Raw genomic sequence first — 57,236 nt, 5'->3', positions numbered from 1 at the left:
GTGGCCGACGTCGCCGACCCGGCCGCCGTACGCCGGCACTACGCCCACGTCGCCCGCGCCCAGTGGGACCACGCGGTCGACGGCGACGACGTCCGGCTCAAGCGCGTGTTCTACGCCGTGCGGCCCGCGCTGACGCTGCGCTGGCTCGACGAGCACACCGGGGTGCCGCCGATGGCGCTCGACGCGCTGCTCGCCGAGGTCGGCGTACCGGCGGAGGTGGGGGAGGAGCTGGCCGCGCTGCGCGACCTCAAGGCGCGGACCCGCGAGATCGGCACGGCGGCGGTGCCGCGGGCGATCGCGGCGTGGGTGCGCGATGTGCTCGCGGGCGAGGAGGACGGTGTCGGGCCGCCTGATCCGGCGCGGCGGGAGCGGGCGGAGGCGGGGTTCCGGGCGCTGCTCGAGCGGTGGGCGCCCGACGCCGGCTGAGCCCGTCTGGCTAGCGTGGGCGCATGATCGTCGCGTTCAGCATCAGCCCCTCCGCCGCCGACGACACCGGCGGCGTCTCCGAGGCGGTGGCCGCCGCCGTCCGGATCGTGCGGGAGTCGGGGCTGCCCAACGAGACCAACGCGATGTTCACCAACATCGAGGGGGAGTGGGACGAGGTGATGGCGGTCGTCAAGGGCGCCGTCGACGCCGTGGCCGCGGTCTCGCCGCGGGTGGGGCTGGTGCTCAAGGCCGACATCCGGCCCGGGTTCGAGGGCGAGATGACGGCGAAGGTGGAGCGCGTCGAGAGGGCGCTGGGGGAGTGAGCGAGCCGCTCTTCCCGCCGCCGCCCTACCCGCCGCCGCCCTTCTACCCGCCGCCCGCACCCCCGCCCCCGGTACGCCGCAACCGCACCCTCCCCGTCGTCCTGGCCCTGGTGGCCGCGGTCGTGCTCGTGGGCGCCGCCGTGCTGGTCCCGGTCCTGCTGACCCGCGACGGGGACGACGACGTGCCCGCGGCGGTCGCGTCCGGGGACGACCTCTCCGCCGTCCGCACGTACGACGGCCTCACGTTCCAGCACCTGAGCGCCGGCGCGGAGCACGACTACCCGCAGTCGCCGCCGGTCGGCGGGGACCACGCGCCGGTCTGGATCGAGTGCGGTGTGTACGACGAGCCGCTCCCCGAGGTCAACGCGGTCCACGACCTGGAGCACGGCACCACCTGGATCACCTACCGTCCCGACGAGGTCGGTGCCGACGGCGTGCGGGCGCTCGCCGGGCTGCTGCCGGCCAACGGCCTGCTCTCGCCGTACCCGGACCAGGAGGCGCCGGTCGTGATCACGGTCTGGGGGCGCCAGCTCGCGCTCACCGGGCCGGACGACCCGCGGCTGCCCCTCTTCGTCCAGCAGTACGGCGCGGGGGACACCGCGCCCGAGCCGTTCGCCTCGTGCAACGGCGGTGCCGACCCGGCCGACCTCGCGCCGCCCGGCGGCCCCGTCGTCTAGGACGCCACCCAGGACCTACGCCCCGATAGGCGGAACCGATCAGCCATCCCGGAATCCGGGATGGCTGTTCGCATTTCGGGCGATTTGGCACGGAGCACCCCTCGCGACCCCCTAGGCTTTAAGTCGATCAAATTAATCAACAAAAGAGGCGAACGGGTGCGCCGCTGAGGGAGGAACACGATGGGCGGGTACGACGTCGCCGCGCTGCTGGTGACGCTGGGACTGTTCGCAGGGATCTACGTGCTGGGCCGGGTGAAGGTGAACTTCAGCCTGCTCACCATCGGCGCACTGGCGCTCGGTGTGGGGGTCGGCGTGGTCTTCGAGGGCCACCTCGACTACGTCGAGCCGGTGGGCAAGGTCTACCTGAACCTGCTGCTCGCGATCGTGGCCCCGCTGATCATGGTCTCGATCCTCTCCAGCATCACCTCGCTCGGCACCACGGCGCAGCTGCGCACGATCGGGGCGCGCTCGGTGGGCTGGCTGCTCGGGCTCAACGCGCTGGCCGTGCTGCTGACGCTGGGGCTGGCGCTGGAGCTGGGGCTCGGGAAGGGCGCGGACATCACGCTCGGCGAGACGAACACCTCGGCGCTGGAGAACATCAAGAAGCCGTTCACCGAGGTCTTCATCGACTTCTTCCCGACGAACATCGTCGGCGACATCGCCGAGACCAACGTCATCCCGATCATCCTGTTCAGCGTCCTGCTGGCCGTGGCCTATGCGCTCGTCGCGGAGAAGAAGCCGGCCACCGTGGCGCCGTTCAAGGGCTTCATCGACGCCCTGCGCGAGATCATCTACCGCGCGGTCGGCTTCGTGATCGCCCTGACGCCGTACGCCGTCCTGTCCCTCACGTCCGTCGCGACCGCCCGGGCCGCGGGCCAGTGGTCGCAGATGGTCTCGCTGCTCGGGGTGCTCGGGCTGGCCTGGTTCGCCTGCTTCTTCCACGCCTACGTCATCAACGGCGTGCTGCTGCGGGTGTTCGGCGACGTCAACCCGCTGCGGTTCTTCCGCAAGATGCTGCCCGCCCAGCTGACCGCGTTCACCACGCAGAGCAGCGCCGGGACGCTGCCGGTCACCACGCGGCTGCTGCGCGAGCGGATCGGCGTCCCCTCGGACATCGCCGGCTTCACCGCGCCGCTCGGCACGACCATCGGGATGCCCGGCTGCGCCGGGGTGTGGCCGATCCTGCTGGCCGTCTTCGGCGTCAACGCGCTCGGCATCTCGTGGGGCATCCAGGACTACGTCGTCCTGGTCCTGCTGGGCGTCATCGTCTCCGTCGGTACGGCGGGCGTGCCCGGCACCGCCACGATCACCGCGACCACGGTGCTCACGGCCGCGGGCCTCCCGCTCGAGCTGGTCGCGATCACGCTGCCGGTGAGCATGGTCGCCGACATGGCGCGCACGCTCGACAACGTCACCTCGGCGGCCGTCGCGGCCACCATCGTCGCCCGGCAGGAGGGCCGCCTCGACGACGCCGTCTTCGACGGGCTGCTCGTGCCCGGCGACCTCGCGGAGGACCTCCCCGACGAGCTCTCCGACGACTTCACCTTCTCGGACCCGGGTGTCCCGATCGGCGCCTGCGCGCTGCCGGGCGCCACGACCACCACCCCTCTCCCCACCCCCCAAGGAGCGAACGCATGACCGTCCGGCGATCCCACCGGATCCTCTCCCTGCTGCCCGCCGCGGTGATCGCGGCGACCCTGGCCGTCTCGTTCGGACCGGCGCCCGCCGCGCACGCCGACGGCTGGGTCGACGGCGGCGACGAGTTCCCCTGCCTCGACGACGTGACCTGCCTGTGGATCCAGGACTGCGAGCTCGACGAGAACCAGCACCCGATCTACCCCAACCGCAACGGCCGGACGTCGTACCCGGCGGGCAGCTACAGCTACAAGGGCGACAAGCCCACGACGCCCAAGCCCACCCCGACGCCCACGCCGACGCCCACGCCGACCACCCCGAAGCCCGGCTCCAAGCCGACCAAGCCCGGCACCGGCGGCACCGGCGGCTCCGGATCGGGCACCGGCGGCACGACCGACCCGCTCAGCCCGACCCCGTCGGGCGGTGCCACCGAGCAGGTCGCGGCCGGTGCGCCGAGCGCCCTCGCCGCCCCGACGCTCACGGTCGAGGGCAAGACGGTCACGGTGTCCTGGGCGGCCTCGCCGAACGCCGAGATCGAGCAGGTCACCGGCTACCTGATCCGGTTCACCGGCCAGGAGGCGGTCGAGACCGACGCCGGCACGCTGGAGTACGTCTTCAAGAACGTCGAGCCCGGCAGCTACCGCGCTGCCGTGTGGGCGCGCAACGCGGCGGGCGAGTCGGCCGGCTCCCCGCCCTCCGAGCCGGTCGTCGTCGGGGTGGACCCGACGACGGTCCAGGGCACGGTCACGGTGACCGGGGACCTCGCACCCGGTGCCACGGTCACCGTGACCGGCACCGGCTTCGCGCCGCGGATCGAGGGCTACGCGCTCGAGCTGCACTCCGACCCGGTCCCGCTGGGCGAGGTGAAGACCGACGACAACGGCGGGTTCAGCGCGGACGTCGTCGTCCCGGCCAGTGTCGTCGCCGGCGACCACCAGCTCGTCGTGCTCTTCGGGGGCACCGAGGTGGCGACCAGCCCGGTCACCGTCACCGCCGCCGGGGCTCCGGCCGGCGAGGAGGCCGCGGCCGACGTCGCGCACACGAGTGACGAGGCCGCGCCGATCCCGGACCACGCCGGGCTGCTCATCCTCGGGGCGCTGGCTGCCGCCGGCGCGCTGTCCCTGGTCTGGCGCGTCGCCCGCGGCCGCCGCCGCCCGCGCGGCCCGCTGGCCGCGCACAAGGTGGTGCCGCACGTCTCCTGACCAGCCCGCCCCCCGCAACCCCGACGTGACACGACACGAAAGCGAAGCAACCCGATGAACCACCGCACCCTCCTGCGGCGTACCGCCGCGGCCGGCACCGTCGCCGCCCTCGCGGTCACCCCGCTGCTGAGCGGCCCGAGCGCCGCCACCGCGGCGCCGGCCCCGGCGCACGCCGCCCACGCCGCGGCGCCGGCCACCTATCCCGCGCCCACCCACGGCGCCACCGTCGACTGGTTCGACGCCAAGTACCCGGCCCTCGCCAAGGGGAGCGTCTTCGAGACGGTCACCTTCGAGCGCTTCGAGTACCTGCTCAAGAAGAACACCGGCAAGTGGGCGTTCGTGATCGGCGGCCCCGAGGACCCCTACCTCCAGCAGACGATCGGCCACATCGAGAAGGTCGCCGAGGCCGAGGGCATCGAGAAGATCTACAACTTCGACCCGAAGCTCGACGGTGAGGCGCTCAGCGTCTTCGACCTCACCGGCTACGACCTCGACAGCGCCGACAACGCGGGCAAGGACCAGTTCCTCGACCTCGGCGAGCGGCTCGTCAGCAGCTACCTCGGCAAGGACGCCGAGACGCCGTTCGCGCTGGCCAACGACGCCGGGAAGCCCGATCGCCGCGTGGCGCCCGAGCACCCCTACCTCTTCGTGTACGACGCCGCGGGCGGCGACAACGCCCGGATCGTCGACGCGCTGGTGACCCCGCCGGCCGACCTGTCGAGCCCGGCCGCCGTCACGGCGTACGAGAACGACGTCAAGCGGGTCCTCACCTCCGCGCCGCTCGACGTCGACACCCAGTGGGACTTCCTCAGCACCGAGCACAACCGGCGCCACTACGAGCGCTACGTCAAGAACGCCGACCCGGCGGTGGAGACGGCCAACCGCAAGCGGTTCGGCGGCGACGTGTTCAAGGCCGACGAGGACCTGACCAACGGCGACGAGGAGGACTTCCGCGTCGAGAGCATCACCTACCCGGAGCTGCTCAACATCCTCGACAGCGACGGCGAGTTCCTCGTCCTCTTCGGCGGGACCTGGTGCCACAACACCGCCGCGGTCATCAAGCAGACCGCCGAGTACGCGCGCCAGTACGGCATCAAGAAGGTCTACAACTTCGACTTCTCGCTCGACTCGACCGGCAACGGCGGCTCGCTCGACAAGCACATCCGCGACAACTCGTTCCGCACCGTCGGCGGGGTCTCGCGCAAGACCCGCCCGGCGTACCTCTACGGGCGGATCCTCGAGAGGCTCGCGAACGCCAAGACCCAGTACAAGGTCCTCGCCGACGAGCCGGGCACCCAGAGCACCAGCCCGGTCAAGTACGACGTGAACGGCCAGGAGAAGCTCGCCCGCAAGATCCAGGTCGGCCACCTCCTGTCCTACGACAAGGACGCCACCGCCGGCGGCCAGCCCGCGCCGGTGCTCGACCAGGCGATCCGCACCGACTGGACCAACCCCGACGGCAACGCCTTCGCCGGCAACGTCGAGTACATGACCGAGGTGTGGTTCACCCAGGGCAAGGACGCCACCTACGACGGCGCCGACCCGGACAAGCTCCGCGGCAACGTCAACGTCAGCACCGAGGTCGGCCAGAACGCGCTGCAGAACCAGCGCAACTTCGCCAAGGAGGCCATCGACCAGATCCGCGACGTGATCGCTGGTGTCGCCGGCGGCTACCCGAGCTCGGTCGCCGTCACCGGCGCCCCGGCGTCGGTCTCGGTCGAGAACCCGGGCAACCTGACCGGGCAGGTCAGCGTGGAGAGCGCCTTCACCGGCTTCTTCTCCGACCGTACGGCGGGCGCCACGCTCGCCCCGCTGACCGGCAGCCGCACGCTGGGCGGCTCCGTCCAGGTGCTGCTCGACGGCACCAAGATCGGGGAGGCCGACGTGCGTCCGGACCGGACCGCCGCGCTCGACGTACCGCTGCCCACGCTGACCGCGGGCGACCACACCCTCCGCTACGTGTACGGCGGCGGCGCGGGCGGCCGGGTCCTCACCTCGTCGACCGAGCAGACCCTCAAGGTCGTCGCGAAGACCTCGACCACCACGCTCGGCGCGGCCCCGACGCTGACCTTCGGCAAGAGCGGCACCATCACCGCGACCGTCTCGGCCGGCGCCACCGGCGAGGTCAGCCTCGCGGGTCTGCCCGGCGGTGCGCTCACCGCGCAGGTCCAGGGCGGCACGGCCACCTTCACCGTGCCGGGCACCGTCCCGGCGGGCAGCTACCAGCTGACCGCGACCTACGCCGGCGACGGGACCTACGCGTCCTCCACCTCCACGCCGGTCGCGCTGACGGTCGGCAAGGCGCTCACCATCAGCAGCGCGGCCTCGGTCACCACGCCCTACGGCAAGGGCGGCACCATCAAGGTCACCGTCGCCAGCCCCGGCGGCGTGGTCCCGACCGGCGCGGTCACGCTCACCGGCGTCGGCAGCGCGCAGACCCGGCAGCTCGACGGGGGCACGGCGACGTTCACGCTGCCGCGCACCCTCGGCGTCCAGCGCTACTCGGCCAAGCTGACCTACGACGGCGGCGCGGACCGCAACGGCTCGCAGACCCAGGTCTCCTACACCGTGACCTCGATCGCCCCGTCCAAGGTCGCGCTCGCGGTGACCAAGAAGCCGACCTCCAAGAAGGCCGGCGCGGCCAAGGTCACCGTGACGGTCCCCGCAGGCCTCGCGGCGGCCACCGGACCGGTCACCGTCACCCTCAAGAAGGGCGCCTCGACCAAGACGGTCAAGGGCACCCTGGCCAAGGGCGTCGTCACCGTCGCGCTGCCCAAGCTCAAGAAGGGCACCTGGAAGGTCAGCGTGAAGTACGCGGGCAGCACGACCTACCAGGCGGCGGCCTCCGCCACGACGTCGCTCAAGGTCACCAAGTGACCCTGGCGACCCAGGCCGTCCGGCCGCTCCTGCCGCTCGTCGGCGCGGACCTCCGGGTCCCGCTGGTGACCGGCGGGAGCGCGCCGTACGCCAACCTCGACGTCGCGGCCAGCGCCCCGGCGCTGGCCGCGGTCGCCGACCGGGTGGCGCAGCTGCTGCCGTACTACTCCAGCGTCCACCGCGGCGCGGGGCACGGCTCGGCGGTCAGCACGGCGGCCCTCGACGCCGCACGCCGTACGGTCGCCCGGTTCGTCGGGGCGCGCCCCGACGACGTGGTGCAGGTGGTCCGGCACACCACGGACGCCTTCAACCTGCTGGCCTCGGCCGTCCCCGGGGACGTCGTCACCCTCGACGTCGAGCACCACGCCAACCTCCTCCCGTGGGCCCGGGGACGCCGGCGCACCGTCGCGGCAAGCAGCACGCTCGCCGCGACGGTGGCCGCGGTCGAGCGCGAGCTGGCCCGCGAGCCCGCCGCGCTGCTGGCCGTCACCGGCGCCTCCAACGTGACCGGTGAGCTGCTGCCGCTGGCCGAGCTCGTCGCGGTCGCGCACCGCCACGGCGCCCGGATCGCGGTCGACGGCGCCCAGCTCGTCCCGCACCGCCGGGTCGACGTGGCCGGGCTCGGCATCGACTACCTCGCGTTCTCCGGGCACAAGCTCTACGCGCCCTACGGCGCGGGCGCGCTGGTCGGGCGCCGCGACTGGCTGGAGGACGCGCCGCCGTACCTGGCGGGCGGGGGAGCGGTCCGCTCGGTCGCCCTCGACGCGGTCACCTGGGCCGACGTACCGGCGCGGCACGAGGCGGGCACGCCCAATGTCGTCGGCGCCGTCGCCCTGGCCGCCGCCTGCGAGGCGCTCGCCGCGCTGCCCGCTCACGAGCAGGCCGCGCACGAGGCGGCGCTGGGGGAGCGGCTGCGCGAGGGCCTGGCGGCACTGCCCGGCGTCCGGGTGCTCCGGCTGTGGGACGACGCGACCGACACGCTCGGTCTCGCGACGTTCACGCTGGCGGGGCACCCGGCCGAGCTCGTCGCGCAGTACCTCTCCGCCGAGCACGCCGTCGCCGTGCGCGCCGGCCGGTTCTGCGCGCACCCGCTGCTCGACCGGCTCAACGACGGCGGGACCGCCGTCCGGGCCAGCGTCGGGCTCGGCACGAGCAGCGCGGACGTCGACCGGCTGCTCGCCGCCCTCGACGAGCTGGTCACCACCGGCCCCCGCTGGACGTACGACGCCGCGCACCTCCCGGTCCCCGACCCGCGGCCGCTGCCCGGCTGGGCGGTGTGAGGCGGGTGCCGCACGGGCTACGGTGACCGGGTGCACGTCTTCGCCTCGGTCATCCTCGTCGACGAGCGTGGCTGGCTGCTCCTGCAGGAGCGCGACGAGCACCCGGTCATCTCTCCCGACTGCTGGAGCCTGGTCGGCGGCCACGTCGACCAGGGAGAGGACCCCGACGACGCGGCCTACCGCGAGCTCGCCGAGGAGACCGGTCTGCGGCTCGCACCGCCGGCCCTGCCGCTGTGGCGCCAGTACCCGGTGGTGCACCCCGCCTACGGCACCGACGACCTGATCCGGGTCTACGCCGCCGCCACCACGGCGACGGATGCCGACATCGTGCTCGGCGAGGGCCGGCAGATCGTCTTCGTCGAGCCCGCGACGCTCCCCGCGCTGCGGGTCGGCGAGGCGGCCGCCCGGATCCTGCCCGAGTTCCTCGCCTCCGACCGCTACCAGGAGCTGCTGCGATGACCGCACCCTTCACCGTGATCCCCGTCCCCGGACCGGGCGCCGAGGACGTCGTCGTGGCGACCTCCGGCCCCGACGCCGGCTGCGTGTTCACCGGCACCGAGGACGGCGCGATCTTCCGGATCAGTCCCGACGGCGCCACCGTCGACCGGGTCGCCCACACCGGCGGCCGGCCGCTCGGCATCGAGTTCGCCCCCGACGGGCGGCTGCTCGTGTGCGACGCCCAGCGCGGGCTGCTCTGGGCCGACCCGGCCACCGGGGCGATCGAGCAGATCACCGACCGCGTCGACGGCACGCCCATGCGCTTCTGCAACAACGCGGCCATCGCCGCGGACGGCACGATCTGGTGGTCGGACTCCTCGACGCGCTACGGCATCGCGCAGTGGAAGGACGACTTCGTCCAGCACACCCGCACCGGCCGGCTGCTGCGCCGCGACCCCGACGGCACCGTCACCACCGTGCTCGACGGGCTCGCCTTCGCCAACGGCGTCGCGCTCTCCGCGGCCGAGGACTACGTCTGCGTGGCCGAGACCGGGGCCCGTACCGTCGTGCGGCACTGGATCAGCGGACCCGACCAGGGGACCCGCGACCTGCTGTGCACCGACCTGCCCGGCTATCCCGACAACATCGCGCGCGGCTCCGACGGCCTGATCTGGATCAGCATCGCCAGCCCCACCGACCCGCTCGTCGAGCGGCTCCACACCGCGCCGCTGGGCCTGCGCAAGCTGGTCACCAAGGTGCCCGAGGCGCTCCAGCCCAAGCCGAAGCAGACCGTGCGCGCCGTCGCGTACGACGACCAGGGGCGCCGGGTCCACGACATCGACGTGCGCCCGGCAGAGCACGGGACGTCGTACCACATGGTGACGGGGGTGCGGGAGCACGACGGCAGCCTGTGGCTCGGCAGCCTGCACGAGCCCGCGGTGGCCCGGGTCGACCTTTCCCGCCTTTGAACCCCGACGCCCTAGAATCGAACCCATGCCTGTCCTCGACACGATCACCGGACCGCGCGACCTGCGGACCCTCAGCGAGGACGAGCTCACCCAGCTCGCGGCCGAGATCCGCGACCTGCTGATCCGCACGGTGGCCACCAACACCGGTCACCTGGGCCCCAACCTGGGCGTCGTCGAGCTCACCCTCGCCATGCACCGGGTGTTCGACTCCCCGCGCGACAAGATCGTCTTCGACACCGGCCACCAGTCCTACGTGCACAAGCTCGTGACCGGGCGCGCCGAGTCCTTCGGCACGCTGCGCCGCGAGGGCGGCCTCAGCGGCTACCCCAGCCAGGCCGAGTCCGAGCACGACCTGGTCGAGAACTCCCACGCCTCCACCGCGCTGAGCTATGCCGACGGCCTGGCCAAGGCCTACGCCGTGCGCGGCGAGGACCGCCACGTGGTCGCCGTGATCGGCGACGGCGCGCTCACCGGCGGCATGGCCTGGGAGGCGCTCAACAACATCGCGATCCAGCACGACTCCAAGCTCGTGATCGTGGTCAACGACAACGGCCGCTCCTACACCCCGACCATCGGCGGCCTGGCGACCGCGCTCACCGCGCTGCGCACCAACCCGCGCTACGAGCACCTGCTCGACGTGGTCAAGCGCCGGCTCAACGCGGTCCCCGGCGTCGGCGCGGCGGCCTACGACGCGCTGCACGCCATGAAGAAGGGCCTCAAGGACGCGCTCGCGCCCCAGGGCCTCTTCGAGGACCTCGGCCTCAAGTACGTCGGCCCCGTCGACGGCCACGACCGCGCCGCGATGGAGCAGGCGCTGGGCCAGGCCAAGCGCTTCGGCGGCCCGGTCATCGTGCATGCCATCACCCGCAAGGGCTTCGGCTACGACCCGGCCGAGCGGCACGAGGCCGACCAGTTCCACGCGCCCGGCCCCTTCGACGTCCAGACGGGCGCCGAGAAGCCCAAGGGCCTGATCTGGACCGACCACTTCGCCGAGCACGTCGTCGCGATCGGCGAGCGGCGTCCCGACGTCGTGGCGATCACCGCGGCGATGATGCACCCGGTCGGTCTCGACAAGTTCCAGGCCCGGTTCCCCGAGCGCACCTTCGACGTCGGCATCGCCGAGCAGCACGCCGCCACCTCGGCCGCGGGCCTGGCGATGGGCGGGCTGCACCCGGTGTTCGCGGTCTACGCGACCTTCCTCAACCGCGCCTTCGACCAGGTGCTGATGGACGTCGCCCTCCACAAGTGCGGCGTCACCTTCGTGCTCGACCGCTCCGGCGTGACCGGCGACGACGGCGCCAGCCACAACGGCATGTGGGACATGTCGCTGCTCCAGGTCGTCCCCGGGCTGCGCCTGGCCGCGCCCCGCGACGTCCCCCGGATGCGCGAGCTCCTCGACGAGGCCGTCGAGGTCGCCGACGCCCCGACCGTCGTCCGCTTCCCCAAGGGCCCGCCGCCGGCCGACATCGAGGCCGTCGGCAAGGCCGGCGGGTGCGACGTCCTGGTCCGCGACGGCGCCCGTGACGTGCTCGTCGTCGCCGTGGGCTCCATGGCCGAGATCGCCGTCGACGTCGCCCAGCGCCTGGTCGCCCAGGGCGTGGGCGTCACCGTCGTCGACCCGCGCTGGGTCAAGCCGGTCGACCCCGCGCTCGTCGACCTGGCTCGCACCCACCGCCGCGTGGTCACCATCGAGGACAACGGCGTCGTGGGCGGCGTGGGCGCCGTCCTGCTCCAGACGCTGGCCGAGGCGGGCGTGCGCACGCCGGTCAAGCTCCACGGCATCCCGCAGGAGTTCCTCGACCACGCCAAGCGCGCCGCCATCCTCGAGCGGATCGGCCTCACGCCGTCCGCGATCGCCCTCGACATCCTCCACGACATCAGCGCCGAGCCCGCACCGGAAGGCCGGGCGCTGCACGATGTGGATGGTCCGCGCTAGGGCGCGATCCCTCGTCGCGGTCCTCGCGCTGGCGCTGCTCCCGCTGGCTGCCTGCTCCGACGACCCGCCGCCGCCGACCTACTCCGGAGCGGCGTACGAGGACGTCGCCGCCCAGATGCAGGCGACCCTCAAGGTCCGCGCCGCCGGGCTGCGCCGCCACGACGTGGCCCGCTTCCGGCGCAGCCTCGACCGCTCGGACGCCACGCTGGTCGGTGACCAGCAGGTCTACTTCGACAACATCGAGCAGCTGCCCGTCGGCAAGCTCCGCTACCTCGTCGACGACGCCACGATCACGCCCGTCGAGGGCACCGGCGACTACTCGGCCGAGGTGACGCTCGTCCTGCGTCTCGACGGGTACGACGCGGTCCCTGCCCGCACCCGCGGCCGGTTCCGGTTCACGCCGTCGAGCGACGGCCAGGGTCTCGTCGTGGCCGCGACCACCGACCGCCAGTGGGCGACCGACCACCCCGGCAACGCCCAGCCCTGGGACCTCGGCCCGATCCGGGTCGAGCAGGCCGTGGGCGTGCTCGGGATCTTCGACGACGACACGGTCGCCGACGCCCGCGAGGTGCTCGACGCGGCCAGCGCCGGGCGCTACGACGTGCGCAGCGTGGTCGCCGCCGACGACTCGCCGGTGAGCAGCGGCGTCGTGGTCTACGCCGTGCGCGACGCCGCCTTCCTGCGCGGCCTGGCCGGGCAGACCGTCGGCGACCCCGACCGCGCCGACGGGCTCACCATCGCCGTGCCGGCCGACTCCCACGACCCGGCGCGCGGGGTGGCGTCGTACCGGGTCTACCTCAACCCGCGCGTCCTCACCCAGCAGCCGGCCGTGCTCGGTCGGCTGGTGCGCCACGAGCTCACCCACGCCACGCTGGGCGAGCGCGCCCGCGGCGTCCCGCTGTGGCTCAACGAGGGCGTCGCCGAGTACGTCTCGGTCCGCCCGATGGCCCCCGACCGCCGCCGGCTCCCCGCCGCCGCGCTCCGGGTCGGCGCCGCGGCCACCGACCTGCCCGGCGCCGCCCAGTTCTCGGGCCCCGACGCCGAGGCCTGGTACGCCGTGTCGTGGTGGGTGTGCGAGTACATCGCCAGCGTCTACGGCGAGCAGACCCTCTTCGCGCTCCTCGACCGGTTCCGCGACGGCGCGGACCAGGACGAGGTCGTCACCGGCCTGCTGGGCGTCACCAGCGCCCAGCTCGTCCAGCGCGGGGTCGCGCTCATGACCACGACCTACCGCGGCTGACCTCCCGCCCGACGGTCCCGGCTGAGACGCCCGGATCGGGGTAACGTCGCCGCCGTGAGCCTGTTCCGCACCAAGTCCGTCGAGCAGTCGATCGCCGACACCGACGAGCCCGGCCACCGGCTGCGCAAGGACCTCTCCGCGCTCGACCTGACGGTCTTCGGCGTCGGCGTGATCATCGGCGCCGGCATCTTCGTGCTCACCGGCACCGTCGCGGCCAGCAACGCCGGCCCGGCGCTCGCCCTGAGCTTCGTCATCGCCGCCGTCGCCTGCGGCCTCGCCGCGCTCTGCTACGCCGAGCTCGCCTCGACCGTGCCGGTCGCGGGCAGCGCCTACACGTTCAGCTACGCCACGCTCGGCGAGCTGGTCGCCTGGATCATCGGCTGGGACCTGGTGCTCGAGTTCACCGTCGGCGCCGCAGCGCTCTCGACGGGCTTCTCGGCGTACCTCCAAGAGGTGCTGAGCATCGTCGACGTCACGCTGCCCACCCAGATCAGCTCGGCGGCGACCGGCGTGGTCGACCTGCCCGCGATGGTGATCGCGCTGCTGGTCACCTTCCTGCTGGTGCGCGGCACGAAGTTCTCCAGCCGGATCAACCAGGTCGTCGTCGCGCTCAAGCTCGTCGTGGTCGCCGCGGTCATCGTGGTCGGCATCGCGCACATCAAGCTCAGCAACTGGACGCCGTTCATCCCCGACGCCCAGCCCGCCCCGCAGTCCGAGGGCGGCTTCGCCGACGTCCCGCTCATCACCAGCCTGCTCGGCCTGGAGCCGGCGGTCTTCGGCATCGCCGGGGTCATCTCGGGCGCGGCCATCGTGTTCTTCGCCTTCATCGGCTTCGACATCGTCGCCACCACGGCCGAGGAGACCAAGAACCCCCAGCGCGACGTGCCCATCGGCATCCTCGGCTCGCTGGCGATCGTCACCGTGCTCTACGCCGCGGTCAGCCTCGTCGTCACCGGCGTGCGCTCCTACCAGGACATCGACCCCAACAGCGCCGCGCCGCTCGCCGACGCCTTCAAGGCCGCCGGCGTGAGCTGGATGCCCGACCTCATCTCGATCGGCGCGTGCATCGGGCTGGTCGTGGTCGCGATGATCCTCATGCTCGGCCAGACCCGGGTCGCCTTCGCGATGGCCCGCGACGGACTGCTCCCGCGGCCGCTGGCCAAGGTGCACCCGACCTACGGCTCGCCCTACCGGATCACCATCGTGACCGGCATCGGCGTGGCCGCGCTGGCCGGCTTCGTCGACCTCAGCACGCTGGCCCACCTGGTCAACATCGGCACGCTCTTCGCGTTCATGCTGGTGAGCATCGGCGTGGTCGTCCTGCGTCGGTCCCGCCCGGACCTCCCGCGCGGCTTCCGGACGCCGTTCGCGCCGCTCGTGGCCGCCGTCTCGACGCTGATGTGCTTCTACCTGATGCTCAACCTGACCGGCGACACGTGGATCCGGTTCCTGGCCTGGATGGCGATCGGCGTCGTCGTCTACTTCCTCTACGGACGCCGGCACAGCCGCCTCGGCGCCGCGGAGAAGGAGCGGGGGAATAGTCTTTCCGCGTGACCTCATCGACCCGCCTCGTCCACATCGTCGACGAGGTGCCCGAGCTCGAGGGTGTCGAGACGCTGCCGATGATCGTCGCGCTCGAGGGATTCCTCGACGCGGGCAACGCCGGCGCGCTCGCCTGCCGGCACCTGGTCCGCACCGGTGCGGCCTCGCCCGAGGGCGGCGGCGTCGTGGTCGCGACCTTCGACGTCGACGAGCTGCACGACTACCGGGCCCGCCGGCCCCCGCTCACGTTCGCGCGCGACCACTACGAGGGCTACGAGGCCCCGCGGCTCGTCGTACGGATGCTGCGGGACGCGGGCGGCTCGCCGTACCTGCTGCTGCACGGGCCGGAGCCCGACATCCGCTGGGAGGCGTTCTGCCGCGCGGTGCGCGCGGTGATCGAGCGCTTCGGCGTGACGCTGGTCGTCTCGATGGGATCCGTGCCGATGGCCGTGCCGCACACCCGGCCCATCGCGATCACCCACCACGCCAACAACCCCGACCTGATCACCGGCACCAGCCCGTGGCGCGGTGAGCTCCGCGTGCCCAGCAGCGTCCAGGCGCTGCTCGAGGTCCGGCTGGGGGAGTGGGGCCACGACGCCCAGGGCTTCGTCGCCCACGTGCCGCACTACCTGGCCCAGCTCGACTACCCGCGCGCCTCGCTCTCGCTGCTGGAGCAGGTCGAGCTCGCCGCCCGGCTGACCATCGACCTGACCGAGGTCCGCGAGCTCGCCGACGACCGCGAGGACGAGATCACCCGCTACCTCTCCGCCAACGACGAGGTCGCCGACGTCGTCACCGCGCTGGAGCAGCAGTACGACACCTTCGCCCGCGCCGAGGAAGAGGGCAGCAGCCTCCTCGCCGAGGATGAGCCGCTGCCCACCGGAGAAGAGATCGGCCGCCAGTTCGAGCAGTTCCTGGCCGGGCTCGAGGGCCCCGACGAGACCGGAGGCACCCCGTGACAGACCTGGGTGAGAAGCGCGAGATGGGCGAGGCCACGCGCAAGCTGGTCTCGCTGCTCGACCTGGAGCAGCTCGACACCGACCTGTTCCGCGGCCAGCAGCCCGAGACCATCCGGCAGCGCGTCTACGGCGGCCAGGTCGCCGCCCAGGCCCTCATCGCCGCCACCCGCACGGTCGACGACGGCATGCACGTCCACTCGCTGCACTCGTACTTCCTGCTGCCCGGCGACTACACGGTCCCGATCATCTACGACGTCGAGCGCATCCGCGACGGCCGCTCGTTCGCCACCCGCCGGGTCCTCGCCCGCCAGCACGGCCGGCCGATCTACTACCAGTCGCTCAACTTCCAGCGCGCCGAGGAGGGCCTGGAGCACCAGGACCTCATGCCCGACGTCAAGCCGCCCGACGAGGGTCTCAATCTCATGCAGCTCATGGCCGACCGCGGCACCGACGACGGCCTCAGCAAGGAGTGGGCCGCCCTCGACGTGCGCTGGCTCGGCAGCTCGGCCTACGGCCTCGACGCCCTCGACGCCTCCCGCCCCTCCCAGGCCCGCGCCTGGATCCGCGTCGACGGCCGGCTCAGCGACGACCCGATCGAGCACCTCGCCACGTTCACCTACGCCAGCGACGTCTCCATCCTCGGCGCCGCGCTCGCCGCCCACCCGAAGCACACCCCCGACAAGGTCCAGATGGCCTCGCTCGACCACACCATCTGGTTCCACCGGCCCTTCCGCGCCGACGAGTGGTGGCTCTACGACCAGTGGTCGCCGTCCGCCTCGGGTGGGCGCGGGCTCGCGCTGGGCAGGGTGTTCACCCAGGACGGGACGCTCGTCGCGACCGTCGCCCAGGAGGGGCTGATCCGGCCCACCCGCCGGGACTGACCGTGGTGCCGGACGCAGCCGTCCCCGACGAGGTCGGCGACCTGGTCGCCGCGGTGCTGCGGGACTTCCCGCGCGAGGTCGCGGCCGCCTGGCGCTTCGCGCGGGTGGTGCCGGACCGTGGGCCGGACGCCGACGGCGCCGCCTGGATCTGCATCTCCTCCGAGTCGGACCTCGACGGCGACGCCCGGATCTGGCTGGCCGGCGACGACTCCGAGTCCCGGCAGCACCTCCTGCTCCGCCTGGCCGACCAGCTCCAGGACGAGCTCGTCGAGTCGTCGGCCGGCTGGGGCCGGCCGCTCCCGCCCTGCGACCTGCACCCCCACCACCCGCTGCAGGCCGGTCTGGTCGACGACGCCGCCGTCTGGTGCTGCCCGGCGACGGGTGCCGCGCGCTTCCCCGTCGGCGCCTCGGCGCCCTAGTCAGTCGAGCACGACGACCTGCCGGACCGTCGTACCGTCGGCGAGGAGGTCCATCGCCTCGTTGATCCGGTCCAGGCCGATCCGCGACGAGATCAGCCGGTCCACCGGCAGGATGCCGTCGCGCCACATCTGCGCGTAGCGGGGGATGTCGCGCGCGGGGACGGCCGAGCCGAGGTAGCTGCCGACGACGGTGCGGGCCTCCGCGGTGACGGTCAGCGGCGAGATCGCCGCGCGGGCGGTGGGGGAGGGCAGCCCGACGGTGACGGTCGTGCCGCCGGGGGCGGTCGCCGCGAAGGCCGTCTCGAAGGCGCTGGGGTGACCCGCGCACTCGATGACGTACGGCGCCCGGACGCCGCGCTCGACCAGCTCGTCCGGCGTCCAGGCCTCGGTGGCGCCGAGGTCCCGGGCCTGGTCCAGCTTGGCGGCGACGGTGTCCACCGCGACGATCCGCCGGACCCCCAGCGCCCGGGCGGCCAGGACCGCCGCCATGCCGACCCCGCCCAGGCCGACCACGACGACGGGATCCGCCGGGGCCGGCCGGGCGACATTGAGGACCGCGCCGCCGCCGGTGAGGACGGCGCACCCGAGCACCGCTGCCACGTCGGGCGGGATGTCGGCGTCCACGGGGACGGCCGAGGCGCGGTCGATCACCGCGTGGGTGGCGAAGCCCGAGACGCCGAGGTGGTGCTGGACCGTCTCGCCGCCGGGGCGGCTGAGGCGCCGGGACCCGTGCAGCAGCGCACCGGCGTTGTTGGCGGCGGTACCTGCCGGGCAGGGCATGCGACCGCCCTGCCCGCAGGCCTCGCACTGCTCGCAGCGGGGCAGGAACGACATCACCACGCGCCGGCCCGGCGCGACGTCGGTGACCGCGGCACCCGTGCGGACGACGATGCCGGCCGCCTCGTGGCCGAGCAGCATCGGCGTGGGGCGGACCCGGTTGCCGTCGACCACGCTGAGGTCCGAGTGGCACACGCCCGCCGCCTCGACCTTGACGAGGAGCTCGGTCGGGCCGGGCTCCCCGAGCTCCAGCTCGGCCACGGTGATCGGCCGCGAGATGGCGTACGGCCGGGGCCGGCCGATCTCCTCGAGCACCGCGCCGGTGATCCTCATCGGCGGGCCAGGGCCGCGAACGCGCCGTCGGTGCGGTCGAGCGCCTCGTCGATGTCGGCGTCGGTGTGGGCGGCCCCGAGGAACCAGTTGTGGTACGGGTGCACGTAGACCCCGCGCGCGCCCGCCTCGTCCGTCCAGGCCCGGGTCAGCGTGAAGTCGTCGTCCCCGGCGAACCGGAGCAGCGGCATCTGCACCGGACCCGACTGGACCACCGCGAACCCGTGGGCTGCCGCCTGCCGGTCGAGCCCCGCGCGCAGCCGGCTGCCCGCGCGCTCGATCCGGGCCAGCGCGTCGGTCTCGCGGAGCTCGGTGATGGTCGCGACCGCCGCGGCCATCGAGACGGCCGAGAACCAGAACGACCCGGTCGCATAGATCCCCTGAGCGGCGTCGCGCAGGGCGTCGGTGCCGGTGACCGCGGCGAGGGCGTAGCCGTTGGCGATGGCCTTGGACCACGCCGACAGGTCCGGCCGTACGCCGAGCGGCTCCCAGCTCCCGGCGAGGTCCAGGCGGAACCCGCAGCGGACGTCGTCGAGGACCAGCGCCGCCCCGGTCCGGTCGCACAGCTCCCGCACGCCGCGGGCGAACGCCGGGTCGGCGAGCTCCTGGTCGCGGCCCACGTCGTGGCGGAACGGGCACACGATCACCGCCGCCAGGTCGTCGCCGGCGCGGTCCGCGGCGGCCTGCACCGAGGCGAGGTCGTTGTACTCGAAGTAGTCCAGGTGCGCGCGGTCCTCGGGCGTGACCCCGGCGGTCCCGGGCGTGCACCAGGGGATCGCGCCGTGGTACGCCCCGTGGGCGACCAGCACCTTGCGGCGGCCGGTCGCCGCACGCGCGATCGTCAGGCACGCCGTCGTGGCGTCGGTGCCGTTCTTTGCCAGCAGCGCCCAGTCCGCGTGCGCGACGGTGTCGACCAGCAGCTCGGCCAGCTCCACCATGACCGGAGGCGTCCCGTTGAGGCAGTCGCCGCGGGCGGCCTGGTCGGCGACCGCCCGCTGCACCGCCGGGTGCTGGTGCCCGAGCACGATCGGCCCCCACCCGCACATGAAGTCCAGGTAGGTGGTGCCGTCGGCATCGGTGACCCGGCTGCCGTTCCCGCCCGCCATGTACTGCGGCAGCGTGGCGGAGAACCCGCTGACGTTCATGTGGCCGTAGCCGCCGCCGGGGATCACCAGGCGCGCCCGCGCGGCCAGTCCGGCCTCCCGGGCCGCGGTCACGGTGGTCGCGGCGCTCATCCGAGGAGCTCCCGGGCGACCGCCGCGATCCCGCGGGCGTCCAGGCGGTAGGCGGCGTACAGCGCGGCCGGGGGACCGACCGGCACGTACTCGTCGGGCACGCCGTGCTTGCGGAACCGCACAGGCGGAGCGCCGCCGGCGAAGAGCGCCTCGGCGACCGCAGTGCCCAGGCCGTTGGTGGTGTTGTGCTCCTCGACGGTGAGGACGGCGCCCGTCTCGCGCGCCGCGGCGAGCACCTCGTCGACGTCGAGCGGCGCGATCGTGTGCATGTCCACGACGCGGGTGCTGATGCCCTCGCCGGCGAGCTCGGCCGCCGCATCCAGCGCGGGGTGCACCTCGCTGCCGGTCGCGATGATCGTGAGGTCCGTGCCGTCCTGGAGGCGGACGGCCTTGCCCAGGGTGATGTCGGGGACGTCGGCGTACACCTCGGGGTCGCGCCCGCGGCCGAGCCGGATGTACATCGCCCCGGGGTGGTCGGCAGCCGCCCGCAGCACTGCGCGCAGGTGGTTGGCGTCGGTGGCGCACACGACCGTCAGCTCGGCGAAGGTCCGCAGGATGCCGAGGTCCTCCAGGGCGTGGTGGCTGGTGCCGTAGAAGCCCATCGACATGCCGGAGTGGTGCCCGACGATGCGCACGGGCATCCGCGGGTAGGCGCAGTCGGTGCGGATCTGCTCGGCGCACAGCAGCGCGGAGAACGAGGCGAACGTCGCCGCGAACGGCACGTAGCCGCACGACGCGATGCCGGCCGCGGTGGTGATCATCCCCTTCTCGGCGATGCCGAGGTTGAAGAAGCGCTCCGGGTGCCGCGCGCTGAAGTCGGTGGCGCGGTTGGCGCTGGCGAGGTCCGCGGTCAGTACGACGATCCGCGGGTCGTGGTCGGCGAGGTCGGCGAGCTCCTCGCCGAAGACGAACGCCGGGATCGAGCTGACGTCGCTCCCGTCGAAGGAGCCCTCCTCCCGCAGCTCGGTCGCCCCGCCGCCGAAGATCTCGGCCTGGTCCTGGAAGGTGGTCATCTCGCTCACTTCGCTGCCTCCATCGGCTGCAGGCCGGCCTGCAGCTCCGCGATCACGTCGTCGTAGTCGGCGCCGACGAGGTTGCCGACGTGCCAGTCCGGGTTGAACTCCATGAGCCGCACCCCGCGGCCCTTGACCGTGTCGGCCACGATCACCTGCGGCGGTCCGTCCGGATCGTCCGGCAGGGCGTCGAAGACGTCGAGCACGGCGTCGAGGTCGTGGCCGTCGACCCGGTGGGTCTGCCAGCCGAAGGCGGCGAACCGGTCCTCGACGGGCTCGACGCTCATCACGTCGTCGGTGAAGCCGTCGATGCAGAGCTGGTTGCGGTCCACGATCGCCACGAGCCGGCCGAGCCGGTAGTGCCCGGCGGCGTTGGCGGCCTCCCAGACCTGGCCCTCGTGCAGCTCGCCGTCGCCGAGCATGCAGAACGTGCGGTACGGGCGCTCGCCGATGCGGGCGCCCAGCGCCATGCCGACCGCGATCGAGAGCCCGTGCCCGAGCGAGCCGGAGCTGAAGTCGATGCCGGCGACCTTCTTCATGTCCGGGTGGTCGCCGAACGGGCTGCCGAGCCGGGTGTAGGTGTCGAGGTCCGAGGGCGGGAAGAAGCCCAGGTCGGCCAGCACCGGGTACAGCCCGATCGCCGCGTGCCCCTTGCTCAGCACGAAGCGGTCGCGGTCGGGCCAGGCCGGCTCGTCGGGCCGCAGGTCGAGCACCGCGTAGTACAGCGCGGCGAACAGCTCGGCGGCCGAGAACGACGAGGTGTAGTGGCCGGCCCCGGCGACCCGGGACAGGCGCACGGTCTCGAGCCGGACGAACCGGGCGCGTTCGGTGAGGCGGTCGAGCGCGGCCTGCCGCTCGGGGGTGTCCTTCGGCGGGATCATGGGATCACTGCTCCTTGGTCGTGGGGGTCGGTGGCCCCGCGGAAGAGCAAGAGTGGGAGAAGTTTCGATTCCATGTGGTCGCTGCCGAAGACCTCTCGTAACAAGGCTTGATTCAGGCAGGTTCTTCGTCCAAGGTGGGCGCACCCGGGCTCCGCCCGAAGTTTCTGCCGCACGAGGGAAGGACCACCGATGGCGCGCTACGTGGACGAGCGTTCGCGAGAGATCAAGATCGACGAGATCGACGAGATCCTGCTGTGGGAGCTGACGACCGACGGCCGGATGTCCAACAACGACCTGGCCCGCAAGGCGGGCATCGCCCCGTCGACCTGCCACGCCCGGGTCAAGCGCCTCACGAACCTCGGGGTGATCAAGTCGGTCAACGCCTTCGTCAACTACGAGGCGCTCGGGTTCCCGATCCAGGCCATCGTCTTCGTGCGGTTGCAGGCCCAGGCGCGCAACCAGGTCAAGACCTATGCGAGCCGGGTGATCCAGTTCCCCCAGGTGATCAACGTCTTCTTCATGGGCGGTCCCGACGACTTCCTGATCCACGTCGCGTGCACGTCGAGCTCGCAGCTGCGCGACTTCGTCGCCACCAAGCTCAGCGCCGGACCGGTGGCGGCCACCACGACGAGCATCATGTTCGACCACCTGATCGGCGTGCAGCACATGGAGTACGTCACCGGGTACGAGGAGATGAGGCACCCGGTGCGCTGAGCGGCCGAAGAACCTTCCGGGGTGGCCCGGTCGCCCCGGCCGCCCGGTGAAGATCATCGAAGACTGCCGGCCCCACCCGGCACGATCTTCGGATCGCGCCCCCCGAAGCACGCCGTTCTGCTTCGTTTTCGCCACCCAACTTGGCGCCGAATGACAGGAGGCTCGCAGATGAACGCACCGGCCGAGACGCTGGTCCGCTACCGGATGTCGATCGCGGGACAGGAGCGCGACAGCGCGTCCAGCGAGATCATCGAGGTCCGCAACAAGTACGACGGCGCGCTCCTGGGAACCATCCCCGCGGGCACCGCCGCCGACGCCCAGGCCGCGCTCGACGCCGCCCCCGAGGGCGCTGCCGCCTGGGCGGCCACGCCCGCGTACCGCCGGGTGGCGATCCTCAAGGCCGCCGTGGCCGAGATCCGCGCCCGCCGCGACGAGCTCAGCGCCGTGCTGTCGGCCGAGAACGGCAAGACGATCGCCGACGCCACCGCCGAGATCGACACGACGGCGCGCATCTTCGAGGGCTTCGCCGAGGAGTCGCTGCGCCTGTTCGGGCAGACGATCCCGCTCGACATCCAGGAGGGCCTCGAGTCCGACCTGATGATCACCGTGCGCGAGCCGCTCGGCGTCCTGGTCGGCATCGTGCCGTTCAACTTCCCCGCCGAGCTCTACGCCCACAAGGTCGGCGCCGCGCTGGCCGCGGGCAACGCCATCGTGGTCAAGCCGCCGGAGGACGACCCCCTGGTCACGATCCTGCTGACCGAGATCCTGCACCGGGCGGGCGTGCCCGGCGCGGCCCTCCAGCTCGTCACCGGCTACGGCGAGGTCGTCGGCAGCCACCTCTCGCAGAGCCCCGACATCGCCGCGGTGACGTTCACCGGCAGCACCGAGGTCGGCACCATCGTCGCCGCGAACGCCGGTCGCAACGTGGTGCGGGTCTTCCTCGAGCTCAGCGGGAACGACGCCTTCATCGTCTGCGACGACGCCGACGTCGAGGCCGCCGTGGACCACGCGGTCGCCGGCCGGATCTTCGCCAACGGGCAGGTGTGCGTCGCGACCAAGCGCATCATGGTCGCCCGCGCGCGCTACGACGAGTTCGTCACCGCGCTGAGCGACCGGGTGCGCCGGCTGCGCGTGGGCGACCCGAGGAGCGAGCACACCGATGTGGGACCGCTCATCAGCGTGGACGCCGCCCGCCGCGTCGAGCGCCAGATCCAGGACGCCGTCGGCCAGGGCGCGCGACTCCTGGTCGGGGGCGTCCGGGACGGCGCGTTCCTCACGCCGGCCGTGCTGGAGATCGACACCGGTGTCGGCATCGCCACCGACGAGGAGATCTTCGGCCCGGTGTTCTCCGTGCTGGCGGTCGACGGGCTCGACGAGGCGATCGACCTCGCCAACGCCTCCCAGCTCGGCCTGAACGCGGCGGTGTTCACCGCCGACCTCCAGCGGGCGATCCGGGCCGGCCGCCGCATCCAGGCAGGCATCGTCTCGGTGAACGGCGGCAACGCCTACCGCCCGGACGTGGCGGCGTTCGGCGGCTACAAGAAGAGCGGTCTGGGCCGCGAGGGCATCGCCTACACCCTGGAGGAGTTCACCCAGGTCAAGAGCATCGTGCTGCGCGGTGTGGTCTCGTGACGAGCCCGTCCGGCGCGCCGCCGGTCGCGCGCGCCGCTGAGCCGTCGCCCGACGGCGCGGCCCGGATGCAGCGCGGCCTCGGCGTCGTACCGATGGTGCTCATGGTGGTCGCCGCGGCCGCGCCGCTGGCCGTGGTGACCGCCAGCGTCCCGGTCATCATCTCGGCCAGCGGGAGCACCGCCGCGCCGCAGTTCTTCATCGTGGCGACCGTCGTCCTGTGCCTGTTCTCGGTCGGCTTCACGTCGATGAGCAAGCACGTGCCGAACGCCGGTGCGTTCTACTCCTACATCCAGCGCGGGCTGGGCCGGCACGTCGGCGTCGGCGCGGCCGCGCTGGCGCTCGGGTCGTACGCCGTCATGCTCATCGCGCTCTACGCCTACCTCGGCGTCGCCACCTCGACGCTGCTCGACCGGGTCCACGTCGGCGTGCCCTGGTGGTGCAGCGCCCTCGCGTGGGTGCTCGCCGTGGGTCTGCTCGGCTACCGCGACATCGAGCTGAGCTCGAAGGTCCTGGCCGTGCTCCTGGTGGCCGAGACGCTGGCGGTCGTCGTCCTCGACGTCGCGATCGTGGGCCACGGCGGCGCGGACGGGCTGAGCATGACGCCGCTGGCGCCGTCCACCTTCGCGACGGGGGCGCCGAGCCTCGGCCTGATGTTCGCGTTCTTCTGCTTCATCGGCTTCGAGGCGACCGCGGTCTTCCGCAACGAGGCCAAGGATCCCGACCGGACCATCCCGCGCGCGACGTACGTCGCCGTCGTCTTCATCGGGGTGTTCTACGCGTTCGCCGCCTGGGTCGTGGTGCAGGGGCTCGGCGTCGGCCAGGCCGTCGACCAGGCGTCGCAGGACCCCGAGGACGTCGTGCAGAACCTCGCCGCCACCTACGTCTCGCCCATCCTGACCGACGTGATCCAGGTGCTGCTGGTGACCAGCTTCTTCGCGTGCGTGCTGTCGTTCCACAACGTCATCACGCGCTACCAGTTCACGCTGGCGACCAAGGGCCTGCTGCCGGCCGCGATCGCGGAGGTGAGCGACCGGCACCGGACGCCGTCGCGCTCCTCGCTGACCTTCACGACCATCTCGTTCGCCGCGGTGGCGACCGTCGCGCTGCTCGGGTGGGACCCGATCGGCCAGACCTACGTGTGGTTCTCCGGCGCCTCCACCTTGGGGCTCATCGCGCTGATGGCGATGACCAGCCTGGCGGTGATCGTCTTCTTCCGCACCAAGGCGCCGGGCCCGAGCGTGTGGCACGCGGTGATCGCGCCGGGCCTGGCGTGCGCGGGGCTGACGGTGATCCTGGTGGTGATCATCGCCAACTTCTCGCTGCTGGTCGGGAGCACCGGCACGGCCGTCGTCCTCGGCTGCGGCATCGCGGCCACCTTCGTCTCCGGACTGGTCGTCGCCGAGCGGACCCGGCGGACCCGGCCCGATCGCTACGCGGCGCTGGACCAGGACGGAGCGGCCTGACCCGACCTGCCCCGGACACGCGCAGGCCCGGCCCCCACCTGGGGGACCGGGCCTGTGCGTCGCTCCCGTCAGGTCACAGCGCGGTCGTGCGTCCCAGCAAGTGGGGCGCACCCGACTTGGGGTTGACCAGCGTGAAGTCCCAGCCGCTCGCCGTACCGTCGGCGCCGAACTGCGCCTTGCCCGGCAGGAAGATCGGCTTCTTGAACGCCACCTCGACCTTGACCGCGTCGGGCAGCCGGTTCTCGAGCGCCGCGATGCAGCGCGCCTTGCTCCACATGCCGTGGGCGATGTGGCGCGGGAAGCCGAGAGCCTTGGCGGTCAGCGGGTAGAGGTGGATCGGGTTGTGGTCGCCCGACACCGCCGCGTAGCGCCGGCCGAGGTCGCTGCCCAGGCTCCACACGGGACCCTTGGCGTCGACGGCGACCAGGCTCATACCCGGGTCGCCGTTGTCCTTGTCGCCCTTGCCGACCCGCAGGTACGTCGACACCGACTCCCACACGACCTCGTCGCCGACGGTGCCGGTGACGTTCATGTCCCAGGCACGGCCCTTGGTGCTGGCCCGCAGGTTGTCGGCAGTCAGCGCCAGCGACACCGTCTCGCCGATGGCGACGGGACGGTGCTGGACGATCGTGTTCTCCAGGTGCACCGAGCCGATGGCCGGGAACGGGAAGGACGCGTCGGTCATCAGCTGCATGTGCAGCGGGAACGCCAGCATGTGCAGGTAGGGGAGCGGGGCGACGTCCTTGTTCGGGAAGCCGCACACGTCGGCGTACCGCTGGACCTGGGTGCGCTCGACCACGACGTCGTCGCGGCGCAGCGTCACCGTGGGCAGCGCACCGCCGGTCTTCTTGATGCCCGGCAGCTGGTTGAGGCCCGGGATGGCGGGCAGCGCCGCCTTGAGCATCACGGGGAGAGCCATGCTCAGGCCCCCAGCATCATCTGGCCGCAGACCCGCACGACATTGCCGTTGACGCCCGACGACGCCGGGTTGGCGTACCAGGCGATCGTCTCGGCGACGTCGACCGGGAGCCCGCCCTGGGACATGGCGTTGAGGCGCTGGCCGACCTCGCGGGTGGCGAACGGGACGGCCGCGGTCATCTGGGTGATGATGAAGCCCGGCGCGACGGCGTTGATGGTGATGCCGTCCTTCAGCTCGTCGGCGAAGCTGTCGACGAGGCCGATGACGCCGGCCTTGGAGGCGGCGTAGTTGGTCTGGCCCACGTTGCCGGCGATGCCGGCGATCGAGGCGACGCCCACGATCGAGCCGCCCTTGTTGACCACGCCCTGGTCGAGCAGCTCGCGGGTGATGAGCTCGGGAGCGGTGAGGTTGACCGCGATCACCGAGGTCCAGCGGTCGCCCTTGTCGTTGGCTGCCATGTTGGCGAGCTTGCGGTCGCGGGTGATGCCGGCGTTGTGGACGACGACGTCGACGCCACCGTGCTTCTCCTTGAGGTGGTGCGCGATCCGCTGGGGGGCGTCCTTGCCGGTGATGTCGAGGGTGAGCCAGTCGCCCTCGAGCTCGTTCATGAGCGCCTGGAGCTCGCTGGCCGCCTGCGGTACGTCGACCCCGACCACCGTCGCGCCGTCGCGGTGCAGCACCCGAGCGATCGCCTCGCCGATGCCGCGGCTCGCGCCGGTGACGAGCGCGACCTTGCCGGCCAGCGGCTGGGTCCAGTCGTCGACCGCGGTCGTGGTGGCCTTGCCGTGGGCGCCGATCCGGACGACCTGGCCCGAGACGTAGGCCGACTTGGGGGAGAGGAGGAACGCCAGCGTGCTGGTCGCGGCGGCCTCCTGGCCCTCGGCGACGTAGACGAGCTGGGAGGTCGCGCCGCGGCCGAGCTCCTTGCCGAGGCTGCGGGTGAAGCCCTCGAGCGCGCGCTGCGCGATCCGCTCGCCGCCCTTGGTCTGCTCGGGCGGCGTACCGAGGACGACGACGCGGGCGCACGGCTCGAGGCTGCGCAGCACCGGGGTGAAGAAGTCGCGCAGCGCGACCAGGTCGCCGGCGTCCTGGAGCCCGGTGGCGTCGAAGACGAGGCCCTTGAGCTTCTGGCCGTCCTCGGCGGCGGTGGTCGACGCGACGCCGATCAGGTCGAGCAGGCCGGGCAGCGACTCGGCGAGGCGGCCGGTGCCGCCGACCAGCACGGTGCCCTGCACGAGCGGGTCACCGGCGGTGTAGCGGTCGAGCTCGACCGGGTTGGGCAGACCGAGGTTCTTGACGAGGATCTTGCCGATCGGGGAGCTCACGAAGCCCTGGTACTTGTCGCTCATGCTCAGGTCGCAATCTGTGTGGGTTCAGCGGAAGGTTTGTCCACGGGCCGGGCCCGCTCGTAGTCTATGTAACTAGATGTGTAACTCTGAGTCCACATTTCGTGATCTGGCACTCAAACGGTTCTCCTGAGGACCGACAGAGGTGAGGATGGAACCATGGCAGACACTGTTCGTCGGGCCGCCGTACTCGGCGGTAACCGGATCCCCTTCGCTCGCTCCAACGGGGCCTACGCCACCGCCTCCAACCAGGAGATGCTGACCGCCGCGCTCGACGGCCTGGTGGCGCGCTTCGGGCTGGAGGGTGAACGTCTCGGCGAGGTCGCCGGCGGCGCCGTCCTCAAGCACAGCCGCGACTTCAACCTGGTCCGCGAGTCGGTGCTCGGCACCAAGCTCGCGCCCGAGACCGCGGCCGTCGACCTGCAGCAGGCCTGCGGCACCGGCCTCCAGGCGATCAACTACATCGCCAACAAGATCAAGCTCGGCCAGATCGAGTCCGGCATCGGCGGCGGTGTCGACACCACCTCCGACGCGCCGATCGCCATCTCCGAGAAGCTGCGCAAGAAGCTCATCCAGCTCAACAACGCGCGCTCCACCAAGGACCGCCTCGCGATCCTCGCCACCATCCGCCCCGGCGACATCGGCCTGGCGATCCCGTCCAACGGCGAGCCGCGCACCCGCCTGTCGATGGGCGACCACCAGGCACTGACCGCCCTGGAGTGGCAGATCGCCCGCGAGGCCCAGGACGAGCTCGCCGTCACCTCGCACCACCGCCTCGCCGCGTCGTACGACGAGGGGTGGCAGGACGACCTCATCACCCCGTTCCGCGGCCTGGAGCGCGACAACAACCTGCGCGCCGACTCCTCGCTCGAGAAGCTCGCCAAGCTCAAGCCGGTCTTCGGCAAGGGCGAGGCGGCGACCATGACGGCCGGCAACTCGACCCCGCTGACCGACGGCGCGTCCGCCGTACTGCTGGGGTCGGAGGAGTGGGCCGAGGCCCACGGCCTCGAGGTGCTCGCCTACTTCGTCGACTCCGAGGTCGCCGCGGTCGACTTCGTCAACGGTGCCGAGGGCCTGCTCATGGCGCCGGCGTACGCCGTACCGCGGATGCTCGAGCGCAACGGCCTGACCCTCCAGGACTTCGACTTCTACGAGATCCACGAGGCCTTCGCCTCGCAGGTCCTCTCGACGCTCGCCGCCTGGGAGAGCCCGGTGTTCTGCAAGGAGCGCCTCGGCCTCGACGCCCCCCTCGGCTCGATCGACCGCGCCAAGCTCAACGTCAAGGGCTCCTCCCTCGCCGCGGGCCACCCGTTCTCGGCGACCGGCGGCCGGATCGTGGCCAACACGGCCAAGCTCCTCCAGGCCAACGGCGGCGGCCGGGCACTGATCTCGGTCTGCGCGGCCGGCGGTCAGGGCGTCGTCGCGATCATGGAGCGCTGAGGCTCCGCTCGCTCGCTCGCGCGAACGGCCCGCTCCCTGTCGGGGCGGGCCGTTCGTCGTACGGGCTGGGCTGGGGGTGGGGGTCAGGCGGCGGTGACCAGCGCCAGCGCCGAGCGGACCATGTAGGAGCGCACCTGCTCCGACGAGATCTCGCCGACCGTCGGGATCCCCGGCGCGATCTCGCTGACCAGGATGCCCAGCCGGGCGAGCTGGAGCGCCCCGAGCCCGCTGGCGTAGAGCGCGTTGGCGAGCAGGATCGGGTCGTCGGTGAGGTGGAAGGCGCCCTTGTCGACGCCGGTGGCCAGCGTCTCGGACAGCACCGTCAGGCACGAGGTGATGCCGCGCCCGAGCTTGAACAGCGGCCCCTCGGCGATCTCGTCAAGCAGCTCGTCACCCGGCCGCACCATCAGCGCCTGCGCGCAGTCCACGAACGCCGGGTGCGCGACGCCGTAGTCGACGAAGGCACCCACGATCGCCTCGAGCTGCCGGGCCGGCTCCTCGGACCCGGCCGCGGCCGCAGCCATCACGTCGTGCAGCTCCTCGAGGTAGCCCACGAGCGTGAGCGCGAAGAGCTCCTCCTTGCCGGTGAAGTGCCGGTAGACGATCGCTCGGTTGATCCCGACCGCGCTCGCGACCTCCTCGATCTGCACGTCGCGCACACCCTTGGAGTCGAAGATCTGCCGCGTGGCTGCGATGATCTCCGCCTGGCGCGCCTTGCGGCGCGCTGCGGCCGCCTTGCGGCGTCCGTCGGTTGCGGGTGCGTGGGTCGCCATGGGGCGAGTGTACGCGATGTGCAACTCGGTGTTGCAACATCTCCTCGGGGTGGAATCCGAACGAGTCTGGCGAGTGTTCGCCGAAACTGTCGCCGCGATCCGTCCGCGGCCCCTAGGCTCCGCCCATGCGATCGCTCGTCCTCCGCGCCACGCTCGCGGTCTCCGTGCTGCTCCTCGTCGGTGCGGCGCTCGTCACCTTCCTTCCGGCCAGCCCTGAGAACCGGACGTGCGGCACGTGGGTCGACCCCGAGTGGGACAAGGAGACGGCGAAGGAGCTCGCCTACGGCTTCATCGACGTCGCCGAGGAAGCCGGCAGTGCGGGGCTGTCCGGCTCGGTGGCCGAGAACCTCAGCAGCGCCAAGGACATCGCCGATACGTACCGCACCTGCGACGACGCCCTCGACACCCGGCGGACCTGGACCTTCATCCTGCTGGGCGCGGGGCTCGTGGTCCCGGTCGTGGTGTGGTTCGTCGTGGCCGGAAGGCTCGGCTCCGGCGGCACCGGAGGACGTCGGCCGCCGACGGCTCAGGCCTAGGCCGGAGCGGGGCCTTCCGCCAGCGCCCGCACCGCCTCGATCGTGTCCGCCTCGTCAGCCGACTTGTCGTCCCGGTACCGCACCACCCGCGCGAACCGCAGCGCCAGTCCGCCCGGGTAGCGCGTCGAGCGCTGGAGCCCGTCGAAGGCGATCTCGACGACCTGCTCGGGCCGCACGGTCACGACCCACCCATCGTCGGACACCTCCAGCGACCGGAACCGCTCGGTCTGCCAGGCGAGCATCTCGTCGGTCATCCCCTTGAAGGTCTTGCCCAGCATCACGAACCCGGACGGCGACGACGGGTCGCGGGCGCCGAGGTGGATGTTGGAGAGCCAGTCGCGGCGGCGGCCGGAGCCGTGCTCGACGGCGAGGACGACGAGGTCGAGGGTGTGGACGGGCTTGACCTTGACCCAGGCCGAGCCCCGCCGCCCCGCGTCGTACGGCGCCGCGGCGGCCTTGACGACGACGCCCTCGTGGCCGGAGGCGAGGACGGAGGTGGTGAAGTCTGCGGCGGCGGTGGGGTCGGTGCCGATCCAGCGCTGGACGCGGTGCTCGGGTGGGACGAGGTCCTCGAGGACCTGCCAGCGCTCGTGGGCGGGGAGGTCGAGGAGGTCGGTGCCGTCGCGGTGCAGCACGTCGAAGAAGTACGGCGACACGACGGCGCCGTCGGATGCACCGTCCGTGGCGGTCCGCGAGGCCGTCTCCTGGAAGGGCCGCGGGCGGCCGTCGGGGGCGAGCGAGAGGGCCTCGCCGTCGAGGACGAGGCGGGTGGCGGGGAGGGCGCGGACGATGGCGACGACCTCGGGGAGGCGGTGGGTGATGTCGTCGAGGCTGCGGGTGGCGACGAGGACGTCGTCGCCGTCGCGGTGGACCTGGATCCGGATGCCGTCGAGCTTGGCGTCGACGCCGACGAGGCCGCCGTCGCTGCCGCCGGCCTTGGTGAGGGCGGCGGCGATGTCGGGGGCCGAGGAGGCGAGCATGGGCAGGATCGGGCGGCCGACGGTGAGGCCGACCTCGGCCAGGGCGGCGGGGCCCTCGAACGCCGCCCCGACCACGTACGTCGCGCCGCCGGCCAGCATCGCCGCCCGGCGGACGGCGGCGAGCGGCACGTCCGCGGCGAGGGCGAGGGCCTCGGTGACGACGGCTTCGAGCGCGCCCTGGCGCACCTCGCCGACGGTGACGGCACGCAGCCAGTCCTGCTCGGGGGCGGTGGCACGGCCGAACAGGTCGACGACCGCGGCGGCGCGGCGGCCGGCTGAGCCGGGGCCGGCGAGGAGCGCCATCGCCGCGAAGGCCGCGTCGACCTCGCCCACCTCGAGGGTCGGCGCGGGGGCCGGGGGCGGCAGGGTCTGCAGGCTGCGCCAGCCCAGGCCGGTGCGGCGCTGGCGCAGGCGTCCGCCGAGGTAGTGGGCGACGAGGTCCCGCTCACCGGGAGCGGCGGCGTTCAGCAGGTCGGCGAGGAGCCGCACCTTCTCCTTGCGCGACCGCGTCGCCGCCACCGCGCGGGAGACGTCGACGAGGTCGTGGAGCAGCATCGCGTCAGCGCGTGGCTTCCAGGGAGGCGGCGGTGACGGCGCCGTCGATGACCTGCTCGTAGACCAGGTCGAGGTCGAGAGACTCCGCGCTGGTGCCGGACAGGTCGCCGAAGTAGCCGGCGACCTCGAGCGAGACGAAGCCGTGGAGCGAGGCGAACAGCGCCATCGCGCTCTGCAGCAGCCGGTCGTCGGGCAGGCCCGCGGAGCGGACCATGACGGCCAGCGCCTCGATCGCGTCGAGCGCGGCGGCGTAGAACGCCTCGCGGTCGATCGGGGGCCGGGTCAGGGCGGCGTAGCGCTGGGGGTGGGTACGGGCGAAGGCGCGCAGCGCGTGGCTCAGGGCGCGCAGGCCGGTGAGCCCGGCGTGGCCCATGGCCGCCTTGCGGACGTGGTCGCCGAGCAGCCGCATCGCGCGGACCTGGATGAGGGCGCGCAGGTCCTCGAGGTTCGCGACGTGGTTGTAGAGCGACGACACCCGGGCCTCGAGCTCGGTGGCGAGCGAGGTCATCGTCAGCGCGTCGTACCCGTCGCGGTCGACGAGCGCCTCGGCCGCCTGGAGCACCGCTTCCTGGTCGAGGCGGGCTCGGCGGCTGCGGGTCGGGTCGATGCTCAACTGCCCTCCGGAGCCTGAGGAGATGAAAGAGAGATGAAATAGATTCGTTGTTGCGCGAGAGAGCCTAGTCCACGCGGAGCCGTACAGTGCTGCGGTGACCTCCCCGGACGGCGCCACCCGCGTGTGGCACCCCGGTCGCCCGGTTCCGGTGGCGGCGCTGCTGGGCCAGCACCGGCGCGGGGGTGGCGACCCGACGTTGCGGCTGGCCGTCGAGGGCCGGCACTGGCGGGGGAGCCGTACGCCGGAGGGCCTGGTCACCCTCGCGGTGCGCGACCAGGACGCCGGCGGTGCCGTCGCCGCCGAGGCCTGGGGGCCGGGCGCCGCCTGGGCCCTCGACCAGCTCCCGGCGCTGCTCGGCGAGCACGACGACTGGACCGGCTTCGAGCCGCGGCACCCCGTCCTCGTCGAGGCCCGGCGCCGGCACCCGCACCTGCGGCTGGGCCGGACCGGTCTGGTCCTGGAGTCGCTGGTGCCCTCGATCATCGAGCAGAAGGTGACCGGTCAGGAGGCCTTCGCCGGCTTCCGCGCCCTGGTACGACGCCACGGCGTCCCCGCGCCCGGCCCCGGTGCCGCACGCGGCCTCGGGCTGATGGTCCAGCCCGACGCGGAGACGCTGCGCGCGATCCCCTCGTGGGAGTGGCTGCGCCTGCACATCGACCCCGCGCGCAGCCGGGCCGTGGTGACCGCCGCACGCCACGCCGCCGCCCTGGAGCGGGCGGCGACCCTGAGCGGCGAGGAGGCCGAGCGGCGGCTGCGGGGCCTGCCCGGCATCGGGGTGTGGACCGCGGCCGAGGTCCGCCAGCGGGCGCTGGGCGATCCCGACGCCGTCTCGTACGGCGACTACCACGTCGCCAAGGACGTCGGCTGGGCGCTGGAGGGACGCCTCTTCGACGACGCCGAGCTGGCCCGCTACCTGGTGCCGTGGACCGGTCACCGGGGCCGGGTCCCGCTGCTGGTGATGGCGGCCGGGCTGCGCCGTCCGCGGCACGGTCCCCGCATGTCACCGCGTGAACATCTCCCGACCCGTGACCAAATGGCGTGATATCTGTTACACCGAGCAACAGTCAGTCGGTCGAGGGCGGGGAGCGGGCATGGCACGGGTGCGGTTGAGCGCTTGGACGCGCGCCACCCCTGACGAGCTGGTCGCCCATCTCCGCGCGGCCGACCCGGCCGCGCTCGTCCACGCGATCCGCGAGGCCTCCGACGAGAGCCTGGTCACATTGGTGCATGACGTCGGGCGGGGTCGAGCCGTTGTCGAGGTCGTGACGAGCCGGATCGGTGACCTCGCCGTGCCCGCCCAGCGCGACGGCGTGCGCGGCGTCGTGCGCTGGGAGTCCGGCGACCCGGCGCTCGCCGCGACCGTGCGGTTCGCCGACGGCGTCGTCGAGCCGGTGACGGACGCGGGGGAGCGCCCCGACCTGGTGGTGCGCGGCAGCCTCGTCCAGCTGCTGCGCCTGGTGGCCGGCCAGCTCGAGATCGCCGTGGCCTACCTCGGCCGGAGCCTGGAAATCGAGGGCGACAGCGCGCTGGCGCTCGCCCTGGCCGGTCTCTTCGCCGCCGACGGCACCGCGCCGCTCACCGGCGTCCCGGTCGACCCGCGCGACATCAACCCGCTCGACGTCTCCCGCGCCCTGCACGGCGTGGACATCGACCATCTGCGATCGGTCCTGGCCTCAGGCTTCCGTCCGGTCGTCCTCGATGAGATCTTCAGCCGGATGCCAGCCCATGTGAACGGCCGCAAGGCGGCCGGTGCGCGGATCACGGTCGGGTTCCGCCTGACCGGCCGCCCCGACGGAGAGGTGGACCGTTACGTGCTCCGACTCAGCGACGGTCAGGCGACCGTCCTCGCCGGGGAGGCGGCCGATGCCGTCGGGCCCGACGATCGCGACGCGACCGTGACCTGCGAGGCCCACGACTTCCTCCGGCTGGTCACCGGCCACCTCAGCGCGATCACCGGCGTGCTGCGCGGCCAGCTGCGGGTGCGCGGTGACAAGGCCGCCGCGCTGCGGCTCGCCACCGCCTTCGACATCCCCAAGGCGGCGGCCTGATGAGCGCCGTCGCCGCCGGAGGCTGGGGCCGCTCGGCCCTGGACAACCTCACCGGCCGGTTCAAGGCCGGCGTGATCACGACCGGCGAGCTGGTCAAGCTCGCGGTCGAGTCGATCCAGTGGGGCTTCGCCGACATCGTCGCCCGGCGCTTCTCCTGGTCCGAGTTCCTGCTCCAGTGCTGGTTCATGACCCGGGTCTCGCTGCTGCCGACGATCCTGGTCGCCATCCCGTTCGGCGTCATCACCTCGGTCCAGATCGGCGCCGCGGCCAATCAGATCGGCGCGCAGTCCTTCATCGGCGCGGTCAACGGCATCGGCGTGCTGCGCCAGGGCGCACCGCTGGTCACCTCGCTGATGATCGCCGGCGCGGTGGGCTCCGCGGTCTGCGCCGACCTCGGCGCGCGCACGGTCCGCGAGGAGATCGACGCGCTCAAGGTCATGGGCATCTCACCCATCCAGCGCCTGGTCGCGCCCCGCATCCTCGCCGCGCTGGTCGTCTCGGTGCTGCTGACCGTGATCGTGGCGATGACCGCGATGATCACGGCGTTCGCGATCGTGGTCGGCGGCGGCCAGATCTCCTCGGGCACCTACCTCGACTCGTTCGTGGGGCTGGCCCAACCCGGTGACCTCGCGCTCGCCGAGTTCAAGGGCCTGCTCTTCGGGTTCGTGGCGATCATCGTGTGCGCCCACAAGGGCCTCAACGCCCGCGGCGGGCCCAAGGCGGTCGCCGACGCGGTCAACCAGGCCGTCGTGCTCAGCGTGATCCTGCTCGCCGTCATCAACGTCGGGCTGACCCAGGCCTACGTGATGCTCTTCCCCGGGGGTGCCTGATGTCCGAGATCAAGCTCGGCCGCACCCTCGGCTCCCGCGCCTCCGACGCCGTGGTCGGCACCGCCGACTCGATCATGTCGGTGCTCGCCATGTTCGGCTCGTTCGTGAGCTTCTCCGGCAAGGTCTTCCGCGAGCTGCCCACCACGATCGCGCTCTACCCCAAGGAGGTGCTGCGCCAGATCAAGGACATCGCCTGGGGCAGCGGCGCGCTCCTGGTCGGCGGCGGCACGGTCGGCGTGATGATCCTGCTCTCGGTCGCGGCCGGTACGTCGATCGGCATCGAGGGCTTCAACGGCCTCGAGATCGTCGGCCTGGCGCCGCTGACCGGCTTCATCTCCGCCAGCGTCAACACCCGTGAGCTGGCCCCGCTGATCGCCGCGCTCGCGCTCGGCGCCCAGGTCGGCTGCCGGTTCACCGCCCAGATCGGCTCGATGAAGATCCACGAGGAGGTCGACGCCCTCGAGGTGATGGCGGTCAGCGCGATGCGCTACGTCGTGACCACCCGGGTGATCGCCTGCATGGTCGCGATCCTGCCGCTCTACCTGATCGGCCTGATCGGCAGCTATATCGCCTCGCAGGTCTCGGTCGTGGTCCTCTTCGGCCAGTCACCAGGCCAGTACGACCACTACTTCTCGACGTTCATCCAACCCAGGGACATCGTCTTCTCGATCATCAAGATCCTGATCTTCGCCCTGACCGTGGCCCTGATCCACTGCTGGTACGGCATGCGTGTCGGCGGCGGCCCGCAGGCCGTCGGCGAGGCCACCGGTACCGGCATCCGGGCCAGCATCGTGTCCATCGTGGCCCTCGACATGGTCCTGACCCTGGTCTTCTGGGGCGGCGACCCCGGCTTCCGGATCTCCGGGTGAGGTGACGACATGGCCCGCGAAGTCTCCCGCAACCAGCTCGCCCGGCGCGGCCTGATCGCCCTCGTGGCGATCGCCGTGATCGGCGCGTTCATCACGCTGCGCAGCAACGGCACCTTCGGCTCCAAGCCGCACGTGACCGCCGAGGTCGCCAACGCCGGCGGCGCGCTGCGCACCGGCTCCGACGTCAAGCTCAACGGCGTCATCGTCGGCAAGGTCAGCCAGATCAGCCGCTCCACGTCGGGCGGGGTCACCGTCGACATGGAGATGTCGCCGCAGGACCTCGACGCCGTCCCGTCCAACGTGGTCGCCCGGATCCTGCCCGCCACCGTCTTCGGCACGACCTTCGTCGACCTCGTGGTGCACGGCAAGCCCAGCGGCGAGCTCCGGGCCGGCGCGGTGGTCCAGGCCGACCGGACCCAGGGCACCCTCGAGCTCCAGCAGGCGCTCGACGACATCGACCGCCTGGTCAAGGCGCTCGGTCCCGCCGAGCTGGCCTCCGCGATCGGCTCGGCCTCCGAGGCGCTCGACGGCCGCGGCAACGAGATCGGCGAGACGGTCCGCACGCTCAACTCCTACCTCGACCGGCTCAACCCGCGGATGCCCCAGGTGCGCGAGGACCTCGACGCCCTGGCCGCGACCACGCGCCTGGTCGACGAGATCGCGCCCGACCTGCTCGACGCGACCGACGACGTGCTCGTCACGCTCCACACCATCGTGACCCAGGAGGCCTCGCTGACCGCGCTCATCACCGGCGGCACCAACCTGGCGCGGATCTCGACCGGCTTCCTCGACAAGAACCAGCGCAACCTGGTGCGGTTCATCAACGGTGCCGCGGTGCTGCTCGACGCGGTCTACGACAACCGCCAGGCCGGCATCTCCGACGCGCTCGCGGTCAACCTCGCGCTCGGCCGGACACTGCCGAGCGCCGTGAAAGAGGGGTTCGTGCGCACCGACGGCACGCTGCGGCTCTCGCCGCCGGACTACTACAGCGGCGGCCAGCGCCCGTCGTACCGGACCGGGAGCAGCGACCCGGCCGGCTTCGGCCGGCTGCTGGGGGAGGGCCGATGACCGGGCTGCGCACGATCGCGTTCAAGTTCGCCGCCTTCGCGGTGGCCAGCGGGCTCATGCTCCTGCTGCTGGTCAACACCATGCAGAACGGCGTCAGCGGCGACACCCGCGAGTACACGGCCGAGTTCGCCGACGTCAACGGGCTGCGCACCGGCGACGACGTCAAGGCGGCCGGCGTCCGGGTCGGCCAGGTGACCAGCATCGAGGCCACCGACGACGGCGCCGAGATCGGCATCGAGCTGGTCGAGGGTCAGCCGCTGCTCGACTCCACCAAGCTCGTCATGCGCTACCAGAACCTGCTCGGCCAGCGCTACATCGCGCTGGTCCAGGGCGCCCAGCGCGGTCCGGAGCTCAAGGACGGCGCGACCGTCCCGCTGGCCCAGACCGACCCGGGCTTCGACCTGACCGGGCTGCTCAACGGCTTCCGCCCGCTCTTCCGGGTGCTCCAGCCCGGTGACGTCAACACCCTGGCCGGCTCGCTGATCAAGGTGCTCCAGGGTGAGGGCGGCACGGTCGAGCAGCTGCTCTCCCAGACCGGCCAGCTCAGCAATTTCCTGGCCGACCGCGACGAGGTGATCGGCCAGGTGATGACCAACCTCAAGCCGGTGCTCGACAACCTGGCCGGCCAGGGCGACGAGCTCACCCAGACGGTCCAGGAGCTGCGTGCCCTGATGACCGGTCTGGCCAAGGACCGCAAGTCGATCGGCGCCTCGATCGACGGCGTCAGCCGCCTGGTCGGTGCGACCAGCTCGCTGCTCAAGGAGGTCAAGGTGCCGCTGGTGAGGACGACCGACCGGCTGGTCACGGTCGCCGACATGCTGGAGCGCTCGCGCTCGAGCCTGACGGCCGCGGTGCCCGCCTTCGCGACGGTCTTCGAGTCGCTGGGCCGCGCCACGTCGTACGAGAACGCGCTCAACGTCTACGTGTGCTCGCTCTCGATCGCGCTGACCAAGAACGGCACGGGCATCAACCCGGTCGGCAACAACGGCCCGTGGTCGGCGGTGTGCCGATGAAGCCCATGAACGAGCGCAGCCCGCTGCGCGTCGGCATCGTCACCCTGGTCGTGCTCGGCCTGGTCGGCGCCTTCGTCGTGTTCCTCAGCTTCTCCAACTTCGGCACCAAGAAGTACACCGCCGTCCTGGAGCACACCGCCGGTCTGCGCACCGGCGAGGACGTCCAGGTGCACGGCGTGATCTCCGGCAAGGTGACCGGCATCGAGCTGCAGAAGGAGCACGTGCTCGTGACCTTCGCCCTCGACAACGGCATCGAGCTGGGCTCGCGCTCCTCGGCGACGGTCAAGGTGGCGACGCTGCTGGGCACCCACTACCTCGAGGTCGACCCCCACGGCTCGGGCAGCCTGGCCGGTGCCCAGATCCCGCTGGAGCGCACCTCGGTGCCCTACAACCTCCAGGACGTGATCGAGAAGGGCTCCGAGGCGCTCGACGAGCTCGACCCCGAGCTGCTGGCCAAGGCGCTGACCGAGATGGCCGGCACCCTCGGGGCCAGCAAGCAGGAGATCGGCCCCGCCCTCGAGGGCGTGGCCCGGCTCTCCGAGGTCGTCTCCCGGCGCTCCGACCAGGTCGGCGACCTGATGGAGGCCACCCGCAAGGTCACCGACCAGCTCTCCGCCAGCAGCCAGGACATCGTCGGGCTGATGAAGCAGGCCAACCTCGTCGTCGGTGAGATCACCGCCCGGCGCGCGGCGATCCACCGGCTGCTCGTCGAGACCACGGACCTGTCCAAGGCGCTGACCGCGATCGTCCGGTCGACCAACGGCAAGCTCAAGCCGGCGCTCACCGACCTCAACGCCGTCCTCGACACGCTCAACCGCCAGGACAAGCAGCTGACCCACCTGCTCGAGGTGATGGCGCCCGCCGTCCGCTACGTCGCCAACGCGACCGGCAGCGGCCCGTTCCTGCCCCTCTACGTCAAGCCGCCCGCGATCCCGGCCGACGACACGACCTGCAAGCTCGAAGGGACGTGCCGCCGATGACCACGACCACCCGGTTCGCCCGCATCGCCGGCGCCCTCGTCGCCGTCCTGGCCGTGCTGCTCGCCTCGGGCTGCAGCGCGGTGAGCGGTGGCGACAAGATGACCGTCAAGGCCTACTTCGCCGACTCCGCCGGCCTCTTCGTCGGCAACGACGTCGGGATCCTCGGCGTCACCGTCGGCAAGGTGAAGTCGATCGAGCCGGCCGGCGACAAGGTGCTGGTCACCATGGAGATCGACGCCGACCAGCCCGTTCCGGCCGACGCCGGTGCCGTCGTGGTGGCCCGCTCGGTCGCCACCGACCGCTACGTCGAGCTGACCCCGGTCTACCGCTCGGGACCCAAGCTCGACGACGACGCGACGATCGGGCTCGACAAGACCCAGACCCCGGTCGACTTCGACCAGGTGCTGGAGTCGCTCAACGACTTCGCGACCGGCATCGGCGGCAACAAGGACACCACCAAGGCTGTCCAGCGCTTCATCGACGCCGGCGCCGAGGCGCTCCAGGGTCGCGGCCCGCTGCTCAACCAGACGATCCACTCGCTGGCCGACGGCGTCGACGGACTGGCCAGCCAGAAGGAGAACATCGCGGCGACCCTCAAGTCGCTCGACGTCCTGCTGACCACGATCTCGACCAACGAGCAGACCGCGCGCACGTTCATCCAGCAGGTCTCCAAGGCCTCGACGATGCTCGCCGACGAGCGCGAGAACTTCCGCCAGGCGCTGCGCTCGCTCGACGAGGCGGTCACCACCGTGGCGAAGTTCGCGGTCGACAACCGCGCCGAGATCGTGCGCAACCTCGACGGGGGCACCAAGCTGATGAAGACGGTGCTGAGCAAGCAGGACCAGCTCGCCGAGATCCTGCGGGTCATGCCGCTGGCCCTCGAGAACCTGCGGATGGTCCCCGGCGACCGGCTCCCGGTCCGGATCGACCCGCTGATCCTCGACCCGCTCGGCGGCATCCTGCAGCAGGTCTGCTCGCGGGTGCTCGGGCCGCTGTGCGAGATCCTCGACGGAACGCAGCCGGGACGGTGAGGGCGACGATGACGATCCGGACCACCGCGCCGCGCGCGGCCACGGCCACACTCCTGGCCCTGCTGCTCGGCGTGCTGAGCGCCTGCAGCACCACCATGCGCGACCTGCCGATCCCGGGCACCGGGGTCAGCGGCGACACCATCGAGATCAAGGCCGAGTTCGACGACGCGCTCAACCTCGCGGTCGGGGCTCCGGTCAAGGTCAACGGCGTCGACATGGGCAAGGTCGCCGAGATCAAGCCCAAGGACTTCACCGCCGAGGCGACGCTGACGATCAAGACCGACGCCGAGGTCCGCGAGGGCGCCCAGGCACGGCTGCGCTACACCACGCCGCTCGGTGAGCTGTTCGTCGACATCACCAATCCCGCCACCGGCAAGGCGCTCGCCGACGACGCGGTGCTCACCCGCGCGTCGACGACCACCGCGCCCTCGGTCGAGGACGCGCTGGCCCAGGCCTCGCTGCTCATCAACGGCGGTGGTCTCGACCAGCTCCAGACGGTGACCGAGGAGCTCAACAAGGCGCTCAACGGCAACGAGGGCGACTACCGGGCGCTGCTGGACAAGGCGTCGGTCTTCCTGACCCGCGCGAACGCCACCACCCAGAGCATCGACGCGGTGCTCACCTCGCTCAACTCGCTCTCCACCACGCTCAACGGGCGCAAGGAGACGATCAACCGGGCGGTCCGCGAGATCCGGCCCGCAGCCAAGGTGCTGCGCGAGAAGACGCCGCAGTTCACCGAGCTGCTCGCCGAGATCGAGAAGTTCACCGGCGCCGCCAACCAGACCGTCGGGGCGACCCGGGCCCAGCTGCTCACGCTGCTCGGCGAGCTGGAGCCGGTGCTGGCGGAGTTCGCCAAGAACAACGGCACCTTCGAGAGCTCCCTGCGCGCGGTGATCAACGCGGCCAAGGCGGCCGACGGCGTGGTGGCGACCGACTACCTCAACATCGCCCTCGAGCTGCACCTGGACAACCTCAACGTCAACGGCCTGCTCAGCGGTACGGTCACCGGGCTGGTCCGCGACCTGCTCGACCTGGTCGGCCTCGGCAAGCTGCTGCCCGGCCTGGGCGGCGGGCTGGGCGGTCTGCTCGGCGGGCCCAAGGCGACTGGCGGCAACGGCAAGACCGGCGGCGCCACCGGCGCCCAGCCGGGCGGCAAGGCCCCGGCCGACCCGCTCGGGCTCAACGGCCTCCTCGGTGGCCTGTTCGGAGGGAGGGGCTGATCATGGTCATGAAGCTTCTGGGCAACCGGCTCTACCTGAGCCTGGCCGGCATCATCCTCGTGCTGATCGTGACCACGGCGTACATCTTCGCCGCGGTGCTCGACCAGCCGCTCACCTCCAAGCCCGTCGAGGTCAAGGTCGAGCTGGCCCAGACCGGCGGCCTGTTCGAGGGCTCCGCGGTGACCTACCGCGGGATCAAGGTGGGCAAGGTCCGCTCGATCGTGCCCGCCGACAACGGCGTGCTCGCGACGATCGCCATCACCTCGGGCACCGAGATCCCCAAGGACGCGCTCGCCCGCGTGCGCAGCCTCTCGCCGGTCGGTGAGCAGTACCTCGACTTCCAGCCGAAGAAGGCCTCGGGGCCCTTCCTCGCCGACGGGGACACGATCCCGGCCGCCTCGACCGACCTGCCCAAGAGCCTCAGCTCGACGGTGGTCGCGGTCAACAACGTGCTGCGCCAGATCGACGACAAGAAGCTCCGGGTCGTCCTCGGCGAGCTGAGCACCGGCCTCAAGGGGACCGGCGACGACCTCGGCCGGATCCTCGACCAGGGCACCGCCCTGCTCGAGACGCTCGACTCCGTGTGGCCCGAGACCGACCGGGTGATCAGCAGCTCGGGCTCGGTGCTCTCGATCGCCACCGACAACGCCGACGCGCTGCGCCAGCTCGCCACCTCGTCCAAGCGCTTCGCGCAGTTCCTGCGCGAGTACGACCCCGAGCTGCGCGACATCCTCAAGCGGGGCCCGGGTCAGATCGACGAGCTGATCAAGCTGGTCCGCGACGCCAACGAGGTGCTGCCGGGCTTCCTGTCGGCCGGCGTCAGCTTCACCGACGTCTTCCGCTCCTACGAGCCGCACCTGCGTGCGCTGCTCCAGAACTACTCGCCGGGTCTGCGCTCGCTGCTGGCCAAGGTCCGCGACGGTGAGCTGCGCATCGAGCTCATCCCCGACAAGATGCGCAAGGAAGCGACCTGCACCTACGGCACGAGCCGGCTCAACCCCAAGGTCGACCAGCGCCGCGCGCTCCAGCGCGACGGCCGCTGCGCCGCCGGGCTGACCTACCTCCAGCGCGGTGCCGCCAACGCCCCGGGACCCGTGCGATGAGCGCCGAGAGCCGCCGGCCCGGCAACCTCGTCCTCGGTCTCGCCGCGCTGCTGGTCGCCTGCCTGGCCGTGGGGGCCTGGCTGCTGGTCCAGGAGCGCGGTGCCCAGGACGACCTGGCCCGGGCCGAGAAGCAGGTCCAGACGCTGACCGGCGAGAAGGAGGCCGAGCAGGCCGCCCTCGGTGCCGCCAAGTCGATCCTGGTCGAGGTCACGTCGTACTCCTGGAAGGACGGGGAGCACGAGTTCGCCTGGCTCGACAAGATCGCCAACAGCGAGCTCAAGGACAAGCTCGCGCCCAACGTGAGCGGGCTGCAGAAGGCCATCGTCGACGGCAAGGTCTCGGCCAAGGGTCAGGTCGTCGATGCGGCCGCGCGCGCGGTCAGCACCTCCCAGGTCGAGGTGCTGGCGTTCGTCGACCAGGCGCTCACCGACGAGACCAACAAGGACGTCAAGATCGAGCAGCAGCGGGTCAGCCTGACCATGAAGCTCGCGGACGGCACCTGGCTGGTCGACCGGCTCGAGCTGCTCAGCGGCGACAACGCTGGTGAGGGTACGCCGTAACCGCCTCGACGCTGCCGATAGATTGACGCGCGTGGCGCACCCCGACGGAGACTCCCTGGCCGGTCTGCGGACCGCGCTCCGGCGGATCCTGCTGACCCTGATCGGCGTCCCGTTCGTGGTCGCGATCGCGATGTCGCTCGTCGACTCCTACCGGCGCCGCGGCAAGCGGCCCAAGCCGTTCCCGACCACGACGCCGCGCACGGTCGAGGTGGGCGACGGCGAGGTGACGACGTACACCTTCGGCCGCGACCTGTACGACGACATGCTCGCCGCGATCGACGGCGCCCAGCGCCAGATCCTCTTCGAGACCTACATCTGGAAGGGCGACGCGACGGGGGAGCGGTTCAAGCGCGCGCTCATCGCCGCCGCCGAGCGCGGGGTCGACGTCTACTGCACCTACGACGCCTTCGCCAACCTGGTCGTCTCGCCGGCGTTCCAGCGCTTCCCCCCGAGCGTCAAGGTGCTGCGCTACCCGGTCTACTCGGCCGGCTGGCGCTTCTTCGACCTGCGCCGCTACGGCCGCGACCACCGCAAGATCCTCGTCGTCGACGACGCCGTCGGCTTCGTCGGCGGCTACAACATCGGCTCGGCCTACGAGAGCGAGTGGCGCGACACCCACGTCCGGATCACCGGGCCCGCGGTGTGGGACCTCAAGCGCGCCTTCGCCGACTTCTGGAACCTCAACCGCCGCCGGCGGCTGCGCGGCACCGAGCGGCCGCTGCTGCTCGAGACCGCCTCGACCTGGGAGCCGCGGGTGCGCCTGCAGCGCAACGTGCCGCGGCTGTGGATGTTCCCCATCCGGGCGATGTACCTCGAGGCGATCAACCGCGCCAGCCGCAACATCTGGATGACCCAGGCCTACTTCCTGCCCGACGAGGACTTCATCGCCGCGATCAAGGACGCCGCGCGCCGCGGGGTCGACGTCCGGCTGCTGCTGCCGCTGAAGTCCAACCACATCGTGGCCGACTGGATCTCGCGGGGCTACTTCACCCAGCTGCTCGACGCCGGGGTGCGGATCCTGCGCTATCGCGACGCGATGGTGCACGCCAAGACCGCCACGGTCGACGGCACCTGGGCCACGGTCGGCACCGCCAACATCGACCGGCTCAGCCTCTCGGGCAACTACGAGATCAACGTCGAGATCATCGACGAGGCCTTCGCCGCCGAGCTCGAGGCGATCTTCGAGGTCGACCAGTCGCACTGCCTCGAGCTGACCAGCGGCGAGTGGGAGGCGCGGGACATGCACCGCAAGTTCACCGAGCTGGTGCTCGCGCCGCTGCGCCCGCTGCTCTGAGGAGCCCCGCCCGGTCGGGCGGCGGACCGTCGTCGACGATTGACGAACAACAGTGTTCGTGAAACCCTCCGGACCATGACGACGCTGCCGCGCGGGCGCCACGGCCTGAGCCGGGACGCGGTCGCGGCGGTCCAGCGCGAGCGGATCTTCCACGCCATGGCCGATGCCATGGCCGAGCGCGGGTACGCCGGCACCCCGGTCGCCGAGGTGATCAAGCGCGCGGGGGTCTCGCGGGAGACCTTCTACCAGCACTTCGGGTCCAAGCACGACTGCTTCCTCGCGGCGTACGAGTGGGCGACCGACGCGCTGCGCGCGGGCTTCGCCGAGGGGATCGCCGTCGGGGCGGAGCGGCCCGCGCCGGAGCGCTTCGACGCGCTGCTCGGCCGCTACCTCGCCGCGCTGGCCGAGGACCCGCGCCGGGCCCGCCTGTTCCTGGTCGAGGCGTACGCCGCCGGCCCCGAGATCATGCGCCGCCGGCTCGCCGTCCAGCGCGAGGCGGCCGCGGCGCTGGCCGCGCTGTTCGGCGTCGACGGTCGTGACGAGGCCCGGCTCTTCGCGTGCGAGGCGCTGCTCGCCGCGACCATCCAGATGGCGACCGCGCGGGTCGTGCTCGACGACGCCGCCGCGCTGGCGTCCCTCCGTCCCCCTCTCGTCGCCCTCGCGGCGACGCTGTTCCCGAGCTGAGGAGAAGTCCATGTGGTTCCGAGCCCCGGTCCGTGACCTGGCCGGCAAGCAGGTGTTCGTCACCGGCGCCGCCAGCGGCATCGGCCGCGCCGTCGCCCGCTACGCCGCCGATCGCGGCGCCGTGCTGCACCTGACCGACATCCAGCCCGACGCGCTCGCCGCGGTCGCGGCCGAGATCCGGGCCGGGGGAGGCCAGGTGGCCACCGCCGAGGTCGCCGACGTCGCCGACCACGAGCAGGTACGACGCCTCGCGGCGCTGGTCACCGAGCGCGCCGGCGCGATGGATGTCGTCCTCAACGTGGCCGGCATCGCGATCTGGGGCACCGTGCGCAGCCTGGAGCCCCAGCACTGGCAGCGCCTCGTCGACGTCAACCTGATGGGCCCGATCCACGTGATCGAGGAGCTCCTGCCGCCGATGATCGACGCCCGGCGCGGGGGACAGCTCGTCAACATCTCCTCCGCGGCCGGGATCATCGCGATGCCGTGGCACGCGGCCTACAGCGCGACGAAGTTCGGCCTGCGCGGTGTCTCGGAGGTGCTGCGCTACGACCTGCGCAAGCACCGGATCGGCGTCAGCCTGGTCTGCCCCGGGGGCGTCGACACCGGCCTGGTCGAGACCATCCGGATCGCCGGCATCGACCAGCAGAGCAAGGCGTTCGTGCGCGCCCGCGGCCACTTCCAGAAGCGCGCGGTCTCGCCCGAGCAGGCCGCCGCAGCGATCTGGAAGGGCGCGCTGCGCAACCGCTACTGGGTCTACACCTCGCCCGACATCCGGCTCGTGCACTGGCTGCAGCGCTACTTCCCGCCCGGCTACGCGATCGCGATGCGGGTCTTCAACTACGGCGCCAACCGGGTGCTGCCGGCTGTCGAGCAGGCCCGCCGGACGGACGCCGGGTGAGCGGCGCCCGGATCGAGCCCGGCGGCTGGCGCGAGGTCGGCCCCTTCGTGGCGCTCTTCGCCCGGGTCGCCGGCCGGGTCCAGGGGACCGAGCCGCCGGCGGTCTTCCTCACCCTGGGCCGGCACCGCCGGCTGTTCTGGGGGTGGCTGCACTTCGCCGGGCGGCTGATGCCGGGCGGCCGGCTCTCGCGGCGCGAGTCCGAGCTGGTGATCGTGCGGGTGGCCGCACGCCGGGAGTCGGCGTACGAGCTGGAGCAGCACCGGCGCCTGGCCCGCCGCGCCGGTCTTGCCCGAGAGGAGGTCACCGCGGTCGAGGCGGACGCCGACCACCCGGGGTTCAGCGTCCGGGAGCGGCTGCTCCTGCGCGCCACCGACGAGCTGCTCGCCGACCAGGACCTCACCGACGGGCTGTGGGCCGAGCTGGGGGACTGCTTCGAGGACCGGGAGCGGATCGAGATCCTCATGCTCGTCGGTCACTACGCGATGCTCGCCACCGCCCTGCACACCCTGCGCGTGCGCCCCGACCGGCCCCGCTGACCCGGCGCCGGAGCGACTGTCGGCGCTCCCTCGTACGCTGAAGGCATGCGTCCGGTCACCGATCTCGAGCGTCGCGTCGCGCCCTTCCACGTCCAGTCCGACTACCAGCCCTCGGGCGACCAGCCGGCCGCGATCGCCGAGATCACCAAGCGGCTCAACGACGGGGTCCAGGACGTCGTCCTGCTGGGTGCGACCGGTACCGGCAAGACGGCGACCGTGGCCTGGGTGGCCGAGCAGGTGCAGCGTCCGCTCCTCGTGCTCCAGCCCAACAAGACGCTGGCCGCGCAGTTCGCCAACGAGCTGCGCCAGCTCTTCCCGGACAACGCGATCGAGTACTTCGTCTCGTACTACGACTACTACCAGCCCGAGGCGTACGTCCCCCAGACCGACACCTACATCGAGAAGGACTCCTCGATCAACGAGGAGGTCGAGCGGCTGCGCCACTCCGCGACCAACAGCCTGCTCACCCGCCGCGACGTCATCGTGGTCTCGACGGTCTCGTGCATCTACGGCCTCGGCACCCCCCAGGAGTACGTCGACCGCATGGTCCGCCTCCGCGTGGGCGAGGAGCACGACCGCGACTCGGTGCTGCGCCGCCTGGTCGAGATCCAGTACACCCGCAACGACCTCGCCTTCACCCGCGGCACCTTCCGGGTGCGCGGCGACACGCTCGAGATCTTCCCGGTCTACGAGGAGCTCGCGGTCCGCATCGAGTTCTTCGGCGACGAGATCGAGCGGCTGATGACCCTGCACCCGGTCACCGGCGAGGTGCTCACCGAGGACCAGGAGCTCTACGTCTTCCCGGCCAGCCACTACATCGCGGGCCCTGAGCGCATGGAGCGCGCGATCAACGGCATCGAGGCCGAGCTCGGCGAGCAGCTCGAGACCTTCGAGAAGCAGGGCAAGATGCTCGAGGCCCAGCGCCTGCGGATGCGCACGACGTACGACATCGAGATGATGCGCCAGGTCGGCTCCTGCTCGGGCATCGAGAACTACTCGATGCACATGGACGGCCGCTCGCGGGGCAGCGCGCCCAACACGCTCATCGACTACTTCCCCGAGGACTTCGTTCTCGTCATCGACGAGTCCCACGTCGCCGTACCCCAGGTCGGCGGCATGTACGAGGGCGACATGTCGCGCAAGCGCAACCTCGTCGAGCACGGCTTCCGCCTGCCGAGCGCGATGGACAACCGCCCGCTGCGCTGGGAGGAGTTCCTCGAGCGCATCGGCCAGACCGTCTACCTCTCCGCGACGCCGGGCGACTACGAGCTCGACAAGGTCCAGGGCGACGTCGTCGAGCAGATCATCCGCCCGACCGGACTGATCGACCCCGAGGTCGTGGTCAAGCCGACCAAGGGCCAGATCGACGACCTGATCCACGAGATCCGGCTGCGCACCGACAAGGACGAGCGCGTCCTGGTCACCACGCTGACCAAGAAGATGTCCGAGGACCTCACCGACTACCTCCTCGACGCCGGCATCCGCACCCGCTACCTGCACTCCGAGGTCGACACCCTCAAGCGCATCGAGCTGCTGCGCGACCTGCGCCTGGGCCTGTACGACGTCCTGGTCGGCATCAACCTGCTCCGCGAGGGCCTCGACCTCCCCGAGGTCTCCCTGGTCGCGATCCTCGACGCCGACAAGGAGGGCTTCCTCCGCTCGGACAAGTCCCTCATCCAGACCATCGGCCGCGCCGCCCGCAACGTCTCGGGCGAGGTCCACATGTACGCCGACAAGATCACCCCGTCGATGGAGTCGGCCATCGAGGAGACCAACCGCCGCCGCGCCAAGCAGGTCGCCTACAACGAGGCCCACGGCATCGACCCGCAGCCGCTGCGCAAGAAGATCGCCGACATCACCGAGATGCTCGCCCGCGAGGACGAGACCACCCAAGAGCTCCTCCAGACCTGGGCCGACGTCGGCCAGAAGGGCCGCGCCGGCGGCGTCAAGCCCAAGGTCGCCCCGACCCCGCACCTGCGCTCCACCGACATCGGCGGCCACGCCGCCGAGCTGGCCGGGATGCCCAGCAGCGACCTGGCCCAGCTCATCCAGGACCTGACCGAGCAGATGAAGGCGGCCGCGGCCGAGCTGCAGTTCGAGCTCGCGGCGCGGCTGCGCGACGAGATCGGCGACCTCAAGAAGGAGCTGCGGCAGATGATGGAGGCGACTAAGTGAGGAGGGCGCGCCGAGCGAGGAACGAGCTCGAAGTGCGCCCGACGAGCGCGGGAGCGCGCGAGCGCCAGCGAGCGCAGGCGACGAAGTGACCGGCACGACCGTGCGCGAGGTCCAGGTGACCTTCGACTGCGCCGACCCCCGCGCCCTCTCCGAGTTCTGGAACGAGGTGCTCGGCTACGTCCTGCCGCCGCCCCCGCCGGGCTTCGCCGACTGGGACGCCTTCCGCGCCTCGCTGCCGCCCGAGCTGCGCAACAGCGCCTCGGCCTGCATCGACCCCGAGGGGGCCGGACCGCGGATCTTCTTCCAGCGGGTCCCCGAGGGCAAGAGCGCCAAGAACCGGGTCCACCTCGACGTGCGGGCCGCGCCCGGGCTGGCCGGTGACGAGCGGATGGCGGCGCTCGAGGCCGAGGCCGCGCGCCTGGTCGCTCTGGGGGCGAGCCGGGTCGAGCGGCACGAGCCGGCGCCGCCGATGGGGGCCGGGCACCTCGTCATGCAGGACCCTGAGGGCAACGAGTTCTGCCTCGACTGAGCGCGCCGCGCCGCGCTGCCGGCGTGAGCCCTAGTCCCGGCGCCGCGCGCTGAGCCCGACCAGCCGGGCGACCACGAGCGCGACGTAGAAGACGCCCGCGACCTGCTCGACCATCACCAGCGACCGCGCGTGCGCGAGCACCGGGTAGACGTCGGAGAGCCCGACGCTGGTCATCGCGGTGAAGGACAGGAAGAGCAGCTCGAACCAGTCCAGGGGCACCGCGCCGGTGGGGCTGGTGTAGCTGATGAACGCGCCCGGCCAGAGCACCTGGGCGGCGGCGTACAGGTAGGCGAAGCCCCAGGCGACCACGGTGAAGGCCGCGCCGGTGGCGAAGAGCTCGTCGCGGGTGACCTTGTCGTCGTGGAACAGGTAGCGGATCAGCGCGTAGGAGACGAAGAAGTAGAACGGCGCGTGGAAGACCGCTGAGGCCAGGACGATGCCGTCGCTGTCGGGCTGGAAGGCCTCGGCGACGGTCAGCACCACCGCCGGTACGCCGAGCAGCAGGGCGACCCACGTCAGCGCCGGCGTACGACGCACCGCGGCCACCGCGGCGAGCAGCACCAGCAGCTGGAAGACGCCCGCGAACGCGAGGCCCAGGTCGGATCCCTGGAGCGCCGGGTAGGCCAGGACGACGAGCAGCTGGGCGCCCAGGAGCACTCCGGAGGGGTGCCGGCCGAGGGCCGCGAGCGGGCGGGGGAGACGGTCGGCGGCGGTCGGCACCTGCCGATCGTAGGTCCGGTGGGGCGTGACCCGGGCCACGCGCGCGCCGTTGAGGGTGTGGAGGGAGTGATCGGCGCCACTTCTCGGACATGTCGTGTCGGTCACAACGAGAACGTGTTCTAATATCGCGAAAGCTCGTAGCGAGCCGCGGGGACACATGGGAGCTGGGGAGAGGAGACGGCGCGTGGCGTTCAACGCCGTATCGATCGTGCGTGGCCCTGGCGAGATCGCGCTGATGGTGGTCGAGGTCACCAAGCGGATCCTGACCCGCCCGTTCCAGTTCCGGGAGTTCCTCGAGCAGGCGTGGTTCGTCACGAGCGTGACGCTCGTGCCGACGATCATGGTCTCGATCCCGTTCGGCGCGGTCATCTCGCTCCAGGTCGGCAACCTGACCGGACAGCTCGGCGCGCAGTCCTTCGCCGGCGCGACAGCGGTGCTCGCCACCGTGCGGGAGGCGGCGCCGATGGCGGCGGCGATGATCATCGCCGGTGCCGCCGGATCGGCGATCTGCTCCGACCTCGGCGCGCGCAAGATCCGCGAGGAGATCGACGCCATGGAGGTGCTGGGCATCGATCCGCTGGAACGCCTGGTCGCCCCGCGCGTGGTGGCCACGATGTTCGTCGCGCTGATGATCAACGGCATCGTGATCGGCACCGGCATCGGCGGCGGCTACTTCTTCACCGTCATCGTCCAGGGCGGCTCGGCCGGCGCCTTCCTGTCCTCGTTCACCGCGCTCGCCTCGCTGCCCGACCTCTACATCGCGATGGTCAAGGCGCTCATCTTCGGCTGGCTGGCCGCGATCATCGGGGCCTACAAGGGCCTCAACGCCGGTGGCGGTCCGAGCGGCGTGGGCCGCGCGGTCAACGAGTCGGTGATCATCGCGTTCATGGCGCTGTTCTTCCTCAACGCCGTGATCACCGCGATCTACTTCCAGATCTCCCCGCCGGCGGGCCTCTGATGGCCGCCGTCAGCGAGCTCGTCGGCGACGCCTACAAGAGCGGCCGCGGCACCCTCGAGGGGTACGGCGATCAGCTGCTCTTCTACCTCAAGGCACTCTCATGGGTGCCCCGGGCGATCCGGCGCTACCCCCGCGAGATCACCAACACGCTCGCCGAGGTCGCCTTCGGCGCCGGCGGCCTGAGCCTGATCCTCGGCTCGGTGGGCGTCATCGCGTTCATGGCGTTCTTCGCCGGGACCGAGGTCGGCATCCAGGGCTACGCCTCGCTGAGCCAGATCGGCGTCGCGAAGTTCAGCGCGTTCATCTCGGCGTACTTCAACACCCGCGAGGTGGCGCCGCTGGTCTCCTCGATCGCGCTCGCCGCGACGGTCGGTTGCGGCTACACCGCCCGCCTCGGCGCGATGCGGATCTCCGAGGAGATCGACGCGCTCGAGGTGATGGGCATCCCGTCGCTGCCGTTCCTGGTGACGACCCGGATGGTGGCGGCGTTCATCGCGGTCATCCCGCTCTACATCGTGGCGCTGCTGGCGTCGTACCTGTCGCCGCGGCTGATCGTGACCTACATCTACGGTCAGTCCGCCGGCACCTACGACCACTACTTCCTGCAGTTCCTGCCACCCATCGACATGCTGTGGTCGTTCTTCAAGCTGCTGTTCCTCGCCGTCGCGGTGATCCTCATCCACTGCTACTACGGCTACACCGCCTCGGGCGGACCGGCCGGCGTGGGCCGGGCGGTCGGCAAGGCCATCCGGACGAGCATCGTCACGATCGTCGTCGCTGACTTCTTCCTCAGCTTCGCGATCTGGGGCTCGACCACCACCGTCCGGATCACGGGGTGACGCGCCGATGCTGGTGAACATCCATCACGACAGCGCCAAGGAGCACAACCGGCTCCTCGTCGCCGGAGTCGTCTTCCTGAGCGTGCTCGCGCTGCTCATGTGGCTCTCGATCGCGATCTACAACAAGACCTTCGACAGCGTCACGACCGTCAAGGTCAAGGCCGACCGGGCCGGTCTGCAGCTCGCCAAGTTCGGCGACGTGCGGATCAACGGCGTGCTCGTCGGCCGGGTCGACAAGATCGACCAGGACGGCGAGGAGGCCGAGATCACGCTCGCGCTCGACCCCGACGCCGCCAAGAAGATCCCGTCGAACATCGGCGTCCACATCGTGCCGACCACGCTCTTCGGCCAGAAGTTCGTCGCGCTCATCCGCCCGGACGGCGACGCCGCGCGACCGCTCAAGGACGGCGACGTCATCCCGTCCGACCGGGTCGAGACCAACGTCGAGCTGAGCCGGGTGCTCGCCGACCTGTTCCCGCTGCTCCAGGCGGTCCAGCCGGCCGACCTCAACGCCACGCTGCACGCGCTGGCGACCGCGCTCGAGGGGCGCGGCGAGGACCTCGGCAAGACGATGGACCAGCTCGGCGACTACATCGGCAGGATCGAGGACCACCTGCCGACCCTGCGCAAGGACCTCCAGGCGCTGGCCGAGGTCGCCGACGCCTACGACATGGCGGCGCCCGACCTGCTCGACGTCCTCGACAACGTCACGGTCACCAGCAAGACCATCACCGAGAAGGCCGCCGACCTCGACGTCTTCTTCTCCGACCTGACCGGGCTGGCGAACACCTCGACCCGGCTGCTCGGCGACAACGAGCAGAACCTCATCCGGATGGGCCAGGTCACCGCCCCGGTGGTCGGCCTGCTCGCGGAGTACTCCCCGGAGTTCCCCTGCCTGATCCGCGGTGCGGCCAACTACGAGCCGATCCTCTCCAAGACCTTCGAGGGCGGCTGGGTCAAGCAGTACATCGAGTTCTTCAACCCGCAGTTCCGCCCCTACGACGAGCGCGACCTCCCCGAGTACGGCGAGGTCGGCCACGGTCCGTGGTGCGCCGGACTGCCCAAGTTCACCGTCCCCGGTACGCCGAACCCGCTCGACCAGGGCTCGGACATCGACGAGAAGGGCGGCTTCTCGCCGCTGCCGCTCCAGGGACTGCTCGGCCGCCCGACCGCCGGCGGCGCCATCGACAGCGGGTACGCCGGCAGCGAGGCCGAGCAGCGCGTGGTCAACGCGATGCTGGCCGGTGAGAGCGGCCGCGCGCCGGAGACCTACGGCTCCCTCGGGTCGCTGCTCTACGGCCCTGTCGTGCGCGAGGGGAAGGCAGCCGGATGAGCAACAGCCGCAACGCCACGACGATCTCGGCGGCGATCAAGCTCGCCGTGTTCACCGTCGTCTCGGTGCTGGTCACCGGTCTGCTCGCCGTCATCATGGGCAATGTCGGCTTCGGCGACCGCAACCAGTACCAGGCGATCTTCGCCAACGCCACGATGCTCGAGAAGGGCGACGACGTCCGCGTCGCGGGCGTCAACGTCGGCGAGGTCAAGAAGGTCGAGCACTACCGGCGCACGATGGCCAAGGTGACCTTCAAGGTCGACGCGGGGGTCAAGCTGACCACCGCCTCGCTGGCCAAGATCCGCTTCCTCAACCTGGTCGGCGACCGCTACATGGCGCTGGAGCAGGGGAGCGGCGGCAAGGACGCCAAGACGCTCGCCGACGGCGCGACCATCCCGGCCGACAACACCGAGCCGGCGCTCGACCTGACCGTGCTCTTCGACGGCTTCAAGCCGCTGTTCGCCGCGCTGACGCCCGACCAGGTCAACGAGCTGAGCATGAACCTGGTCCAGGTGCTCCAGGGCGAGGGCGGCACGGTCAAGAGCCTGCTCGACCACACCGCCTCGCTGACCTCGGCGCTCGCCGACCGCGACCAGCTCATCGGCGACGTGATCACCAACCTCAGCCAGACGCTGAGCACGGTCAACGACCGCCACCAGCAGCTGAGCACGCTCATCGTCGAGCTCAAGGACTGGATGACCGACCTCGCCAAGGACCGCGACACCATCGGCTCCTCGCTCGACAACATCTCCGAGCTGACCGTGACCGTCGCCGACCTGCTGCGCCGGGGCCGGCCGCTGGTCAAGGAGGACATCGCCGCGCTGCGCGCGCTCTCCAAGCTCCTCAACAAGAAGGAGAACCGGGAGAACCTGGCCGAGCTCCTCGACCGGATGCCGGAGACGATGACCGACCAGACCCGGACCGGCACCTACGGGTCCTGGTACCAGTACTACGTCTGCGGCGTCTCCGCCCGGATCCGGCTCCCGCTGATCGCGAACCTGCCGATCATCAAGGAGATCCAGGAGTACATCACCAAGTTCCAGTTCCGCTCGACCGCCCCGAGGTGCCGCCGATGAGCCGCGACAGCGACGCCCGCGACGCCCGGATCATCCGGCTCGGCGTGATCACCCTGGTGGTGATGGCGCTGGTCTCGGCGGCGACCTTCAACCTCGGCAAGTTCCCCGGCTTCCGCGGGACGACGTACTACGCGGAGTTCAGCGACGCCAGCGGCATCCACAAGGGCAATATCGTCCAGGTCGGCGGCATCCGCGCCGGCCGGGTGAGCGCGGTCGACCTGGCGGGGGACCGGGTCAAGGTGACGTTCGAGATCGACGGGGACGTCGACTTCGGGCCCGACAGCCACGCCTCGATCGAGGTGCTCAACCTGCTCGGTGAGAAGTACCTCGACCTCCAGCCGGTGGGCAAGGGCCAGCTCGCCGACGGGGGCACGATCCCGATGGACCGGACCAAGGCCGCCTACGACATCGTCGGCGTCTTCGGTGACCTGACCACGACGACCGAGGAGATCGACACCGATCAGCTCTCCCGGGCGCTCGACACGGTGGCCGACACGCTCGACGTCTCGGCGCCCGAGATCCAGGCCTCCTTCGACGGCATCTCCCGGCTCTCGCGCAGCGTCGCGGCGCGCGACGCCGAGATCCAGACGCTCTTCGAGAGCTCGAAGCAGGTCAGCAAGGTGCTCGCCGACCGCAGCGACGACATCGTCGACCTGATGAAGAGCAGCGACCTGGTCTTCCAGGAGCTGACCAAGCGCAAGGCCGCCGTGCACGACCTGCTGGTCAACGCTCGCTCGCTCGCGGTCGAGCTGCGCGGGGTGGTCAAGGACAACGAGAAGCAGATCGCGCCGGCGCTCGCCGAGGTCGACGGCCTGGTCTCGTTCCTGGTCTCGAAGAAGCAGAGGATCAAGGAGACGCTCGCCGCGCTCGGCCCCTACGTGTCCATCCTCAGCAACATCATCGGTACCGGCCCCTGGTTCGACGCGTACGCCGCGAACCTCCTGGCGCTGCCCACCGGTGAGTTCGTGCCCGGGTTCCAGGGGTGATCGCGATGGTGTCCACGATCCTCAAGCGCGTCGACAAGCGCGTGCTCGTCGCCATCGGCGTCGTGCTGCTGCTCGGCGTCCTGGTCAACGTCTTCCGCTCGCCGGCCGAGATGAAGACGGTCACCGCGCACTTCCCGCGCGCGGTCAGCGTCTACGAGGGCACCGACGTGCGGATCCTCGGGGTCAACGTCGGCAAGGTGACCTCGGTGATCCCCGAGGGCAACTCGGTCCGCGTCGAGATGGAGTACGACGCGTCGTACAAGGTGCCCAAGAGCGCCCAGGCCGTCATCGTGACGCCGACGCTCGTGGCCGACCGCTTCGTCCAGCTGACCCCGGTCTTCGAGGGCGGCGCGGTGCTGGCCGACGGTGCCGACATCGCCCTGCCCGAGACCGCCGTGCCGGTCGAGCTCGACCGGATCTACAGCAGCCTGCAGACGCTGACCCGGGCCCTAGGCCCCAACGGCGTCAACAAGGACGGCACGCTCGACCACCTGCTCGCGGCGGGGGAGAAGGCGTTCGCCGGGCAGGGTGCCAAGGGCAACCAGATGATCCGCGACCTGGCCCAGGCCGCCCAGACCTTCGGCAACGGCGCCGGCCCGCTGTTCGACACGGTCAGCCAGCTCGCCAAGTTCACCAAGACGCTGGCCGAGAACGACGGCCTGGTGCGGGCGTTCATGCAGGACCTCACCGGGGTCTCGGCGATGCTGGCCGACGAGAGCGACGAGCTCGAGCAGGCCGTCGCGGCGGTGGCCAAGGCCGTCGGCAGCGTCCGGGGCTTCGTCAAGAACAACCGCGACGCCTTCGTCACCGACATCCGCAAGCTCACCGACGTGATGAACACGATCGTGTCCGAGAAGGACAACATCGAGACCGCGGTCAAGATCGCGCCGGTCGCGATGGGCAACCTGCACATGGGCTTCGACCACGTCACCGGCAGCCAGAACTCCCGGCTCGCGATCGGCGGCCTGGTCTGGGACGTCGACGGCCTGATCTGCTCGTTCATCCAGCAGAACCCGGCGATGCCCAAGGCGCTCAAGAACACCGCCTGCATGCTGATCGAGAAGCTCATCGAGCCGATCCTGACCAAGCTGCCCTGGCTGCCCCCGGAGTTCAAGACCGCCCTGCCCGGCGGCAAGGCCAAGCAGACCGGCGCGACCGACACCGACCGGGGCATCGCGGTGCCGCGCCCGGCCGAGGTGTCCTACTCGACCGGCGACGGCGCCACGATGGAGAACCTGCTCGGAGGTGGGTCGTGAGCACGCGCAACGCACGTCGTCCCGGCCGGTGGTGCCGCGCGGTGGCGCTCCTGGTCGGACTGACGGTCCTCACCGGCTGCAGCGGCTTCCGCGGCGCCTACGACCTGCCGCTGCCCGGTCACCCGGTCGACGCCGATGAGGCGTTCGAGGTGACGGCCTACTTCAAGGACGTCCTCAACGTCGTCCCGCGCTCGCCGGTCATGGTCGACGACGTCGTGGTCGGTGAGGTGACCGAGGTCGAGCGCTCCGGCTGGAACGCCCGCGTCACGATGATCGTGCGCGACGACGTCAAGCTGCCCGACAACGCCATCGCCGACATCCGCCAGGTCTCGCTCCTGGGCGAGAAGTACGTCGCCCTCGAAGCGCCCGAGCAGGAGGCGCCGGTGGGCCGGCTCTCCGAGGGCGACGAGATCGCGCTCGCCAAGACCGGCCGCAACCCGGAGGTCGAGGAGGTGCTCGGTGCGCTGTCCTTCCTGCTCAGCGGTGGCGGCGTCGCCCAGCTCGGCACGATCACCCGCGAGGCCAACCTGGTGATGAACGGCCGCGAGGACCGGCTGCGCAGCCTGCTCTCCTCGCTCGACTCGGTCGTCGGCACGCTCGACGAGCAGAAGGTCGACATCATCAACGCGCTCGAGTCGCTCAACAACCTGACCTCGACGCTCAACAAGGAGAAGGAGACGATCGGCGACGCGCTCGACGCGACCGGCCCGGCGATCGACGTCCTCTCCGCCCAGCACGACGAGCTGATCGAGATGCTCGGCGCGCTCGACCGGCTCGGCAAGGTCGGCACCCGCGTCATCAACGCCAGCAAGGAGGACGTGCTCAGCATCCTGCGCGACCTCAGCCCGGTGCTGCGCAAGCTGACCGAGGCCGACGAGCAGCTGGCCCCCGGCCTCAACCTGCTCATCAGCTTCCCGTTCCCGCAGACGGCCAACAACATCGTCAAGGGCGACTACGCCGACACGATCATCCGTGCCGACCTCAACTTCGAGAACCTCTACAAGACGCTCGGCCTGCCCGAGATCCAGCTCCCGGACCTGGAGGCGGTCCTCAATCAGGTCGGCCAGTGCCTCAAGAGCGGCAAGCTCACCAGCTCGGCCTGCCTGCAGGTGCTCAGCGACGTCAACCTGCTCAAGGACCTGCAGACCAAGTGCCAGGACCGCACCATCCGCGACAGCCCCGTCTGCAAGCTGCTCCGCGCGCTGCCCGACCTCGACCTG

General features: G+C 71.6%; 54 protein-coding genes (2 of these 54 cut by a window edge). 44 read left to right on the top strand and 10 right to left on the bottom strand.

All coding sequences use genetic code 11. From position 1 onward, the window contains the following. The 15 genes from CCO04_RS15480 to CCO04_RS15410 form a co-directional block, all read left to right on the top strand. On the top strand, positions 1-426 hold the 3' portion of the coding sequence (locus CCO04_RS15480) for a nucleotidyltransferase domain-containing protein (protein WP_215815044.1). Its footprint begins 378 nt before the window's first position; the window shows 426 of its 804 coding nt (coding positions 379-804); the start codon falls outside the window, past its left edge; it ends in the stop codon at positions 424-426. Positions 427-449: 23 nt separating this feature from the next. Further along, positions 450-749, top strand: coding sequence for a thiamine-binding protein (locus tag CCO04_RS15475; RefSeq protein ID WP_215815043.1), 300 nt, complete (start codon positions 450-452; stop codon positions 747-749). After that, complete coding sequence (locus CCO04_RS15470) at positions 746-1,426, top strand: DUF3105 domain-containing protein (protein WP_215815042.1); 681 nt, start codon at positions 746-748, stop codon at positions 1,424-1,426. Before CCO04_RS15475 ends, CCO04_RS15470 begins: the two co-directional genes overlap by 4 nt. Before the next feature lie 180 nt (positions 1,427-1,606). Further along, positions 1,607-3,064, top strand: coding sequence for a dicarboxylate/amino acid:cation symporter (locus tag CCO04_RS15465; protein ID WP_215815041.1), 1,458 nt, complete (start codon positions 1,607-1,609; stop codon positions 3,062-3,064). Then, positions 3,061-4,263, top strand: a complete 1,203-nt coding sequence (locus tag CCO04_RS15460; RefSeq protein WP_215815040.1) for a fibronectin type III domain-containing protein — start codon at positions 3,061-3,063, stop codon at positions 4,261-4,263. Before CCO04_RS15465 ends, CCO04_RS15460 begins: the two co-directional genes overlap by 4 nt. 54 nt (positions 4,264-4,317) lie before the next feature. Then, entirely contained in the window at positions 4,318-7,140 is a 2,823-nt protein-coding gene (locus tag CCO04_RS15455) for an Ig-like domain repeat protein (RefSeq protein ID WP_215815039.1), read from the top strand. Beyond that, a complete protein-coding gene (locus CCO04_RS15450) occupies positions 7,137-8,420 on the top strand; it encodes an aminotransferase class V-fold PLP-dependent enzyme (RefSeq protein ID WP_215815038.1) in 1,284 nt (427 codons plus the stop codon). Before CCO04_RS15455 ends, CCO04_RS15450 begins: the two co-directional genes overlap by 4 nt. Positions 8,421-8,450: 30 nt before the next feature. Then, positions 8,451-8,879, top strand: a complete 429-nt coding sequence (locus CCO04_RS15445) for an NUDIX domain-containing protein (protein WP_215815037.1) — start codon at positions 8,451-8,453, stop codon at positions 8,877-8,879. Beyond that, positions 8,876-9,826 (top strand): SMP-30/gluconolactonase/LRE family protein, encoded by a 951-nt coding sequence (locus CCO04_RS15440; protein WP_215815036.1) that lies wholly within the window; start codon positions 8,876-8,878, stop codon positions 9,824-9,826. The genes CCO04_RS15445 and CCO04_RS15440 overlap by 4 nt, the downstream gene beginning before the upstream one ends. A gap of 25 nt (positions 9,827-9,851) precedes the next feature. Next, complete coding sequence (dxs, locus tag CCO04_RS15435) at positions 9,852-11,762, top strand: 1-deoxy-D-xylulose-5-phosphate synthase (protein ID WP_215815035.1); 1,911 nt, start codon at positions 9,852-9,854, stop codon at positions 11,760-11,762. Continuing rightward, positions 11,749-13,002 carry a peptidase MA family metallohydrolase gene (locus CCO04_RS15430; RefSeq protein ID WP_215815034.1) on the top strand — a complete coding sequence of 418 codons (1,254 nt, stop codon included), beginning with the start codon at positions 11,749-11,751 and terminating at the stop codon, positions 13,000-13,002. The genes dxs and CCO04_RS15430 overlap by 14 nt, the downstream gene beginning before the upstream one ends. A 54-nt stretch (positions 13,003-13,056) precedes the next feature. Next, positions 13,057-14,556 carry an amino acid permease gene (locus tag CCO04_RS15425; protein WP_215815033.1) on the top strand — a complete coding sequence of 500 codons (1,500 nt, stop codon included), beginning with the start codon at positions 13,057-13,059 and terminating at the stop codon, positions 14,554-14,556. Beyond that, on the top strand, positions 14,553-15,503 hold the full coding sequence (locus tag CCO04_RS15420; protein ID WP_308281253.1) for a PAC2 family protein: 951 nt from the start codon (positions 14,553-14,555) through the stop codon (positions 15,501-15,503). The genes CCO04_RS15425 and CCO04_RS15420 overlap by 4 nt, the downstream gene beginning before the upstream one ends. After that, positions 15,500-16,384: an acyl-CoA thioesterase II gene (locus CCO04_RS15415; protein WP_308220373.1), complete on the top strand. Its 885-nt coding sequence runs from the start codon at positions 15,500-15,502 to the stop codon at positions 16,382-16,384. Before CCO04_RS15420 ends, CCO04_RS15415 begins: the two co-directional genes overlap by 4 nt. Positions 16,385-16,389: 5 nt before the next feature. Next, positions 16,390-16,803, top strand: coding sequence for a hypothetical protein (locus tag CCO04_RS15410; RefSeq protein ID WP_215815032.1), 414 nt, complete (start codon positions 16,390-16,392; stop codon positions 16,801-16,803). Here the strand turns inward: CCO04_RS15410 and CCO04_RS15405 are convergent, their stop codons facing one another. The 4 genes from CCO04_RS15405 to CCO04_RS15390 are packed head-to-tail and all read right to left on the bottom strand — an operon-like array spanning position 16,804 to position 21,039. Then, the gene (locus CCO04_RS15405; protein ID WP_215815031.1) at positions 16,804-17,913 is read right to left on the bottom strand and encodes a zinc-binding dehydrogenase; all 1,110 of its coding nucleotides are present in this window, start codon (positions 17,911-17,913) and stop codon (positions 16,804-16,806) included. Further along, positions 17,910-19,145, bottom strand: a complete 1,236-nt coding sequence (locus CCO04_RS15400) for an aminotransferase class III-fold pyridoxal phosphate-dependent enzyme (RefSeq protein ID WP_215815030.1) — start codon at positions 19,143-19,145, stop codon at positions 17,910-17,912. The genes CCO04_RS15405 and CCO04_RS15400 overlap by 4 nt, the downstream gene beginning before the upstream one ends. Beyond that, positions 19,142-20,158, bottom strand: a complete 1,017-nt coding sequence (locus tag CCO04_RS15395) for a transketolase family protein (protein ID WP_252373387.1) — start codon at positions 20,156-20,158, stop codon at positions 19,142-19,144. The genes CCO04_RS15400 and CCO04_RS15395 overlap by 4 nt, the downstream gene beginning before the upstream one ends. A gap of 5 nt (positions 20,159-20,163) precedes the next feature. Further along, positions 20,164-21,039, bottom strand: a complete 876-nt coding sequence (locus CCO04_RS15390; RefSeq protein WP_215815028.1) for a transketolase — start codon at positions 21,037-21,039, stop codon at positions 20,164-20,166. A gap of 189 nt (positions 21,040-21,228) precedes the next feature. Between CCO04_RS15390 and CCO04_RS15385 the strand changes: the two genes are divergently transcribed. The 3 genes from CCO04_RS15385 to CCO04_RS15375 all read left to right on the top strand — a co-directional run bounded on the left by CCO04_RS15385 (position 21,229) and on the right by CCO04_RS15375 (position 24,848). Next, a complete protein-coding gene (locus CCO04_RS15385; protein WP_215815027.1) occupies positions 21,229-21,753 on the top strand; it encodes an Lrp/AsnC family transcriptional regulator in 525 nt (174 codons plus the stop codon). Positions 21,754-21,921: 168 nt separating this feature from the next. Beyond that, entirely contained in the window at positions 21,922-23,385 is a 1,464-nt protein-coding gene (locus CCO04_RS15380; protein ID WP_215815026.1) for an aldehyde dehydrogenase, read from the top strand. After that, positions 23,382-24,848: an APC family permease gene (locus CCO04_RS15375; RefSeq protein WP_215815025.1), complete on the top strand. Its 1,467-nt coding sequence runs from the start codon at positions 23,382-23,384 to the stop codon at positions 24,846-24,848. The genes CCO04_RS15380 and CCO04_RS15375 overlap by 4 nt, the downstream gene beginning before the upstream one ends. Positions 24,849-24,921: 73 nt before the next feature. Here CCO04_RS15375 and CCO04_RS15370 read toward each other — a convergent pair whose 3' ends face one another. Then, complete coding sequence (locus CCO04_RS15370) at positions 24,922-25,767, bottom strand: MaoC/PaaZ C-terminal domain-containing protein (protein WP_215815024.1); 846 nt, start codon at positions 25,765-25,767, stop codon at positions 24,922-24,924. A gap of 2 nt (positions 25,768-25,769) precedes the next feature. Continuing rightward, a complete protein-coding gene (locus CCO04_RS15365) occupies positions 25,770-27,116 on the bottom strand; it encodes a 3-oxoacyl-ACP reductase (protein WP_215815023.1) in 1,347 nt (448 codons plus the stop codon). Between the two features lie 156 nt (positions 27,117-27,272). Here CCO04_RS15365 and CCO04_RS15360 point away from each other — a divergent pair, with 156 nt between their 5' ends. Then, a complete protein-coding gene (locus CCO04_RS15360; RefSeq protein WP_215815022.1) occupies positions 27,273-28,553 on the top strand; it encodes an acetyl-CoA C-acetyltransferase in 1,281 nt (426 codons plus the stop codon). Between the two features lie 83 nt (positions 28,554-28,636). On the opposite strand, the gene CCO04_RS15355 is transcribed toward CCO04_RS15360, so the two are convergent. After that, positions 28,637-29,326, bottom strand: coding sequence for a TetR/AcrR family transcriptional regulator (locus CCO04_RS15355; RefSeq protein ID WP_215815021.1), 690 nt, complete (start codon positions 29,324-29,326; stop codon positions 28,637-28,639). Positions 29,327-29,451: 125 nt separating this feature from the next. Between CCO04_RS15355 and CCO04_RS15350 the strand changes: the two genes are divergently transcribed. Continuing rightward, positions 29,452-29,862: a hypothetical protein gene (locus CCO04_RS15350; RefSeq protein WP_215815020.1), complete on the top strand. Its 411-nt coding sequence runs from the start codon at positions 29,452-29,454 to the stop codon at positions 29,860-29,862. Here CCO04_RS15350 and CCO04_RS15345 read toward each other — a convergent pair. Together CCO04_RS15345 and CCO04_RS15340 are read right to left on the bottom strand one after the other, a co-directional pair. Continuing rightward, positions 29,859-31,397: an ATP-dependent DNA ligase gene (locus tag CCO04_RS15345; RefSeq protein ID WP_215815019.1), complete on the bottom strand. Its 1,539-nt coding sequence runs from the start codon at positions 31,395-31,397 to the stop codon at positions 29,859-29,861. The genes CCO04_RS15350 and CCO04_RS15345 overlap by 4 nt on opposite strands. 4 nt (positions 31,398-31,401) lie before the next feature. After that, positions 31,402-32,010, bottom strand: coding sequence for a TetR/AcrR family transcriptional regulator (locus tag CCO04_RS15340; protein WP_215815018.1), 609 nt, complete (start codon positions 32,008-32,010; stop codon positions 31,402-31,404). A gap of 94 nt (positions 32,011-32,104) precedes the next feature. Here CCO04_RS15340 and CCO04_RS15335 point away from each other — a divergent pair, with 94 nt between their 5' ends. From CCO04_RS15335 to CCO04_RS15255, 17 genes are all read left to right on the top strand, one after another. Continuing rightward, a complete protein-coding gene (locus tag CCO04_RS15335) occupies positions 32,105-33,052 on the top strand; it encodes a DNA-3-methyladenine glycosylase 2 family protein (RefSeq protein ID WP_308281252.1) in 948 nt (315 codons plus the stop codon). Between the two features lie 64 nt (positions 33,053-33,116). Beyond that, positions 33,117-34,058, top strand: coding sequence for an SCP2 sterol-binding domain-containing protein (locus CCO04_RS15330; RefSeq protein ID WP_215815017.1), 942 nt, complete (start codon positions 33,117-33,119; stop codon positions 34,056-34,058). Then, positions 34,058-34,888, top strand: coding sequence for an ABC transporter permease (locus CCO04_RS15325; RefSeq protein ID WP_215815016.1), 831 nt, complete (start codon positions 34,058-34,060; stop codon positions 34,886-34,888). The genes CCO04_RS15330 and CCO04_RS15325 overlap by 1 nt, the downstream gene beginning before the upstream one ends. Then, complete coding sequence (locus CCO04_RS15320) at positions 34,888-35,757, top strand: ABC transporter permease (RefSeq protein ID WP_252373345.1); 870 nt, start codon at positions 34,888-34,890, stop codon at positions 35,755-35,757. The genes CCO04_RS15325 and CCO04_RS15320 overlap by 1 nt, the downstream gene beginning before the upstream one ends. A gap of 9 nt (positions 35,758-35,766) precedes the next feature. After that, positions 35,767-36,825 (top strand): MCE family protein, encoded by a 1,059-nt coding sequence (locus CCO04_RS15315; RefSeq protein WP_215815015.1) that lies wholly within the window; start codon positions 35,767-35,769, stop codon positions 36,823-36,825. Next, on the top strand, positions 36,822-37,838 hold the full coding sequence (locus CCO04_RS15310; protein WP_215815014.1) for an MCE family protein: 1,017 nt from the start codon (positions 36,822-36,824) through the stop codon (positions 37,836-37,838). Before CCO04_RS15315 ends, CCO04_RS15310 begins: the two co-directional genes overlap by 4 nt. A gap of 5 nt (positions 37,839-37,843) precedes the next feature. Then, positions 37,844-38,818 carry an MCE family protein gene (locus tag CCO04_RS15305; protein ID WP_215815013.1) on the top strand — a complete coding sequence of 325 codons (975 nt, stop codon included), beginning with the start codon at positions 37,844-37,846 and terminating at the stop codon, positions 38,816-38,818. Further along, positions 38,815-39,849 (top strand): MCE family protein, encoded by a 1,035-nt coding sequence (locus CCO04_RS15300; RefSeq protein ID WP_215815012.1) that lies wholly within the window; start codon positions 38,815-38,817, stop codon positions 39,847-39,849. The genes CCO04_RS15305 and CCO04_RS15300 overlap by 4 nt, the downstream gene beginning before the upstream one ends. Before the next feature lie 8 nt (positions 39,850-39,857). After that, positions 39,858-41,069, top strand: coding sequence for an MCE family protein (locus tag CCO04_RS15295; protein ID WP_215815011.1), 1,212 nt, complete (start codon positions 39,858-39,860; stop codon positions 41,067-41,069). Positions 41,070-41,071: 2 nt separating this feature from the next. Beyond that, a complete protein-coding gene (locus tag CCO04_RS15290; RefSeq protein ID WP_215815010.1) occupies positions 41,072-42,172 on the top strand; it encodes an MlaD family protein in 1,101 nt (366 codons plus the stop codon). Continuing rightward, on the top strand, positions 42,169-42,732 hold the full coding sequence (locus tag CCO04_RS15285) for a hypothetical protein (protein WP_215815009.1): 564 nt from the start codon (positions 42,169-42,171) through the stop codon (positions 42,730-42,732). Before CCO04_RS15290 ends, CCO04_RS15285 begins: the two co-directional genes overlap by 4 nt. A gap of 31 nt (positions 42,733-42,763) precedes the next feature. Further along, entirely contained in the window at positions 42,764-44,026 is a 1,263-nt protein-coding gene (locus tag CCO04_RS15280; RefSeq protein WP_257750695.1) for a phosphatidylserine/phosphatidylglycerophosphate/cardiolipin synthase family protein, read from the top strand. Between the two features lie 75 nt (positions 44,027-44,101). Then, positions 44,102-44,710 (top strand): TetR/AcrR family transcriptional regulator, encoded by a 609-nt coding sequence (locus tag CCO04_RS15275; protein WP_215815008.1) that lies wholly within the window; start codon positions 44,102-44,104, stop codon positions 44,708-44,710. A gap of 10 nt (positions 44,711-44,720) precedes the next feature. Further along, positions 44,721-45,608, top strand: coding sequence for an SDR family oxidoreductase (locus CCO04_RS15270; protein ID WP_215815007.1), 888 nt, complete (start codon positions 44,721-44,723; stop codon positions 45,606-45,608). Next, on the top strand, positions 45,605-46,144 hold the full coding sequence (locus CCO04_RS15265) for a carboxymuconolactone decarboxylase family protein (protein WP_215815006.1): 540 nt from the start codon (positions 45,605-45,607) through the stop codon (positions 46,142-46,144). Before CCO04_RS15270 ends, CCO04_RS15265 begins: the two co-directional genes overlap by 4 nt. Before the next feature lie 45 nt (positions 46,145-46,189). Next, a complete protein-coding gene (gene uvrB / locus CCO04_RS15260; protein WP_215815005.1) occupies positions 46,190-48,319 on the top strand; it encodes an excinuclease ABC subunit UvrB in 2,130 nt (709 codons plus the stop codon). Between the two features lie 85 nt (positions 48,320-48,404). Next, the gene (locus CCO04_RS15255; protein WP_308281249.1) at positions 48,405-48,848 is read left to right on the top strand and encodes a VOC family protein; all 444 of its coding nucleotides are present in this window, start codon (positions 48,405-48,407) and stop codon (positions 48,846-48,848) included. A gap of 30 nt (positions 48,849-48,878) precedes the next feature. Here the strand turns inward: CCO04_RS15255 and CCO04_RS15250 are convergent, their stop codons facing one another. Continuing rightward, on the bottom strand, positions 48,879-49,568 hold the full coding sequence (locus CCO04_RS15250; RefSeq protein WP_257750700.1) for an ion channel: 690 nt from the start codon (positions 49,566-49,568) through the stop codon (positions 48,879-48,881). A 235-nt stretch (positions 49,569-49,803) separates the two neighbouring features. Here CCO04_RS15250 and CCO04_RS15245 point away from each other — a divergent pair, with 235 nt between their 5' ends. The 7 genes in view from CCO04_RS15245 to CCO04_RS15215 are tightly spaced (at most 7 nt apart) and all read left to right on the top strand, a layout consistent with a single transcriptional unit that may run on beyond the window. Then, complete coding sequence (locus CCO04_RS15245) at positions 49,804-50,526, top strand: ABC transporter permease (RefSeq protein WP_215815612.1); 723 nt, start codon at positions 49,804-49,806, stop codon at positions 50,524-50,526. Beyond that, on the top strand, positions 50,526-51,365 hold the full coding sequence (locus CCO04_RS15240; RefSeq protein ID WP_215815003.1) for an ABC transporter permease: 840 nt from the start codon (positions 50,526-50,528) through the stop codon (positions 51,363-51,365). Before CCO04_RS15245 ends, CCO04_RS15240 begins: the two co-directional genes overlap by 1 nt. A gap of 7 nt (positions 51,366-51,372) precedes the next feature. Further along, entirely contained in the window at positions 51,373-52,698 is a 1,326-nt protein-coding gene (locus tag CCO04_RS15235) for an MCE family protein (RefSeq protein ID WP_215815002.1), read from the top strand. Then, a complete protein-coding gene (locus CCO04_RS15230; RefSeq protein WP_215815001.1) occupies positions 52,695-53,774 on the top strand; it encodes an MCE family protein in 1,080 nt (359 codons plus the stop codon). Before CCO04_RS15235 ends, CCO04_RS15230 begins: the two co-directional genes overlap by 4 nt. Continuing rightward, complete coding sequence (locus CCO04_RS15225; RefSeq protein WP_215815000.1) at positions 53,771-54,760, top strand: MCE family protein; 990 nt, start codon at positions 53,771-53,773, stop codon at positions 54,758-54,760. Before CCO04_RS15230 ends, CCO04_RS15225 begins: the two co-directional genes overlap by 4 nt. 5 nt (positions 54,761-54,765) lie before the next feature. Beyond that, a complete protein-coding gene (locus CCO04_RS15220) occupies positions 54,766-56,016 on the top strand; it encodes an MCE family protein (RefSeq protein ID WP_215814999.1) in 1,251 nt (416 codons plus the stop codon). Further along, on the top strand, positions 56,013-57,236 hold the 5' portion of the coding sequence (locus CCO04_RS15215; RefSeq protein ID WP_215814998.1) for an MCE family protein. It continues 138 nt past the right edge of the window; only the first 1,224 of its 1,362 coding nucleotides appear in the window; the start codon lies at positions 56,013-56,015; its stop codon lies off the right edge, out of view. Before CCO04_RS15220 ends, CCO04_RS15215 begins: the two co-directional genes overlap by 4 nt.

The sequence above is a fragment of the Pimelobacter sp. 30-1 genome (assembly GCF_018831735.1).
GTDB lineage: Bacteria > Actinomycetota > Actinomycetes > Propionibacteriales > Nocardioidaceae > Nocardioides.
The sequence above is the reverse complement of the archived record's forward strand: the minus strand, read 5'-3'. Positions and strand labels throughout refer to the sequence as shown.

Coding starts and splice junctions, on each gene's coding strand:
- CCO04_RS15475 (WP_215815043.1), top strand. CDS start 450: ATGATCGTCGCGTTCAGCATCAGCCCCTCCGCCGCCGACGACACCGGC.
- CCO04_RS15465 (WP_215815041.1), top strand. CDS start 1,607: ATGGGCGGGTACGACGTCGCCGCGCTGCTGGTGACGCTGGGACTGTTC.
- CCO04_RS15460 (WP_215815040.1), top strand. CDS start 3,061: ATGACCGTCCGGCGATCCCACCGGATCCTCTCCCTGCTGCCCGCCGCG.
- CCO04_RS15455 (WP_215815039.1), top strand. CDS start 4,318: ATGAACCACCGCACCCTCCTGCGGCGTACCGCCGCGGCCGGCACCGTC.
- CCO04_RS15440 (WP_215815036.1), top strand. CDS start 8,876: ATGACCGCACCCTTCACCGTGATCCCCGTCCCCGGACCGGGCGCCGAG.
- dxs (WP_215815035.1), top strand. CDS start 9,852: ATGCCTGTCCTCGACACGATCACCGGACCGCGCGACCTGCGGACCCTC.
- CCO04_RS15430 (WP_215815034.1), top strand. CDS start 11,749: ATGGTCCGCGCTAGGGCGCGATCCCTCGTCGCGGTCCTCGCGCTGGCG.
- CCO04_RS15405 (WP_215815031.1), bottom strand. CDS start 17,913: ATGAGGATCACCGGCGCGGTGCTCGAGGAGATCGGCCGGCCCCGGCCG.
- CCO04_RS15400 (WP_215815030.1), bottom strand. CDS start 19,145: ATGAGCGCCGCGACCACCGTGACCGCGGCCCGGGAGGCCGGACTGGCC.
- CCO04_RS15395 (WP_252373387.1), bottom strand. CDS start 20,158: ATGACCACCTTCCAGGACCAGGCCGAGATCTTCGGCGGCGGGGCGACC.
- CCO04_RS15390 (WP_215815028.1), bottom strand. CDS start 21,039: ATGATCCCGCCGAAGGACACCCCCGAGCGGCAGGCCGCGCTCGACCGC.
- CCO04_RS15385 (WP_215815027.1), top strand. CDS start 21,229: ATGGCGCGCTACGTGGACGAGCGTTCGCGAGAGATCAAGATCGACGAG.
- CCO04_RS15380 (WP_215815026.1), top strand. CDS start 21,922: ATGAACGCACCGGCCGAGACGCTGGTCCGCTACCGGATGTCGATCGCG.
- CCO04_RS15370 (WP_215815024.1), bottom strand. CDS start 25,767: ATGGCTCTCCCCGTGATGCTCAAGGCGGCGCTGCCCGCCATCCCGGGC.
- CCO04_RS15365 (WP_215815023.1), bottom strand. CDS start 27,116: ATGAGCGACAAGTACCAGGGCTTCGTGAGCTCCCCGATCGGCAAGATC.
- CCO04_RS15360 (WP_215815022.1), top strand. CDS start 27,273: ATGGCAGACACTGTTCGTCGGGCCGCCGTACTCGGCGGTAACCGGATC.
- CCO04_RS15355 (WP_215815021.1), bottom strand. CDS start 29,326: ATGGCGACCCACGCACCCGCAACCGACGGACGCCGCAAGGCGGCCGCA.
- CCO04_RS15350 (WP_215815020.1), top strand. CDS start 29,452: ATGCGATCGCTCGTCCTCCGCGCCACGCTCGCGGTCTCCGTGCTGCTC.
- CCO04_RS15345 (WP_215815019.1), bottom strand. CDS start 31,397: ATGCTGCTCCACGACCTCGTCGACGTCTCCCGCGCGGTGGCGGCGACG.
- CCO04_RS15325 (WP_215815016.1), top strand. CDS start 34,058: ATGAGCGCCGTCGCCGCCGGAGGCTGGGGCCGCTCGGCCCTGGACAAC.
- CCO04_RS15320 (WP_252373345.1), top strand. CDS start 34,888: ATGTCCGAGATCAAGCTCGGCCGCACCCTCGGCTCCCGCGCCTCCGAC.
- CCO04_RS15315 (WP_215815015.1), top strand. CDS start 35,767: ATGGCCCGCGAAGTCTCCCGCAACCAGCTCGCCCGGCGCGGCCTGATC.
- CCO04_RS15310 (WP_215815014.1), top strand. CDS start 36,822: ATGACCGGGCTGCGCACGATCGCGTTCAAGTTCGCCGCCTTCGCGGTG.
- CCO04_RS15305 (WP_215815013.1), top strand. CDS start 37,844: ATGAACGAGCGCAGCCCGCTGCGCGTCGGCATCGTCACCCTGGTCGTG.
- CCO04_RS15300 (WP_215815012.1), top strand. CDS start 38,815: ATGACCACGACCACCCGGTTCGCCCGCATCGCCGGCGCCCTCGTCGCC.
- CCO04_RS15295 (WP_215815011.1), top strand. CDS start 39,858: ATGACGATCCGGACCACCGCGCCGCGCGCGGCCACGGCCACACTCCTG.
- CCO04_RS15290 (WP_215815010.1), top strand. CDS start 41,072: ATGGTCATGAAGCTTCTGGGCAACCGGCTCTACCTGAGCCTGGCCGGC.
- CCO04_RS15285 (WP_215815009.1), top strand. CDS start 42,169: ATGAGCGCCGAGAGCCGCCGGCCCGGCAACCTCGTCCTCGGTCTCGCC.
- CCO04_RS15275 (WP_215815008.1), top strand. CDS start 44,102: ATGACGACGCTGCCGCGCGGGCGCCACGGCCTGAGCCGGGACGCGGTC.
- CCO04_RS15270 (WP_215815007.1), top strand. CDS start 44,721: ATGTGGTTCCGAGCCCCGGTCCGTGACCTGGCCGGCAAGCAGGTGTTC.
- uvrB (WP_215815005.1), top strand. CDS start 46,190: ATGCGTCCGGTCACCGATCTCGAGCGTCGCGTCGCGCCCTTCCACGTC.
- CCO04_RS15245 (WP_215815612.1), top strand. CDS start 49,804: ATGGTGGTCGAGGTCACCAAGCGGATCCTGACCCGCCCGTTCCAGTTC.
- CCO04_RS15240 (WP_215815003.1), top strand. CDS start 50,526: ATGGCCGCCGTCAGCGAGCTCGTCGGCGACGCCTACAAGAGCGGCCGC.
- CCO04_RS15235 (WP_215815002.1), top strand. CDS start 51,373: ATGCTGGTGAACATCCATCACGACAGCGCCAAGGAGCACAACCGGCTC.
- CCO04_RS15230 (WP_215815001.1), top strand. CDS start 52,695: ATGAGCAACAGCCGCAACGCCACGACGATCTCGGCGGCGATCAAGCTC.
- CCO04_RS15225 (WP_215815000.1), top strand. CDS start 53,771: ATGAGCCGCGACAGCGACGCCCGCGACGCCCGGATCATCCGGCTCGGC.
- CCO04_RS15220 (WP_215814999.1), top strand. CDS start 54,766: ATGGTGTCCACGATCCTCAAGCGCGTCGACAAGCGCGTGCTCGTCGCC.